The sequence below is a fragment of the Rhizobium sp. R86522 genome, from assembly GCF_042466255.1.
GTDB lineage: Bacteria > Pseudomonadota > Alphaproteobacteria > Rhizobiales > Rhizobiaceae > Allorhizobium.
Window position 1 is genome coordinate 3,164,534 of sequence record NZ_JAXHBX010000001.1, and the last position, 56,163, is coordinate 3,220,696.

Annotated in this window: 54 protein-coding genes (2 of these 54 only partly in view); 24 read left to right on the top strand and 30 right to left on the bottom strand. The window is 61.1% G+C overall.

All coding sequences use genetic code 11. The features are described 5' to 3' along the window. From cheR to SJY08_RS15385, 6 genes are all read right to left on the bottom strand, one after another. Positions 1-602, bottom strand: partial view of a protein-glutamate O-methyltransferase CheR gene (cheR, locus tag SJY08_RS15360; protein ID WP_054150870.1) — the 5' portion only. 301 nt of this gene lie to the left of the window's left edge; 602 of the gene's 903 nt are visible here — the first part of the coding sequence; it begins with the start codon at positions 600-602; its stop codon lies beyond the left edge, outside the window. Beyond that, positions 599-1,069, bottom strand: a complete 471-nt coding sequence (locus SJY08_RS15365; protein ID WP_054150871.1) for a chemotaxis protein CheW — start codon at positions 1,067-1,069, stop codon at positions 599-601. The genes cheR and SJY08_RS15365 overlap by 4 nt, the downstream gene beginning before the upstream one ends. A 4-nt stretch (positions 1,070-1,073) precedes the next feature. After that, positions 1,074-3,341, bottom strand: a complete 2,268-nt coding sequence (locus SJY08_RS15370; RefSeq protein ID WP_300890562.1) for a chemotaxis protein CheA — start codon at positions 3,339-3,341, stop codon at positions 1,074-1,076. A gap of 16 nt (positions 3,342-3,357) precedes the next feature. Beyond that, positions 3,358-3,723, bottom strand: coding sequence for a chemotaxis response regulator CheY1 (cheY1, locus tag SJY08_RS15375; RefSeq protein ID WP_006726298.1), 366 nt, complete (start codon positions 3,721-3,723; stop codon positions 3,358-3,360). Beyond that, positions 3,720-4,019 (bottom strand): STAS domain-containing protein, encoded by a 300-nt coding sequence (locus SJY08_RS15380; protein WP_054150873.1) that lies wholly within the window; start codon positions 4,017-4,019, stop codon positions 3,720-3,722. Before SJY08_RS15380 ends, cheY1 begins: the two co-directional genes overlap by 4 nt. A 135-nt stretch (positions 4,020-4,154) precedes the next feature. Further along, positions 4,155-5,792 (bottom strand): globin-coupled sensor protein, encoded by a 1,638-nt coding sequence (locus SJY08_RS15385; protein WP_377276701.1) that lies wholly within the window; start codon positions 5,790-5,792, stop codon positions 4,155-4,157. A 415-nt stretch (positions 5,793-6,207) separates the two neighbouring features. Here SJY08_RS15385 and SJY08_RS15390 point away from each other — a divergent pair, with 415 nt between their 5' ends. Further along, positions 6,208-7,047 (top strand): Ku protein, encoded by an 840-nt coding sequence (locus SJY08_RS15390; protein ID WP_377276703.1) that lies wholly within the window; start codon positions 6,208-6,210, stop codon positions 7,045-7,047. A gap of 2 nt (positions 7,048-7,049) precedes the next feature. Then, positions 7,050-9,638 (top strand): DNA ligase D, encoded by a 2,589-nt coding sequence (gene ligD / locus SJY08_RS15395; protein WP_377276705.1) that lies wholly within the window; start codon positions 7,050-7,052, stop codon positions 9,636-9,638. A gap of 7 nt (positions 9,639-9,645) precedes the next feature. Here the strand turns inward: ligD and SJY08_RS15400 are convergent, their stop codons facing one another. Further along, on the bottom strand, positions 9,646-10,452 hold the full coding sequence (locus SJY08_RS15400) for a Ku protein (RefSeq protein ID WP_377276707.1): 807 nt from the start codon (positions 10,450-10,452) through the stop codon (positions 9,646-9,648). A gap of 287 nt (positions 10,453-10,739) precedes the next feature. On the opposite strand from SJY08_RS15400, the gene SJY08_RS15405 reads away from it, so the two are divergent. After that, complete coding sequence (locus tag SJY08_RS15405; protein ID WP_054150877.1) at positions 10,740-11,003, top strand: DUF2934 domain-containing protein; 264 nt, start codon at positions 10,740-10,742, stop codon at positions 11,001-11,003. 128 nt (positions 11,004-11,131) lie between these two features. After that, positions 11,132-12,583, top strand: a complete 1,452-nt coding sequence (gene glgA, locus SJY08_RS15410; protein ID WP_069043933.1) for a glycogen synthase GlgA — start codon at positions 11,132-11,134, stop codon at positions 12,581-12,583. Between the two features lie 281 nt (positions 12,584-12,864). Here the strand turns inward: glgA and SJY08_RS15415 are convergent, their stop codons facing one another. Further along, a complete protein-coding gene (locus tag SJY08_RS15415; protein ID WP_377276710.1) occupies positions 12,865-13,143 on the bottom strand; it encodes a hypothetical protein in 279 nt (92 codons plus the stop codon). Between the two features lie 100 nt (positions 13,144-13,243). Here SJY08_RS15415 and SJY08_RS15420 point away from each other — a divergent pair, with 100 nt between their 5' ends. Together SJY08_RS15420 and SJY08_RS15425 are read left to right on the top strand one after the other, a co-directional pair. Next, the gene (locus SJY08_RS15420; protein WP_377276712.1) at positions 13,244-13,564 is read left to right on the top strand and encodes a hypothetical protein; all 321 of its coding nucleotides are present in this window, start codon (positions 13,244-13,246) and stop codon (positions 13,562-13,564) included. A 2-nt stretch (positions 13,565-13,566) separates the two neighbouring features. Further along, positions 13,567-13,758, top strand: a complete 192-nt coding sequence (locus SJY08_RS15425; protein WP_054150881.1) for a hypothetical protein — start codon at positions 13,567-13,569, stop codon at positions 13,756-13,758. A gap of 5 nt (positions 13,759-13,763) precedes the next feature. Here SJY08_RS15425 and SJY08_RS15430 read toward each other — a convergent pair whose 3' ends face one another. Further along, positions 13,764-13,994: a hypothetical protein gene (locus tag SJY08_RS15430; protein WP_054150882.1), complete on the bottom strand. Its 231-nt coding sequence runs from the start codon at positions 13,992-13,994 to the stop codon at positions 13,764-13,766. 62 nt (positions 13,995-14,056) lie between these two features. After that, entirely contained in the window at positions 14,057-15,748 is a 1,692-nt protein-coding gene (locus SJY08_RS15435) for a sensor histidine kinase (protein WP_054150883.1), read from the bottom strand. Between the two features lie 101 nt (positions 15,749-15,849). Here SJY08_RS15435 and SJY08_RS15440 point away from each other — a divergent pair, with 101 nt between their 5' ends. Then, entirely contained in the window at positions 15,850-16,125 is a 276-nt protein-coding gene (locus SJY08_RS15440) for a BON domain-containing protein (protein WP_300890569.1), read from the top strand. Between the two features lie 149 nt (positions 16,126-16,274). Here SJY08_RS15440 and SJY08_RS15445 read toward each other — a convergent pair whose 3' ends face one another. Beyond that, on the bottom strand, positions 16,275-16,529 hold the full coding sequence (locus SJY08_RS15445) for a hypothetical protein (protein WP_069042287.1): 255 nt from the start codon (positions 16,527-16,529) through the stop codon (positions 16,275-16,277). Positions 16,530-16,894: 365 nt separating this feature from the next. On the opposite strand from SJY08_RS15445, the gene SJY08_RS15450 reads away from it, so the two are divergent. Beyond that, entirely contained in the window at positions 16,895-17,071 is a 177-nt protein-coding gene (locus SJY08_RS15450; RefSeq protein WP_171901566.1) for a hypothetical protein, read from the top strand. A 22-nt stretch (positions 17,072-17,093) separates the two neighbouring features. On the opposite strand, the gene SJY08_RS15455 is transcribed toward SJY08_RS15450, so the two are convergent. Next, positions 17,094-18,188, bottom strand: coding sequence for a GH25 family lysozyme (locus SJY08_RS15455; protein ID WP_377276717.1), 1,095 nt, complete (start codon positions 18,186-18,188; stop codon positions 17,094-17,096). Between the two features lie 265 nt (positions 18,189-18,453). Here SJY08_RS15455 and SJY08_RS15460 point away from each other — a divergent pair, with 265 nt between their 5' ends. From SJY08_RS15460 to SJY08_RS15470, 3 genes are all read left to right on the top strand, one after another. After that, positions 18,454-18,993 (top strand): histidine phosphatase family protein, encoded by a 540-nt coding sequence (locus tag SJY08_RS15460; protein ID WP_377276719.1) that lies wholly within the window; start codon positions 18,454-18,456, stop codon positions 18,991-18,993. 397 nt (positions 18,994-19,390) lie between these two features. Next, positions 19,391-19,900, top strand: a complete 510-nt coding sequence (locus SJY08_RS15465; protein WP_054150889.1) for an acyl-CoA thioesterase — start codon at positions 19,391-19,393, stop codon at positions 19,898-19,900. Positions 19,901-19,980: 80 nt separating this feature from the next. Then, positions 19,981-20,736 carry an SDR family oxidoreductase gene (locus tag SJY08_RS15470; protein WP_054150890.1) on the top strand — a complete coding sequence of 252 codons (756 nt, stop codon included), beginning with the start codon at positions 19,981-19,983 and terminating at the stop codon, positions 20,734-20,736. A gap of 23 nt (positions 20,737-20,759) precedes the next feature. On the opposite strand, the gene SJY08_RS15475 is transcribed toward SJY08_RS15470, so the two are convergent. Then, positions 20,760-21,410, bottom strand: a complete 651-nt coding sequence (locus SJY08_RS15475) for a GntR family transcriptional regulator (protein WP_054150891.1) — start codon at positions 21,408-21,410, stop codon at positions 20,760-20,762. A gap of 364 nt (positions 21,411-21,774) precedes the next feature. Here SJY08_RS15475 and SJY08_RS15480 point away from each other — a divergent pair, with 364 nt between their 5' ends. The 5 genes from SJY08_RS15480 to SJY08_RS15500 are packed head-to-tail and all read left to right on the top strand — an operon-like array spanning position 21,775 to position 27,997. Beyond that, on the top strand, positions 21,775-22,989 hold the full coding sequence (locus SJY08_RS15480; protein WP_150127541.1) for an NRAMP family divalent metal transporter: 1,215 nt from the start codon (positions 21,775-21,777) through the stop codon (positions 22,987-22,989). Positions 22,990-23,011: 22 nt separating this feature from the next. Continuing rightward, positions 23,012-23,776, top strand: coding sequence for a LamB/YcsF family protein (locus SJY08_RS15485; RefSeq protein ID WP_377276723.1), 765 nt, complete (start codon positions 23,012-23,014; stop codon positions 23,774-23,776). A gap of 21 nt (positions 23,777-23,797) precedes the next feature. After that, a complete protein-coding gene (locus SJY08_RS15490; protein WP_377276725.1) occupies positions 23,798-24,604 on the top strand; it encodes a putative hydro-lyase in 807 nt (268 codons plus the stop codon). A 7-nt stretch (positions 24,605-24,611) separates the two neighbouring features. Beyond that, the gene (locus tag SJY08_RS15495) at positions 24,612-26,213 is read left to right on the top strand and encodes a carboxyltransferase domain-containing protein (protein WP_377276727.1); all 1,602 of its coding nucleotides are present in this window, start codon (positions 24,612-24,614) and stop codon (positions 26,211-26,213) included. 47 nt (positions 26,214-26,260) lie between these two features. Beyond that, positions 26,261-27,997, top strand: coding sequence for an acetyl/propionyl/methylcrotonyl-CoA carboxylase subunit alpha (locus SJY08_RS15500; RefSeq protein WP_377276729.1), 1,737 nt, complete (start codon positions 26,261-26,263; stop codon positions 27,995-27,997). Positions 27,998-28,112: 115 nt separating this feature from the next. On the opposite strand, the gene SJY08_RS15505 is transcribed toward SJY08_RS15500, so the two are convergent. The 3 genes from SJY08_RS15505 to SJY08_RS15515 form a co-directional block, all read right to left on the bottom strand. Further along, positions 28,113-28,304 carry a CsbD family protein gene (locus SJY08_RS15505; RefSeq protein ID WP_054150897.1) on the bottom strand — a complete coding sequence of 64 codons (192 nt, stop codon included), beginning with the start codon at positions 28,302-28,304 and terminating at the stop codon, positions 28,113-28,115. 276 nt (positions 28,305-28,580) lie between these two features. Then, on the bottom strand, positions 28,581-29,408 hold the full coding sequence (locus SJY08_RS15510) for a p-hydroxycinnamoyl CoA hydratase/lyase (protein ID WP_377276731.1): 828 nt from the start codon (positions 29,406-29,408) through the stop codon (positions 28,581-28,583). 49 nt (positions 29,409-29,457) lie between these two features. Next, positions 29,458-31,014 carry an AMP-binding protein gene (locus SJY08_RS15515; protein WP_377276733.1) on the bottom strand — a complete coding sequence of 519 codons (1,557 nt, stop codon included), beginning with the start codon at positions 31,012-31,014 and terminating at the stop codon, positions 29,458-29,460. Positions 31,015-31,179: 165 nt separating this feature from the next. Here SJY08_RS15515 and SJY08_RS15520 point away from each other — a divergent pair, with 165 nt between their 5' ends. Next, on the top strand, positions 31,180-31,692 hold the full coding sequence (locus tag SJY08_RS15520; RefSeq protein WP_054150900.1) for a MarR family winged helix-turn-helix transcriptional regulator: 513 nt from the start codon (positions 31,180-31,182) through the stop codon (positions 31,690-31,692). Between the two features lie 64 nt (positions 31,693-31,756). Here SJY08_RS15520 and SJY08_RS15525 read toward each other — a convergent pair whose 3' ends face one another. Both SJY08_RS15525 and pobA read right to left on the bottom strand, forming a co-directional pair. Continuing rightward, the gene (locus SJY08_RS15525) at positions 31,757-33,202 is read right to left on the bottom strand and encodes an aldehyde dehydrogenase (protein WP_054150932.1); all 1,446 of its coding nucleotides are present in this window, start codon (positions 33,200-33,202) and stop codon (positions 31,757-31,759) included. Between the two features lie 207 nt (positions 33,203-33,409). Next, the gene (gene pobA / locus SJY08_RS15530) at positions 33,410-34,582 is read right to left on the bottom strand and encodes a 4-hydroxybenzoate 3-monooxygenase (RefSeq protein WP_377276736.1); all 1,173 of its coding nucleotides are present in this window, start codon (positions 34,580-34,582) and stop codon (positions 33,410-33,412) included. 100 nt (positions 34,583-34,682) lie between these two features. Here pobA and SJY08_RS15535 point away from each other — a divergent pair, with 100 nt between their 5' ends. Beyond that, positions 34,683-35,624 carry a helix-turn-helix domain-containing protein gene (locus SJY08_RS15535; RefSeq protein ID WP_054150933.1) on the top strand — a complete coding sequence of 314 codons (942 nt, stop codon included), beginning with the start codon at positions 34,683-34,685 and terminating at the stop codon, positions 35,622-35,624. Here the strand turns inward: SJY08_RS15535 and SJY08_RS15540 are convergent. Beyond that, the gene (locus SJY08_RS15540; RefSeq protein WP_377276738.1) at positions 35,611-37,212 is read right to left on the bottom strand and encodes a sulfatase; all 1,602 of its coding nucleotides are present in this window, start codon (positions 37,210-37,212) and stop codon (positions 35,611-35,613) included. The two genes, SJY08_RS15535 and SJY08_RS15540, sit on opposite strands and share 14 nt — an antisense overlap. A gap of 134 nt (positions 37,213-37,346) precedes the next feature. Between SJY08_RS15540 and SJY08_RS15545 the strand changes: the two genes are divergently transcribed. Next, positions 37,347-38,267, top strand: a complete 921-nt coding sequence (locus SJY08_RS15545; protein WP_377276740.1) for a YbhN family protein — start codon at positions 37,347-37,349, stop codon at positions 38,265-38,267. 8 nt (positions 38,268-38,275) lie between these two features. Here the strand turns inward: SJY08_RS15545 and SJY08_RS15550 are convergent, their stop codons facing one another. From SJY08_RS15550 to ribA, 3 genes are read right to left on the bottom strand one after another with little or no spacing between them, the layout of a single operon-like run. Further along, entirely contained in the window at positions 38,276-39,034 is a 759-nt protein-coding gene (locus SJY08_RS15550; RefSeq protein WP_377276742.1) for an FkbM family methyltransferase, read from the bottom strand. Then, a complete protein-coding gene (locus SJY08_RS15555) occupies positions 39,031-39,843 on the bottom strand; it encodes a CDP-alcohol phosphatidyltransferase family protein (RefSeq protein ID WP_377276744.1) in 813 nt (270 codons plus the stop codon). Before SJY08_RS15555 ends, SJY08_RS15550 begins: the two co-directional genes overlap by 4 nt. A gap of 28 nt (positions 39,844-39,871) precedes the next feature. Continuing rightward, complete coding sequence (gene ribA / locus SJY08_RS15560; RefSeq protein ID WP_377276746.1) at positions 39,872-40,978, bottom strand: GTP cyclohydrolase II RibA; 1,107 nt, start codon at positions 40,976-40,978, stop codon at positions 39,872-39,874. Here ribA and SJY08_RS15565 point away from each other — a divergent pair. From SJY08_RS15565 to SJY08_RS15580, 4 genes are read left to right on the top strand one after another with little or no spacing between them, the layout of a single operon-like run. Then, entirely contained in the window at positions 40,949-42,139 is a 1,191-nt protein-coding gene (locus SJY08_RS15565) for a zinc-binding alcohol dehydrogenase (protein WP_377276748.1), read from the top strand. The two genes, ribA and SJY08_RS15565, sit on opposite strands and share 30 nt — an antisense overlap. Before the next feature lie 13 nt (positions 42,140-42,152). Continuing rightward, entirely contained in the window at positions 42,153-42,551 is a 399-nt protein-coding gene (locus tag SJY08_RS15570; protein WP_377276750.1) for a 6-pyruvoyl tetrahydropterin synthase family protein, read from the top strand. After that, complete coding sequence (locus SJY08_RS15575; protein WP_377276752.1) at positions 42,548-43,591, top strand: glycosyltransferase family 4 protein; 1,044 nt, start codon at positions 42,548-42,550, stop codon at positions 43,589-43,591. The genes SJY08_RS15570 and SJY08_RS15575 overlap by 4 nt, the downstream gene beginning before the upstream one ends. After that, entirely contained in the window at positions 43,588-44,385 is a 798-nt protein-coding gene (locus SJY08_RS15580) for a class I SAM-dependent methyltransferase (RefSeq protein ID WP_377276754.1), read from the top strand. Before SJY08_RS15575 ends, SJY08_RS15580 begins: the two co-directional genes overlap by 4 nt. On the opposite strand, the gene SJY08_RS15585 is transcribed toward SJY08_RS15580, so the two are convergent. The 3 genes from SJY08_RS15585 to SJY08_RS15595 all read right to left on the bottom strand — a co-directional run bounded on the left by SJY08_RS15585 (position 44,338) and on the right by SJY08_RS15595 (position 47,027). Then, positions 44,338-45,147, bottom strand: a complete 810-nt coding sequence (locus SJY08_RS15585) for a RibD family protein (RefSeq protein WP_377276756.1) — start codon at positions 45,145-45,147, stop codon at positions 44,338-44,340. The genes SJY08_RS15580 and SJY08_RS15585 overlap by 48 nt on opposite strands. A gap of 22 nt (positions 45,148-45,169) precedes the next feature. Further along, positions 45,170-45,706, bottom strand: coding sequence for a cytochrome b (locus tag SJY08_RS15590; protein WP_377276758.1), 537 nt, complete (start codon positions 45,704-45,706; stop codon positions 45,170-45,172). Between the two features lie 142 nt (positions 45,707-45,848). Continuing rightward, positions 45,849-47,027 carry a hypothetical protein gene (locus SJY08_RS15595; protein ID WP_377276760.1) on the bottom strand — a complete coding sequence of 393 codons (1,179 nt, stop codon included), beginning with the start codon at positions 47,025-47,027 and terminating at the stop codon, positions 45,849-45,851. Between the two features lie 328 nt (positions 47,028-47,355). Between SJY08_RS15595 and SJY08_RS15600 the strand changes: the two genes are divergently transcribed. After that, positions 47,356-48,318 carry a transglutaminase-like cysteine peptidase gene (locus SJY08_RS15600; protein WP_377276762.1) on the top strand — a complete coding sequence of 321 codons (963 nt, stop codon included), beginning with the start codon at positions 47,356-47,358 and terminating at the stop codon, positions 48,316-48,318. 33 nt (positions 48,319-48,351) lie between these two features. Here the strand turns inward: SJY08_RS15600 and SJY08_RS15605 are convergent, their stop codons facing one another. The 5 genes from SJY08_RS15605 to SJY08_RS15625 form a co-directional block, all read right to left on the bottom strand. After that, positions 48,352-49,008 (bottom strand): ribbon-helix-helix domain-containing protein, encoded by a 657-nt coding sequence (locus SJY08_RS15605; protein ID WP_246727472.1) that lies wholly within the window; start codon positions 49,006-49,008, stop codon positions 48,352-48,354. A gap of 3 nt (positions 49,009-49,011) precedes the next feature. Continuing rightward, positions 49,012-50,304 (bottom strand): HlyD family type I secretion periplasmic adaptor subunit, encoded by a 1,293-nt coding sequence (locus SJY08_RS15610; RefSeq protein WP_054150915.1) that lies wholly within the window; start codon positions 50,302-50,304, stop codon positions 49,012-49,014. Further along, positions 50,301-52,454, bottom strand: a complete 2,154-nt coding sequence (locus tag SJY08_RS15615; protein ID WP_377276765.1) for a type I secretion system permease/ATPase — start codon at positions 52,452-52,454, stop codon at positions 50,301-50,303. The genes SJY08_RS15610 and SJY08_RS15615 overlap by 4 nt, the downstream gene beginning before the upstream one ends. Before the next feature lie 21 nt (positions 52,455-52,475). Next, on the bottom strand, positions 52,476-53,828 hold the full coding sequence (locus SJY08_RS15620) for a TolC family outer membrane protein (protein WP_377276767.1): 1,353 nt from the start codon (positions 53,826-53,828) through the stop codon (positions 52,476-52,478). A gap of 539 nt (positions 53,829-54,367) precedes the next feature. Next, positions 54,368-56,163, bottom strand: the 3' portion of a protein-coding gene (locus SJY08_RS15625) for a DUF5801 repeats-in-toxin domain-containing protein (protein WP_377276769.1). 8,176 nt of this gene lie beyond the right edge of the window; only the last 1,796 of its 9,972 coding nucleotides appear in the window; its start codon lies off the right edge, out of view; it ends in the stop codon at positions 54,368-54,370.

A 56,163-nucleotide genomic window follows, 5' to 3' on the forward strand; every position in this document is an offset into this window, starting at 1 on the left:
CCGCCGATCTCGACTTCCTTGAACCACTGCTTGCGGATGGCAGGCGACACGGTTTCGAGCGCCTGCTCGTCATAGGCACCCTGTCGGGCGATGGCGAGGATCTTCGGATCGATATCGGTGGCAAGGATCTTGAAGTCGTAGTCCAGAACGTTCGGAAAAGCCTGGAATACGGTCAAGGCAATCGAATAGGGCTCCTGGCCGTCCGAGCTTGCGGCGGACCAGATGCGCACGCGTCCGCCGGACTTCGCACGCTGAATGAGCCCCGGCAGTACCTCGTCACGAAGATGCTCGAAGTGATGGTTCTCGCGGAAGAAGCGCGTGAAGTTGGTCGTCAGGTGCGAGAGCATTTCGCGGCGCTCGGCCGATCCCTCCGGCGAGGCGACGAGCTGGCAATAGGCGCGGAAACCGGACAGGCCAAGATTGCGGATATGCTTGGACAGTCGCGAGTAGACGAGCGAAGCCTTGCTGTCGTTCAGCGCGATGCCCGCATCCGAGTAGATCATGGCAGCAATCTCGTTCAGGTCCCGTCGGGTCAGCGGGTATTCACCGCTGGCCAGAACTTCGTCGTCCGATTGACGGGATGTACTCATTGCAAAGGTCATGCAGCCTCGCTTTCGGCGGCTTCGTTGAAAAGTGCACCAAGCTCGACCATGCAGATCATCCGCTTGTCGATGGCGAGAATGCCACGGGCATATTGTTTTTCGAGGTCGGAGGAGACCTCCGGCGTCGGCTGAATGTCGGTATCGCTCACCGTGAGGATGTCGGAGACGGCATCCACCAGGAGACCCACGACCCGAGACTTGACCTGGGCCACGATGATAACGTGGCGGGCGGTTGGCTCGGCGGGCTTCATGCCCAGACGCAGGGACAGGTCCATGATCGGCAGGACGGCACCACGCAAGTTGATGACGCCCATAACGTAGTGCGGGGAATGCGGCAGCGGGGTTGCCGGGGTCCATCCCCGGATCTCGCGTACCGACATGATGTTTACGCAGAACTCCTGATCGCCAATACGGAAGGCGATGAGCTCCCGATCTCCCTGGACCAAGTTTTTGACCGCATACGACATACTATTACCCTGCGACGGCTAACGACATTTCCTGCTTGAGGGACTGACCACGCGAAGCGGCGACAACGGCGTCCACATCAAGGATCAGTGCGACGCGTCCATCACCGAGGATGGTTGCGGCAGCAATGCCCGGAACGTGGGTGTAGTTGGCTTCCAGCGACTTGATAACGACCTGACGCTGCCCCTGGATGGCATCGACCATCAGAGCGCGCTGGCCACCGCCTTCGGATTCCACCAGAAGGGCGACGCCTTCGATCGGGTTTGCCTGAGACGATCGGAAGTTGAGGATTCGACCCACATCGACCAGCGGGCAGAAGGAGTTGCGGATCGAGATCAGGCGCTGGTTTGCGCCGAACGAATGGACGTGCTGGGCCTCCGGCTGCAGCGTCTCGACGATGGCCGTGAGCGGCACGACGAGGGTCTGGCCGGCAACCGTGACGACCATGCCGTCGAGGACGGCGAGGGTCAGCGGTAGGCTCATGGTGAAGGTCGAGCCCTGCCCCGGACGCGAGGTGATCGAGATACGACCGCCAAGTGCCTGGATGGAGCGCTTGACCACGTCCATGCCGACGCCGCGACCTGAAATGTCCGAGATCTTGTCCGCCGTGGAAAAGCCCGGCATGAAGATCAGGTTGTCGATTTCCTCGTCCGTCAGATTGGCATCGGCCGCGATCAGATCGTTGTCGATGGCCTTCTGGCGCACGCGTTCGCGATTGATGCCGGCGCCGTCGTCGACGAGTTCGATGACGATGCGGCCCGAACGATGCTTCGCGGTGAGCCTGACAGTGCCTTCCGGGTTCTTGCCGGCGGCGGCACGCTTCTCGGGGCTTTCGATACCGTGGTCGACGGCGTTACGGATCATGTGCGTCAGCGGCTCGGCCAGCTTGTCGATGACCGTCTTGTCGACTTCGGTGTTTTCACCTTCCGTGACGAGGCGGATCGACTTTCCGACCATGTCGGCCACTTCGCGAACAATACGCGACATGCGCTGGAAGACCGGCTTCACAGGCTGCGCGCGGATTGCCATGACCGAGTCCTGGATCTCGCGGGTAAGCTGCTGCAGCTCCTCGAGGCCCATGTTGACAGCCGATGTACCGGTCGCATCGTTTTCGATGACGCTCTGGGAGAGCATCGCCTGGTTGATCACGAGTTCGCCGACGAGGTTGATGAGGCGGTCAACGCGATCGAGGTCAACGCGGATGGTCTGGCCGGCGGCGTTATTGGCCTGAGCGGCGGCTGCGGCTGCGGCCGCTGCGGCGGCTGCCGGAGATTCCTTCTTCTCAGGCTTGGCAGCGCCGGCGGCCATTTTCATGACGCTGGACGCGGTCTCTGCGGCTTCGACAGCAGCGACTACGGTTTCATCAGCGGCATCTTCCGGCCCCTCATCCAGGGCAGAGAGATCGAAGGGAACCGGGACCATCGGCAATTCTTCGGTCGTCGCTGTGGTCTCGGTCTCGCGCAACTTGATCTCGAGATCGCAATCCCATTCTGCGAATTCGAAGACCTGACGGATGCCTTCTTCACCCTTCTCGGCCTTGATCTGGATTGTCCAGTGGAAGTAAGCGGCTTCGGGGTCGAGTTCGTCGAGAGTCGGGAGGTCGTCCATGTTGCAGTTGATGCTCATCTCGCCAAGGCGAGAGAGATCACGCAGCAACAGGGCGGCTTCATTGCCCTTGGAGTAAAGCTCGCGGCGCGGCTTGAAGCTGACGTCGAAGGTCGAGGGGACGATGGTCTCCTCCTCTTCGCCCTCGAAACCGTCGAAGGTAAAGGGGATCGGCTGGAAGCCGCTGTCGTCTGTCGGAGGGGCTGCGGCCGGAGCAGGAGCAGGAGCGGCTGCCTTGGGAGCGGGCTTGGCTGCGGCCACAGGGGCTGCGGACGGTGCCGGAACGTCGCCGTTCGCCAGCGCTTCCAGCTCCTTGACGAGACCGCTCGAGCGGCTTTCATCAACGCTGCCGCCGTCACGCGAGGCGCTGACCAAGTCGGCCAGAACGTCGGCCGACTTCAGCATCACCTTCATGACTTCCGGGCCAGGCTCCAGCTTGTTGGAACGAACGCAATCAAGAGTCGTCTCGAAGACGTGCGCGAAGGCAACCAGGTCATCAAGACCGAAGGCACCTGCGCCGCCCTTGATGGAGTGAACCGCGCGGAATACGGCATTGACCGTTTCCGGATCGCGATCTCCATCATTCATTTTCAGAAGACCGGATTCCAGTTCCGCGAGCTGCTCCTCGCATTCCTGGAAAAAGATCTCTTTGATTTCGTTCATATCCATAGGAGAAAATCCCGGCTTAGGCGGTTACACGCTCGATGGCATCGATCAGCTTGGTCGGATCGAAAGGCTTGACGATCCAGCCTGTCGCACCGGCCTGGCGGGCGCGGTTCTTCTTTTCAGCATCGCTTTCCGTGGTCAGGACCAAGATCGGAACCGCACGATACTTTTCGTTGCGGCGGACACCCTCGATGAAACCGAACCCGTCGAGACGCGGCATGTTGATGTCGGTCACGATGACGTCGGGATTGCATTCTTCGAGCACTTCCAGGCCCTCGACGCCGTCTTCGGCCTGAATGGTCTCGAAGCCTGCGTTGTTGAGGGTGACCAGAAGCATGTTTCGAATGGTTCTGGAGTCATCCACGGTGAGCACTTTTTTCTTCATTGCCGGATCTCCTTAGCGAGCAGATGATCGATGTTCACGCCAATCAGTTGAAGGGTTTTCAGGAAAGCCTCGGAGGCCTTTCCATACGAGAAGGGATGCTTGTCAGCTTCCCAGGCCTTGGCGGCTGCCATCAGGACCTGCACGCACTGAGCACCGACACGCTCGACGCCAGAGGCATCGATCGTCAAAGGGGCACCACGCATCGAGAGTATGTTGGCCTTGAGATTGGATGCCTCATTCAGGTCCAATACCGCGGCCAGTTTCAGACTCTTCTGATCGCCTTTCTTACTTGCCATCATTTCTTTCCTTATGTCCCAAGGCTGCGGCATCCAGGCCCGAATGTGGTTCCCAGGAGAACCATTCCCCCGGATGGATTGCCGAACTTCCCGCCCTTAACTTCCTTGTGTAGCGCATGGTGGTAAACAATCCCCTCACCCTCCGAGCCCGGCGATATGGACCGGGAAGCCAAAATCGGCGGGTTCGTCTTCCATCGTTTCCGGAGCGGCATAAGCGGTGGCGACCGCAACCGGTGCCCCCTGTTCGCGCTGACCGGAAAGCTGGATGCGACCGGCTGCACTGGGCGTCCGACGGGTCTGCCGCTCGATGTGAAATTCACGGATCGTCGCACCCAGTTCCAGGATGACCTTGTGCAAATCGTCCGTGCCCTGGCTCGACTGGCGCGCGACGGTTGCGGTGTTACCGATGTCGACGCCTAGCGCTGCGACCGTTCCGGCAATGCCGGCGAGCTCGCTGGCCTGGCGGTCGGTCGTGGCGGCCATGTCCGACACGGTTCCGCTGATATCGCCGACCTGGAGCACGATGTCGGCGATTGCGCCTTGTGTCTTCGCCACCATTTCCACACCGGCTTCGACCTGGTTTTTCGTCGTCGCGACCAGCGTCTTGATTTCACGGGCAGCGTCGGCGGAGCGCTGGGCGAGTGCGCGGACTTCCTGAGCGACGACGGCAAAGCCACGGCCACTGTCGCCGGCACGCGCAGCCTCGATCCCGGCGTTCAGCGCCAGAAGGTTCGTCTGGAAGGCGATCTCGTCGATCGCTCCGATGATGTGGCCGATCTGCTCGGCAGATGCTTCGATGTCGGCCATGGCGGAAATCGCCTGCCCGACGACCTCGCCACTCGACTGAACGGAGTTTCTGGTCGCGGCAACCGTGGCTTCCGCGCGCTTCGTCTGGCCGGCACTTTCGCGCACGCTGCTGGTGAGGTCCTGCAGGGCACGGCTCGTCTCGTCCAGCGCACCGGATTGATCCTCGGCGCGGTTCGCATAGGTACGGGCAGTTTCGGCCATTCGACCGGTTGCGTCTCGGGCGACTGCGAGCTTCTCCTCGGAGGAGAGGAAGGCGGTCTGGAGCTGCTCGAGCGCCTCATTCATGCGACCTGCGAGGTCAGCATAGGCTTCCGGCACATCTGCTGCAGTGCGGGCGGTCAAATCGCCTGATGCCAGCGCATCGACGACCGGGCCGAACACGCCTTCGAATTCGGCGCGATCATGTTCCCGCTGGGCTGCGAGATCGCGATGGTGTTTCAGGCGCAATTCGTTGAAGCGAAGCGATACCGCTATCTCGACATCGACCATCACCAGCCGGACAAGGGCGGCGACCAGATCGGAAACTTCCTTTTGGCGACGGCGGCTCGACGGCAGCAGGCCGGAGCCTGTCGCTTCTCCGATCGCGCTCGTCACCAGATGTTCCAGCACCACCGCGTGTCCCGCCACGTGCCAGCGCGGATCGAGACCCATGCGGCTTTCGCTGTCGGAGAGAACCTTTACCCGTTCGGCATAGAGCGCATCGAAGCGGGCATCAGTGAGGACATCCCAGTGGGATGAAAGAAGATCGTGAAGCCGGTCATACTGGCGTTCACTGCTCAACACGCGCGCTGCATCCGGAGAGGACTGGAGGCGTTGGAAAAGATCGCGAAGGGCCGTCTTCAAGGGCTGAGAGAGAACATGGCGGTTCTGACGGAGAAGCTCACACTGGGCCTCGTCGAGGCCGGCAAAGCGCAAGCGATCGCGCAGGCTGCCTGCCTGTGATCCTGTCGCCCGCTCCGTGGACATCCCCTGACCCGTCATTCGTCCCGCACTATGGCCGCCTGTACGGCGGACCTTCCGTCGCTCGACAGTGCTGCAGGCCAGATGGCGGAGGAAAGAATGCTCGGGAACCCGCTCCCGTTGCCGTCCGCATCATGGTCTGACAGCTCATCGAACTGTTTCCATGTTAAATACAGACCGGACCAGAACCGGTACGACGGGATGGCGTCATGCCCGAAGGAAACTCTCAAGCGAGTCCCACTCCGACGTGTCACCCAATCTTTATGGTTAATTCCTTGCTTGAAGGTTAATGAAATCTCCACTTCAAGCCGCAATCCCTAATATGAGGAAATAACGTTCCATCCCCATATGCCGGAGGTTGCAGACGGCGGAACAAAGCCGCACTCCGCGTCGTTGCGCCGAAAAGCAACAGGAGTGGAACGTGAGCGCACGGGCTATCTGGAAAGGGCATCTTGCCATCGGCGATCTCGGATGCGCCGTTGCGCTCTACTCTGCGGTCAATGCGCAGGAGCGCACCTCCTTCCACATCATCAACCGAGATACCGGGAACCGCGTCCGACGCGAATATGTCGATGAGGACAGCGGTCGGCCTGTCGGCAAGGACGATCTCGTCAAGGGGTACGATACGACAGAGGGCCAGACCGTCATTCTCGAGCCTGACGAGATCCGCGATGCCGTTCCCGAAAGCGACAAGCGTCTGGAACTGTCGGCTTTTCTGGATTGCGACAAGATCGATACCCTCTACTTGGAGCGTCCGTATTTCCTGGCGCCGGCCGATCGGCAATCGGTTGAGGCTTATGCCCTGATCCGCAGTACCATGGAAACGCAAGGTGTCGCTGCGATTGCCAGGACCGTTCTGTTTCGCAGGGTCCGGAGCGTGCTTGTCAGACCTCAGGGACGCGGGCTGATCGCGACGACCCTCAATTATGACTACGAGGTCCGGGATCCGGCCGAGAGCTTTTCCGACATTTCCAAGGTCCGGATCGACAAGGAAATGATGGATCTTGCGCGTCACATCATCAGCACAAAGATGGGGGAATTCGACCCGGGCCAGTATGAGGACCGGTATGAGGCGGCCCTGACGGAGCTCGTGAAGGCCAAGATCGCCGGGCGCAAACCGAAGAAGCTGCCGAAGCGGAAACCGGAGAACGTCACCAGCCTGCTAGACGCACTGCGCAAGAGTGCCGGCGGCAAGGAGGAGAAATCCGCACCGAAGCGGGAGACGGCTGCGGCTACGACAAAGCAGAAGAAGGCGAGCTGACCATGTCGCTCTCCGAGTATCGCCGCAAACGCGACTTCAAGGCCACGCCGGAACCGAAGGCCGCAAAGGTCACGAGCAAGGGCAATAGTTTCGTCATCCAGAAACATGCGGCCAGACGCCTGCATTACGACCTGCGTCTGGAAATGGACGGTGTGCTGAAAAGCTGGGCCGTCACGCGCGGTCCGAGCCTGGTGCCGGGCGAGAAGCGGCTGGCGGTGCATGTGGAGGATCACCCCCTCGCTTACGGCGACTTCGAAGGTGTCATCCCGCCCGGACAATACGGATCCGGCGAAGTGATCGTCTGGGACCGTGGTACGTGGGAACCGCTCCACGACACCGGCAAAGGTTACAAGAAGGGCCACCTCGAGTTCACGCTGAAGGGCGAGAAACTCGGCGGACACTGGCATCTGGTGCGCATGGCGCGCAAGGAAGACGAAACACGCGAGAACTGGCTGTTGATCAAGGGAGAAGACGAGGCGGCACGGCAACCGGATGATCCCGACATCGTCGAGGAAAAACCGCTTTCGGTGAAGAGCGGCCGATCGATCGAAAGTCTGAAGGGCGATGGCAAGGCTGCCGTCTGGAACTCACGCAAGACGTCAAAATCATCCAAGACAGGGAAGGCGCCAGCAACTCGCCATGCCTCTTCCAGCCAGAGTGGCTCTAAGATCAAGGGGGCAAAGCCAGGCAGCCTCCCGGAGTTTCTGCCGCCTGCCCTTGCGCGCCTGGTCAAGTCGGCCCCCAAGGGTGATCGATGGCTGCACGAAATCAAGCTGGACGGTTACCGGATCCAGGCACGGATCGATCATGGTCGGGTGCAGCTATTGACGCGGACGGGTCTGGACTGGACGGAGCGCTTCGGTGAGCGGATCGCATCGGCCCTCAAGGGGCTGCCTGTTCAGACCGCGCTGCTCGATGGTGAAATCGTAGTCGAGAGCGGCAATGGCAGCAGCGACTTTTCCCTGCTGCAGCAGGATCTGAGCGACGGTCGTGATGATCGCTTCACACACTACCTCTTCGACATCATGTATCTTGACGGAGAGGATCTGACGGGTGCCTCGCTCAGGGACCGCAAGGCAGTGCTGGAGTCATTGATCAGCGAGGTCAGCCTACCGCTCAAATATTCCAGCCATTTCGACGAGAGCGGTGATCTCGTCCTCAAACATGCCTGCCGCCTCAGTCTCGAAGGGGTGATCTCCAAGGTCGCCGATGCGCCCTATCGGTCCGGCCGCGGACGGGATTGGGTCAAGTCGAAATGCACGGCCCGCCAGGAACTGATCATCGGCGGCTATGTGCCCTCCTCCGTTTCAGACAAGGCCATCGGTTCTCTGATCATGGGCGTCAACGAAGTGGACGGACTGCGCCATGTCGGGCGTGTTGGCACCGGATACAGCCGAACGCTGGCCCGGCAGATGTTCACCAAGCTTCAGCCACTGTTGCGCGACAAGAGCCCGTTTAAAGACAAGCTGACGGGCACCGAACGAAAGGACGCGGTTTTCGTCGAGCCGGAGATTGTCGCCGAGATCGAGTTTCGCGGATGGACGGGAGACGCTCACCTGCGCCATGCCTCCTTCCGGGGGCTGCGCGAGGACAAGGCCGCACGGGACGTGGTCCAGGAGGCGCCGACGGAAACTGCATCGACCAAGAAGGCCGGGGCTGGCAAGACTGGCTCGGCGACGGACAGGAAGAAAAAGGCCGAAGCGCAGGCTGCACGCCGTGCCATTACCCTGACACATCCCGACCGGCTCTATTGGCCTGAGGCCGGCGTCACGAAGGAAGGGCTTGCGGACTACTACGCCATGGTCTGGCCCCGTATCGCCCCGTTCATCGTCGACCGACCACTCGCCTTGTTGCGATGCCCCGAGGGGCACGAGAAGACGTGCTTTTTCCAGAAGCATGGGTGGCGTGGCATGCGCAAGGAGATCATCACAATACGCGACCCGAAAGACGACGAGGGTCACGTTGGAATCCACGATATCGAAGGGCTGTTGTCCCTGGTGCAGGGGGCTGCGCTTGAGATCCACCCCTGGGGCTCGCGGGCGGGCGATCTCGAGCGGCCGGACATGGTGAACATCGACCTCGATCCCGGTCCTGATGTCACCTGGGAACGGGTGATTGAAGCGGCCTTCGAGGTGCGTCGGCGCTTTGAAGACATGGGCCTTACCGGTTTCGTCAAGACATCCGGTGGGAAAGGCCTGCATGTGGTGGCGCCACTCAAACCGAAGGCGAAATGGCCTGAAGTCAAAGCGGCCATGAAGGCACTGGCGGACGGCATGAGCGCTGACAGTCCGACCGATTACGTCTCGACGGTCAGCAAGGCAAAACGCAAGGGCAAGATCCTGATCGACTATCTGCGCAATGGCAGGGGTGCGACGGCAGTGGCGCCCTATTCCACACGAGCACGGGACGGTGCACCGGTGTCGATGCCGCTCTCGTTCAAGGAGTTGAGTCCCGACATCCTTCCCAACCATTTCACCGTCGAAAACGTGCCGGCACGGCTGGCGAGCCTCGATGCCGATCCGTGGGCCGATTTCCGCAGAGCCGAAACGCCGTTGGCATCAACAGACGGGAAAAAGAGGAAGACCTGCTAGGGAAACGCTATTTCCGCGTCGTCGTCTTCTCGGAGGCAAGGCTTCGCTTGAGGGCCTCCATGATGTCGATGACATTGTCCTTGCGCTCCGGCTCTGCCGCTTTCTTCGGCTTCGTCCGCCTGGACTTCTTCGTGCGGCTTTCGATGATTTCGTGCAAGCGCTCCTCGACCGGATCCCGGACCAGCTTCGGATCCCAGTCTCTGAGGCGCGCCTCCATCAGCTTATTCATCATGGTCTTGGCACTGGCCGAGACTTCGGAACGGCCTGCCTGCTTGAAGAAGGGATCGGGTTCGCGAACCTCGTCGCCATAGCGCATCGTCCAGACGACCATGCCTTCATCGCGGGGGACGAGAAGAACGGCGTGTTCGCGGCGATAGAGAACGAGCCGGGCGATGCCGCCGGTGTCGGTCTTACGCATGGCTTCGCGGATGACCGCGAAGGCTTCCTCGCTCACCTTGTCGGCGGGCGCGAGATAGTGCGGACTGTCGTACCAGATCCAGCCGATCGAGCTGCGCGGGACGAAGCTTTCAATGTCGATCGTTCGTGTGCTTTCCAGCGCCACATCATCGAGTTCGTCGTCCTCGAACAGAACGTAATCGTCCTCGCTGCGCTCGTAGCCCTTCACCTGATCTTCATCGTCGACGGGCTTGCCGGTTTCGGCATCGACATAGCGGCTTACAACCCGGTTGCCGGTCTTGCGATTGATGTTGTGAAAACGAAGCTTGCTGCTTTCGGTGACGGCGGGTGTCATCGCCACCCGACAGGTCACGAGGGAGAGTTTCAGATAGCCTTTCCAGAACGCGCGCTGCACCATTTGCCCAACCTCCCGAACGGCATCAGCCGCGGCACTGCCACTGAAAACGCCCCCGGCAAGGAACAGTTCCGATGAGCGCTCAAATCGCCAGTTGCAACGGGAACCGTTTGCCCCTGATGGCGTTCCTCTCTTGCCTGTTCCTCTCCAATGATGAGCCGGAGGATTTGAAGTCGGTATGGGGGTATCGAAGACAGATCTGACCGGGGAGCCGGCGGGTGCGACGAGACCGCGCTCGGCCGAAGACGATTGCGTGCGGAACGGGCAATGGGCGACGACGGAGAATTGCCATGCCTGAACGAGACTATGACTGGATTGCCCGGCGGGCCTATTCGCTGTGGGAAGAGGAAGGCCGTCCCGATGGTCGGGACGAAGCTCATTGGCAGACAGCACTCACCGACTGGGAAACCCTGCAGGCAGCAGCACGCCAGACCACGGCCAAGTCCGGCCGCCGGATCGCAGAGGCCCAGACTTCGGCAGAGCAAGAAGGTCTTGTCATCACCGAGGAACCGGTTCGTCCGGCCAAAAAGGCGGTAAGGAGCCGGAAAGGGTGACCAAGGTGCCAGGAGGCGATCTTTCATTGGCGCTCAGCCGGGCGCAATTTATCCAGCGGGTGCGGGACGCCTATCACCGGGACGAGGAAGAGCATCGCCCGGGCCGTCGCTACCCGACGAGGGTTCCCTTGCATGTGCTGGCGGTCACCTCGGAAATCTATCCGCTGATCAAGACCGGCGGCCTGGCGGACGTAACCGGAGCGCTGCCAAAGGCGCTTTCCTCCTATGGCATAGAAACCCATACGCTCGTGCCCGGATATCCGTCGATCCTCGCGCTCGCGCGTCTTCATCCGCCGCTCATGGAGTTCGACGATCTGCTCGGCGAAAAGGCGACCTTGCGCCACCTGGAAATCGACGGCCTCAGCCTCTTCGTTCTTGATGCACCGACGCTCTATGATCGTCCCGGCGGTCCCTATGTCGACGAGCACGGCGTCGATCATGCCGACAACTGGAAGCGGTTTGCGGTGCTCTCGCTTGCCGGCGCCGAGATTGCGGCTGGGGTCTTGCCCGGCTGGAAGCCGGATCTGGTCCATACCCATGACTGGCAGTCTGCGCTGACCTCGGTCTATCTGCGGCAGATGGGCTCTGCCGTGCCTGTTGTGCTCACCATCCACAACCTCGCTTTCCAGGGGCAGTATTCGGCATCGCTGCTGCCGCAGATCGGTCTGCCGCCGGAGGTCTATTCCGTCGAGCAGATGGAGTATTTCGGCGACATCAGCTACCTCAAGGGTGGCCTGGTGACGGCCGATCACATCACCGTCGTCAGCCCCACCTATGCGCGCGAAATTCTCTCGCCGACCTTCGGCATGGGATTGGACGGTGTGCTGAATGCGCGCATGGACAGATTGCAGGGGATCGTCAACGGGATCGACAAGGAGGTCTGGAATCCGGCGACGGACCCCTACCTGCCCTTCCGCTACGATGTGAAGACGGTGCGCAACAAGAGGAACAACAAGGCTCTGCTGCTTGAGCGCTTCAACCTCGAGCCGGGCGACGGTCCTCTCTTCTCCGCCGTAACCCGGATCACGTGGCAGAAGGGCATGGACATGCTGGCCGAGGTCGCGGACGAGATCTTCTATCGGGGTGGCCGCCTCATTGTGCATGGCCAGGGTGACCACGACATCGAGGATGCCCTGAAGGCGACTGCGGCGCGCTTCCCGGGACGTATGGCAGTGTCGGTCGGCTACAGCGAGCCCACGGCGCATCTCATTCATGGCGGTTCCGACGCAATTATTCAGCCGTCGCGTTTCGAGCCCTGCGGCCTCACTCAACTCTATGCGCTGCGTTACGGGTGCGTGCCCGTAGTATCACGCACCGGAGGCCTGTCCGAAACGATCATCGACGCCAATGATGCGGCGATTTCAGCCCGCGTGGCCACCGGCTTCCAGTTCCATCCGGTTCGACAGGAAGGGCTGCGCCATGCCTTGCGTCGCGCAATCGATGCCTATGGCGACAAGCGCCAATGGGCAAGGCTGCAGTTGCAGGCGATGCGTGCGGACTATTCCTGGGACCGCAGTGCCGAAAGCTATGCGGAAGTCTATGGAAGGCTGACGGAACCCAGTGCAGAGTTGCATCACTGACCCATGCTGTCATTCCGCATGAACAGAGGGCCCGGAAGATACCGGGCCCTCTGTTCATCTCAGGATCTGCGATCAGGGATTTGTCCGTCCGCTCGGTCTGCTCTGGCCCGCACCCCCCGTCCCCGTCTGCGGGGTGGGGTCCTGGTCGGTTTCCATTGCCGGCAAAGTGCCGGGGGCCACGTCCTGCTGCGAGTTCGTGGAGTTCCCCGCGCTGTTGCTGCCATCGCCGCATGCGGTGAGCAATGCAAGGCCGGCAAAAGCAGCCGTTGTCTTTGTCCAGGTCATCTCCAATCCTCTCTGTGATAGTCGCCATCGCCGTTTAAGCGCTCACGAAAAGCGATGGTGCGTTCGAGTGCTGCAATGTCATCGCTGCTCGCCGGAACCGGGTCTTCGGCGATGGCCTCGAGTACAGCGGGGTCGATGGCGCCAGAGCGGATTGCCTGGCGCAGTGTTTCGCGTGTCTGCCGTTCCGCCTCCAGTTGGGCGAACAGCGCGACAATCAGCCGGTCACGCGGATCGGGGAAGCGACGCCAGCGTGGCGGACGCACCGTCTCGGACATGATCCACTCCTTTTCGACAGAAGAAATTACGCCTTCAGGAAACTTTTGGGGCGGCCCAATGTTCCCCTTTCTAAGGCTGATCACAGAAGGAGAAAGCACAGTGGACAGCGATCTGAAGACGCTGGAGGCCCGGCTCAACGCACACCGGGAAATCCTGGTCTCGCTCCTGAGCGAAATCCTGATCTCACCGGAGGGTGCTCCAGAACTGCTGCGCAATCTCGAACAGGAAGTGCTCCTGCGCGACGGTGCGGAAGATCCGGGCGCAGAGCCGTCCGCCGGCATTGGGCGCGGTCATGAGAAGGGTGAGGTGATCCGGGAGATCCTCGACACGGCCAAGGCGCGCGCAGCCGCCCTCCGGCGCACAGTGACTGACCTCAATGAACCGAACGGCTTTACCGAGGCGATCAAGGAGAGGAAATGAATATGATCACAAAAATAATGACGAGACTGCTCGCACAGGTGCGCAAGCCGAAGCATAGCGGCACAGCGGCCAAGGAACACCCGCAGGTGGCATTGCCGCTGCGCGCCGATCTGCCGCTTCGTGAGCGCTCCCGCGCGCTCGTGGCAGTGCCCGCGCAGATCAATGGCGCGCGCATGGGGTCAGGCAAATTCTGACCTGATCAGCGACGGTTGGTCTGTTCGCGGATGTCGAAATTGGCGTCCCAGTCTTTCGGCGCGTCTTTCTCGCCCGGAGGCCACTTGTTGACGGTGGCGTCTTCGGATCCTGTCACCACGGTCGGCTTGGCGCTGGCAACACCGTTGTTGTCGCCGCCGGCCTGTGTGCCCGCGAACTGGCCCTTCGCATCGTCATGAATTCGGGTCTTGTCGGCTTCACGGTGATCGTCAGTCATGGTCGGTCCTCCAAAGTGGTCATCATCAACCCCGTGGCGTACCGAAAGGTTCCTATGACCGCCTAGTCGGTGGATCCTGCAAGGAAAGAGGACAGCGGCGCGACCAGCGTCCAACGCAAGCCTGCGGGGTCGAAATCAATGGTGACGTCGCCGGCAAATGCGCTGGCCGCATGACGATCGATGACGGTCGATCCAAAGCCACGCCGAGTGGGCTTTGTGACCGGCGGGCCGTACTGTTCGATCCATTGCAGCCGAAGTCGGGGCTCTTCATCTGGCGTCTCCGGCTCCAGCACCTCCCATTCGATCCGAAGCCGGCCTTCGAGAACCGATAGCGCGCCGTATTTGACGGAATTGGTCGCCAGTTCGTGAAAAGCGAGGCCGAGGTTTTGGACTGCATTCGCATTCACCAGCAGATCCGGACCACGGCGATGGATGCGGTCAGCCGATCCGGTGACGGTGGTCAGCTGCAAATCGACGAGAGAGGTCAGCGGAATGCCTCCCCATTGCTGCTTGGCAAGCGCCTCGATCGATTGGGCGAGTCCTGCCAGGCGACCGCTGACGGCCCGCTGAAACTCCTCGACATCATCGGTGCCGCGCGCCAGCTGCCGCATCATCGCCTGGACGAGCGAGAGGATGTTCTTGGTGCGGTGAACGAGTTCCTGCAAAATGAAGTGGATGCGTTCCTCCGCCTCTGCCCGATCGAAGGAGGCATTCGACAGAGCCACTGCCACCTGGTTGGCCTCGACGATCTTGGTGCGCTCCGGCGAGACGATCTCGCCATGGCCGATGCGTTCCGCCATCAAGGCAATCCTGCGGATCGCTGAGCGCAAGTGGTGTGCCGCAACGAGAACGATGCCAAGCAGCAGAGTGAGCAGCACGAGGCTGCCGATCAAGAGGCTCTGCCACAGGGTGATGAACGAGCCCTTGAGGCTGTCGACCGGGCCCCAGACCAGAGCCCGCCATGGCCAGTCCGCGACTTTCGCGTACCCCATCAGATATTGCCGACCATTCTGATAGAATACGGCACTGTTGTTGGAGCCGTACATCAAATCCAGCCAGCTTTGCTCGATCTCAGCACCGGAAGGCTGGTTTTCGGCGCCATTCGACACGACGATGCGACCATCGCCATCCACCAGCGCGGACGACCATCCGGGCGGTAAGGCGTCGCGGGCGGCAAGGCTTGCAAGGCTCGCCGCATCCTGTGTGAGCACGATGGCGTCGATACCGTCCGATGTCCGTGCGGTGACGGGCATGGTGAGGTTGACCACCCAGCGCTCACTCGTCGCGCCGAAGAAGACGTTTGAGAGCTCGGCCTTGCCGGAGCGCAGAGCCGCCATGACCGAGCCCGGATTGGCCATGGGTTTCAGCGTAGCGCCCCAAGGCATCCGCGTGTTCAGGATTTGCACCCCGTCCCGCCGCGCCAACATGACATAGAGAGAGCTTTCCTTGAGGCTTTCTCCGACGCGCGCGTGGAATGCCTGGAGGTCGCCCTGCTGCAACTCGACGGAGTTTGCCACAAGGGCAAGCGTCGTTTCCATATCGGCGATCTTGCGCTCGACGGCACGGCTTATGGCCTGAGCGTCATCTGCCACGTCTGTTCGCATGGTCTGAAACTGTGATCGCTCAAGCTGTAACAGCAAAAAGGCGACAAAGGCGAGCAGCGGCACTGTCGCCAGAACGGCCATTGCGGCGAGGTATGAGCCGATCGACGCTGTCGGAAAGAGACCAGCAAACAACCTGCCAACGCGGTTCAAGGCGCCGCCCTCCCGCAGCTGAGCTCAGAAATCATGGGCACCTTGGCGAACCAAATCCGAGGGCGGGCGTTAGGAAGATAACCGCGACACAGGAGGTTTCCATGATTTTCAAGCCGCAGCGTTTCCATGGAGAGGCGCCCGAAGTGGCCGAAGAGTTCCCGGCCGAGGCGCGACTCGAGCAGCAGGTTGCCGACGCGCTGGCCGCCTCCGACGGCGTCGGGGCCGAAGGCCTTCGCGTCGTCGCAACTGGCAAGGAGATCTTCCTGTTTGGCGTGGTGGCGACGCGTGACGAGATGGACAGGGCCGTGGAAGTTGCACTTGCAGTTCCCGGGGTCGAAAAGGTCACGGTTCGGATGGAAAGCGGCGAAGCGCCCTGACAGCGGAGACTTGGTCTCGCAAATGTCGCGCTGCCGCATGACAGACGGCCGCCGGGGAAAGGCTTCACACCAACCCCACGGACCCGTCGAAGCCACCTTTGCGATGATCGATCTCACCGATATTCCGATTTTTCTCGCCAGACGAAATGTCAGGCGCGCCCACCCATGCCGGTCGTGCCGTCCGGCCCCCATGCCTGCGCAATGCCGGCGATCTCCTGCATGCGCCCCCGCAAATCCTGCTGGCGCAAAACCGTCACCTTCTGGATGGAAACCTGGCTAGCGGAACGGTCCCGTGCGGCTTCTACCGCGAGCCGATAGCTCGGATAGACGGCAGACTGTCCTTCCTCCGAGAGGAAACACCAACCGTTCGCCTGGGGGACTATATCGCAATACACCTGTGTCATGCCGCACTCCTCCTGATACCGCCCGAACGCGCGATCGGCTGAAGGGTTCCTGCCAGGATGCAATTTTTCTTCGTCAGCGCCTGCTAACTGCAGGTAACGATCAGGCTTCCTGCCGCGAACCGTGAGAGATGCCGCATGTATGGTTGAGCATGTTGCGGCATGACCGCTCGCCCTTTCGCTCGGTGCATCCTGCGGATCGAAGCATGGGGAGAAGCGGGAGGTTACGGCACTGATGCGAGGAACCTAGAATGGCGGCCGTAAGGGCGGGAGGGTTTTCAGGAACAAAGTCGAGGGCGGCGGAATTGCTTCTTCATGATGCCGAACCCGGCCGCATCCCGCGGCGGGCGGCTCTCAGGGAGAAGATCATGACGACCCCAACCCCTTCGACACCCTATGACGACCAGCCCCCGATGCCCGCTCCGACCTGGACCCCGGAAGTCCCGATCGATGAGCCGCAACCGGATGTCTTGCCGGACGAGGTGCCGACACCCAATCCCGACGAGACGCGTGATCCGCCGGTGACGGAGCCATCACCAATCTGAGGCGAAGGCGTGAACGCGGGCCTCAACGCAGGCCCGCAACACGCTCCCAGCTCTTCTTTCCGGCGACCCAATTCTGCCAGTCGGTGACCGAGCCATAGAAGACGTTCAGGTCGATCTTGCCGTTGACGCCCTGCGACAGGCCGGAGCCGGAATACTGCCAGAAGACCCATTTGCGGTCCGGATAGACCTTGGACGGATGGGCCGCAACAGAGCGCAGCCAGAAGGGATAATCGCGGAAGTGGCCGCGCAGATTGTCCTTGTAGAAGTCAGGGGCCGTGTAGATGACCGGCCTCTTGCCATAGTGCCGCTCGAGACGATCCATGAAGACCTGCATCTTTTCCCGCACCTTTTCCGGCGACAGGCGGAAGCGGCAGCTGGATTCGCCATTGTATTCGACGTCGATAACAGGCGGCAGGGCATCCGGATCACGCGGCACGTTGCGGATGAACCAGTCCGCCTGCTCCGAGGCCACGCGGCACCAATAGAAGAAGTGATAGGCGCCGCGCTTTACGCCGGCCTCCTTGGCTCGATCCCAATTGGTGCGAAACATCGGATCGAGATGGTCGCCACCATCCGTGGCCTTGATATAGGCGAAGTTGGCGCCCTGGCTGCGCAAGGTCTGCCAGTCGATGTTGCCCTGCCAGCGCGAAACGTCGACGCCGTGTACGGCATGATGTTTCGGTGCCACCTTGCCGAAATTGATCGGTTTGGCGTCGCTGAAGCGCTGATTATAAACACGATGACGTCCGCTGGACCGCGCTGCCGGGTCCCGAGGTGCCAGGACCGCGCGTATCGGGGACGACAGCATGGCCATTGGCCGCTGGTCCGGTACGGGCATGCCGGCGGTCATCGACGGCGTATCGAAATGCGCCTGGTTCGGCGTGTCACCAGCCCAGGACAAAGCCTGCGGGTCACGGCCGGAGGTAGAGGCGCTGGACGAAATGGAACCGGTTTGCTCGCTGACGGCAACGGCGGGTGTCGGGGCTGCTGCAGTCTGAACCTGTTCAGGCGCTGGGTTTGAACGCAATTGCAGGGCTTCTATCGGATTGGTCCGAGCGCTGCAGCCGGCAAGTACCAGACAGCCGATGAGGAGCGAAGGGACAACCTTGGAACGCATGGCACAGAACTCAAAACTAATGCCGGGCGCATTCGAAGTCGGACACCCGGGGCCTCTGGGAATTGCTAACAAAGCTTTACCGGGAAAAGGTGAATGCAATCTTTACGGGCCGCATCAGGCTTCGATGCTGTGACGCCAAATACTGTCCGTTCACACAGATGTGCAGCCTCGGCGCGATCCTCAGGGTTTCGGACTCCGTAAAATGTGTATTCGGATATCTTGAGCCTAGGGAACGACCGCCATGCCTTCGCGACGCTCTTTTCTGATGACTTCGTTGTTCGTACTGGCGAGCCAGCCGGCGCGCAGTGCAGATCCCTGGGAAGCACTGCGCACCAGGCGCGCCTTCGTGCTTCTCCGGCATGCGATCGCGCCGGGGACAGGCGATCCTCCGGGCATGCGCCTCGGCGATTGCAGCACACAGCGCAATCTCTCCGATGAGGGCCGGACCCAGGCGCAGCGCATCGGCTCCTTGCTGCGCGAAAACGGGATCGACAGGGCGGCGGTCTATTCGAGCGAATGGTGCCGGTGTCTCGACACCGCGCTTCTACTGGATCTCGGGCCGGTGTCGCCGCAGCCGCTTCTCAATTCCTTTTTCGGCCGGGCGGAGAACGGCGCCACACAGACGGAAGCGCTCAGGGCTTGGCTATCGAGCAGTCCGGGCGACCTGCCTCTGGTACTCGTCACGCATCAGGTCAACATAACGGGGCTGACATCGATCGTTCCGCGCAGCGGTGAACTCGTCTTCACGACCATGAATTCAGCCGGCGCGATCAGCGTTATCGGCCGGCAGTCCGCCGGGGCATGACAGGAAAAATCATGCGGCACAAATGGGGACCGCGCGTGATGAAATGACTTGAAACAGGCTTAGGTGCGGCGGCAATCCAGACATGCCCCAGCGGACGCGCCGGCAGGGTCGGCGGCCGCATATTTCTCCAAATGCGGGCATGACGGGAGTCTAAAATCTGCATCGATCGGTTCGTGCGCTTGGTCTGCCGTGTCAATGGGATCAATCCCGAGGTGTCGTCGCAGTCACGGCAAAATCGTGCACGCTGTGCTGACCTCGCAGAGTTGGCAGGAAGCGCGAAGCGTTCGACTGCGTGAGTGGTGCTTCAACAACTCTTCTGCCTGCGCAGTGTGACACTTGCGCCTATCGCGCCGCACAATAGGATGGGGAGCAGAATAGAAAGCGCAGAGGGCATCTCATGGACGAACCGCACGACACCAGTCAACTCGAGATGGTGGTCCTGATGACACCCGACATGGCCAACTTCTCCGGCAAGGTGCATGGCGGCGCGCTGCTCAATCTGCTCGATCGGGTGGCCTATTCCTGCGCTTCGCGCTACTCGCAGCAATATGCGGTGACCTTGTCGGTGGATCAGGTCGTGTTTCGCCAGCCGATCCATGTCGGCGAGCTCGTAACATTCCGCGCCTCGATCAACCATGCCGGTAGGACCTCCATGGAAGTCGGCATTCGGGTCGAGGCCGAGAACATCCGGACCGGCGAGCGGCGGCACACGAATTCCTGTTACTTCACCATGGTCGCTGTCGATGCCGAAGGCAGACCGACGGCTGTCCCTCTCTATGCGGCGCAAACCGACATTCGCAAACGCCGCCAGCGCGCTGCCGAAACACGACGGGCGCTGCGCCTGGAGTTCGAAGCGCGCTTCAGGGAAGCGAGCCAGACCGCGGACGAAACTCTTCCAGCAAACTGAGTAGCCGTCCAATTGCCTTGACTTTGATTGTGCCTTGGCCAAGTCCGGGGTGACGATCATTGTGAGTGAAGGCGGATACCATGCACAAGCTTTTCGATCTTTCGGGCCGACGGGCGCTGATCACCGGTTCATCTCAAGGCATCGGGCTTGCGCTCGCATCCGGCTTGCAGCAGGCCGGCGCGGAGATCGTGCTCAACGGACGCAGTCTGGACAAACTCGAGGTGGCTGCAGCCGAGCTTGGACCCGAGGTGCGGATTTTGCCGTTTGACGTGACCGATCATATGGCTGTGCGCGAGGCGGTCGATCGCTTCGAGGCAGAAGTCGGTCCGATCGACATCCTTGTCAACAATGCCGGCATGCAGCACCGGGCGCCGTTGGAAGACTTCCCGGCCGATGCGTTCGAAAAGCTACTGGCCGCGAATGTCTCGAGCGTTTTCAATGTCGGTCAGGCCGTCGCGCGTCACATGATCGGACGCAAGCGTGGCAAGATCATCAATATCGCCAGCGTCCAGACGGCGCTCGCGCGTCCGACGATCGCGCCCTATACGGCGACCAAGGGAGCCGTCGGGAACCTCACCAAGGGCATGGCGACGGATTGGGCGCGCCATGGGCTGCAATGCAACGCGATTGCGCCTGGCTATTTCGAGACACCGCTCAACGAAGCCCTCGTGGCAGATCCGGAGTTCACGGCCTGGCTGTCGAAGCGTACGCCGGCGGGACGCTGGGGCAAGGTCGAGGAATTGGCTGGGGCCTGCGTCTTTCTCGCGTCCGATGCGTCGTCCTTCGTTAACGGCCATATCCTCTATGTGGACGGAGGCATTACCGCGTCCCTCTGAGCGCCACCTGTAGGTATCTGTCTTCAGATCCGGGAGAAGGCCGCCAGCACCGTCCGTTCGGACTGCAGGAGATAGGCTTCCAAGGCAGCAGCCGCTCCCTTCGGATCGCCCGCCACGAGCTTTTCTAGAATGGCTGCATTCATCTCGACATAGGGCGCGTGGAGCAGTTCCGGCTCCTTCAGGAGGCCGAAGCTCAAGCGCAGTTCGGCAGCGATCTGCGCATAAAACCCTGCCAGTCTTTCACTGTCGGCCAGATCGACGATTGCTGCGTGGAATTTCATGTTCTCGCTACCGACCGCAGTCCAGTCGTTGACCTTGCTCGCCGCACGGGCGGTCTCGACTGCCGCCCGCATGCGAGCAACGGCGGGATGGTTGGGATAGGCATTGGACAGTGCCTGACACTCGACCAGGCGGCGAACGCGATAGATATCAATGATCGAGGCCATGCTGGGCGTTGCGACGAAGACACCCCTGTTCGGTTCGTGCTGAAGCAGACCGTCTTTGGTCAAGAGCCGGAAGGCCTCGCGCAGCGAGTTGCGCGAAACAGCAAAGTCGGCGCTCAAGGCAGCTTCCGACAAGCGCTGTCCGGGCTTCAGCTCTCCGCTGATCAGTCTGTCGCGAATTGCTTCCGCCAGGCGTGGCGCCAAGGCCGCGGTCGTTTCCGTCTCTGCCATGCTCATTCCCCAGGTGCCGGTCAGCCCGGTGCAGCTTCACAAGCCATCCCGAAGCGACGATCGGTGGACAGCTTCGCTGCCTTATCGTCCATGTGCGAAATCGCAGCAAGGCGGGAGCCAATCACGGCCAAAAATTGTTCTTGGAGATTCGAAATCTGCTTATCCGAGCATCAAATTGCTCAACATTACGGCAATTAAGTAGAACGATAAAATAAAATCGTTGAACAATATTGACAGAATTGTGAAACCACGAGAGGCTAACCTCGCAGGTGAACAACAAGCCCCGCGCAAAGCAGGGCAGGTCAACCGAGAGGGTAACATGGAACAGACATCGACAGCTCCCGATGGAGCCGTATCCGGCGGCATGTCCGCCAAGACGCGCCGCGGCGCCTTGATCGCCGCGATCTTCCTCATGGCAACGTCCGCCATCGGGCCTGGTTTCATAACCCAGACAGCCACATTCACAACCAAGCTCGGATCGGCCTTTGCCTTCGCGATCCTCGCCTCGATCCTCATCGACTTCGTCGTGCAGCTGAACATCTGGCGGATCGTCACGCTGACGAAAATGCGTGCCTCCGACATTGCGAACGCCGCCATTCCCGGCACCGGTTATGTGCTGGCGATCCTCGTCATCGTCGGCGGGTTATTCTTCAACATCGGCAATATCGGCGGTGCGGGCCTTGGCCTGAATGCGCTTCTCGGCCTCGACCCCAAGCTGGGCGGATCGATCAGCGCACTGATTGCGATCGGCATCTTCCTGTCGCACCGCGCAGGTGTGGCGATCGACCGCGTCATCGTGGTCGCCGGCCTGTTGATGATCGTCCTGACCGTCTACGTCGCGCTTGTCTCGCAGCCGCCGGTGGGTGACGCCTTCTTCCAGACCTTCCTGCCGAGCACGATTGATTTTGCCACGATCACGACGATCGTCGGCGGCACGGTCGGCGGCTACATCACCTATTCCGGCGCACATCGCCTGCTCGACAAGGGCACTGTCGGCATCGAAAACCTCGGCGCCGTGAACCGCGCGGCCCTCACCGGCATCGCCGTCACCGGCGTCATGCGCTACGTACTCTTCCTCGCCATCCTCGGCGTCGTCGCAAGCGGTGTCGTCATCGACGTCACTGGCAAGGGTGCCAACCCGGCGGCCCAGGCTTTCCAGGCGGCGGCCGGCGATGTCGGCATGCGGATCTTCGGGGCCATCTTCTGGGCAGCCGCGATCACCTCCGTGATCGGCGCGGCCTATACCTCGGTGTCCTTCGTCACAGTCTTCAAGAAGGACATGACCGAACGCGCCCGCAACATCGCGACCGTCATCTTCATCGCCGTCTCGCTGTTCTTCTACATCATCATCACGACGCCGCCGGCACAGATGCTGGTCTTCGTCGGTGGTCTGAATGGCCTCATCCTGCCGATCGGTCTGACAATCTTCATCTATGCCGGCTGGGCCCGGTCCGACCTGATGGGCGGCTATCGCTATCCGCGTTGGCTGCTGATCCTGGGCGCTCTGACTTGCGCGCTCACCTGGTACATGGGCTACAAGTCGATTGGGCCGATCTTCGCGCTGCTGACCGCCGCGTAACTCGCACCAAAGGGAGGACGACATGACTGCCATCGATCTGAACAGCGACCTCGGCGAAAGCTATGGCGCCTGGGCCATCGGCGACGACGAGGCGATGCTCTCCATCGTCTCCAGCGCCAATGTCGCCTGCGGTTTCCATGCCGGTGATCCACTCGGCATTTTGAAGACCGTGAAGGCTGCCGCCGAGCGCGGCGTTTCGATCGGGGCGCATGTCTCCTATCCCGATCGCGTCGGCTTTGGCCGGCGCGACATGGATGTCACCTCGGCAGAACTGACCGCCGACGTGATCTACCAGATCGGAGCGCTCAAGGGCGTTGCGGCGGCAGCGGGGGTCAGCGTCGGCTATGTGAAGCCGCATGGGGCGCTCTACAACCGCATAGCCCACGACGCCAAGCAGGGTCAGGCCGTCATCGATGGCATCAAGGCGATCGATCCGACACTGGTGATGATGGGCCTTGCGGGATCACCGATCCTGGAACTCGCTCGCGCCTCAGGCCTCGCCGTAGTTGCCGAGGCCTTTGCCGATCGGGCCTATACGCCCGCAGGTGCGCTCGTGTCCCGTCGCGAAGCCGGTGCGGTCCTGCATGATTCCGCAGTCATCGCACAGCGCATGCTGCAGCTCGTGCATGACGGCACGATCGAGGCGATCGACGGGTCCACGATCAAGATCGATGCGCAGTCCATCTGCGTCCATGGCGACAGCCCCGGCGCCGTCGCCATCGCGCAGGAAATCCGACAGGCCTTCGAAAAGGACGGCATCGCGGTGCGCTCCTTCCTCAATCGCTGAGATCCGCAAGGAGAGACTTCGATGATCGATCTTGAGACCTTGCGCCATGTCGATGCGGCCGAAGCACGGACGGCCCGCGAACGCTATCGCGCGGGTGCCGTCGAGCCGACATCCGGCGTGGCACCGGGCTTTACACAGGCGAACATGATCGTCTTGCCGCGCGACTGGGCCTTCGACTTCCTGCTCTATGCACAGCGCAATCCGAAAGCCTGCCCGGTGCTCGACGTGTCCGATCCGGGTTCGCATGCGACCGTGCTTGCCGAGGGCGCTGATCTGCGCCGCGATGTGCCGCTCTATCGGATCTGGCGGGACGGCCAGCTTGCCGAGGAGGTGACGGACGCGAGTGCAGCCTGGGCGGAGCATCCCGATCTCGTCAGCTTCCTGATCGGCTGCAGCTTCACCTTCGAAACGCCGATGATGGAGGCGGGCATCGAGATCCGCCACATCACCGACAAGTCGAATGTGCCGATGTACCTGACCAATCGCGCCTGCCGGCCTGCGGGTCGACTGCAAGGCAATCTGGTCGTCTCGATGCGGCCCATCCCGGCGGGGCGCGTTGCGGATGCTGCCACGATTTCGGGCCGCTTCCCGGCGGTTCACGGCGCACCCGTGCATATCGGTGCGCCGGCAGAGCTTGGGATTGCCGATCTCGGCAAACCGGAATTCGGTGATGCCGTGCGGATCGAGCCGGGCGAAGTGCCGGTCTTCTGGGCCTGCGGAGTGACGCCGCAAGCTGCGGTCATGGCCTCGAAAGTTCCGTTTGCCATCACCCACGCTCCCGGCCACATGTTCATCACCGACATTCCCGATTCCGCCTATCACGCCTGAGGCCAAGATGCGTTTTCTTCCCGTCAGCCTGACCGTTCTGATCGTCGAATTGAAGGATCTCGACGAGACGCTCGCGCTGTTCGCCTCGCTGGAGGCGCAGCCGGTCGATGGCGTCGTCGACATCGTGCCGGCCGCGCGCACATTGATGATCCGCTTTCGTCCGGAGACGCTGACGGCTGAAAGGCTCGCGGCGGCGATCAGCACGCGCGACCTCTCGGCGAAGATCCCGCCATCCGACATGCTGGTCGAGATCCCCGTCAGCTACGACGGCGAGGACCTGCAGGATGTCGCAGACCTGACGGGCTTGTCGATTGCGGAGGTGATCGAACGACATACCGCGAGCGAGTTCACAGTCGCCTTCTGCGGCTTTGCTCCCGGCTTCGGTTATCTCGTCGGCGGCGATCCGATGCTGCAAGTGCCGAGGCGCCAGAGCCCGCGCACGAAGATCCCCGCCGGCTCCGTTGCACTCGCGGGTGCATTCTCCGGTGTCTATCCCCAGGCGAGCCCCGGCGGCTGGCAGATCATCGGCACGACGCCCGTGAAAATGTGGGATCTGACGCGCGAGCCGCCGGCCCTCTTCCAGCCGGGATACCGCGTCCGCTTTTTCGATCTGGCCAAGCGGACACAGACTGTCACTACCTCCGTCACATCGGATGTAGCCCCGCCCCCTGTTATCGAGCATGCGGCATCCACATCCATCAGGGTTACGGCCGCTCCGATGCCGGCACTGGTGCAGGATCTCGGTCGCTTCGGTCAGACGGGGCAAGGCGTCTCGTCCGCCGGTGCGCTGGACCAGGGCGCGTTCCTGGCTGCGAACCGCACCGTCGGCAATCCGGTCGGGGCCGCCTGTCTCGAAATTGCACTAGGCGGTTTCTCGTTCGAGATCTCCGGCCCCGGTGTGATGGCGCTGACCGGTGCTCCCTGCCCTGTCGCCATCCTGGACGCGAAGGGCCGCTTGACGGAAGCGTCCAGCTATCAGCCGATCTCGCTCGAAGCCGGCGATCGCGTGACGCTCGGCTTTGCCGCACGAGGCGCTCGCAGCTATCTTTCATTTCGCGGTGGTATCGACGTGGCGCCGGTTCTCGGCAGCGCATCGACAGATACCTTGGCCGTCGTGGGACCAGAGGCGGTTGGCCTGGGCGCGGTGCTTGCGATTGGCACGTCCGAGCGCGGTCTTTCGCCTGTATCGCTCACCGAGAGCCCAGCCTTCGACTGCCCGGCACAGGGCGAGATCGTTACGCTGGACGTGGTCATGGGGCCGCGCAGCGACTGGTTCACCGAGCACGGCATCGTCACGCTTTCATCCCAGGTCTTTGAGGTGACGCCGCAGTCGAACCGGGTCGGCATACGACTTTCCGGCGCCGAACCGCTCGAACGCAAGGACAAGGCAGAGCTTCCGAGCGAGGGTACTGCGACCGGCGCCATCCAGGTGCCGCATAGCGGTCAGCCGGTGCTCTTCCTCGCCGATCATCCGCTGACCGGCGGCTATCCGGTCATCGGCACGGTTGCCGAATATCATCTCGATCTCGCCGGGCAGATCCCGGTGAATGCAAAAATCCAGTTCCGGCCCATCACGCGCTTCGCCGAGATCGTGCCCGAAAGGGCATGACGCTTACCGCTGCGATGAGAGGCCAGGGAGACACTGAGGAGACCCCGATGAAGAAAGTGCTGATTGCCAATCGCGGCGAAATCGCCGTGCGTATCATCCGCGCCTGCCGCGACTACGGGCTCCAGTCCGTCGCCGTCTATGCCGACCCCGACATGGACGCGCTGTTCGTCAAGCTTGCAGACGAGGCCTATGGTCTCGGTGGCAGCCGCCCGGCGGAGACCTATCTCGACATTGAAAAGCTCATCGCCATTGCGAGGCGTTCAGGAGCCGATGCCGTCCATCCCGGCTACGGCTTTCTCTCCGAGCGCGCCGAGTTCGCCCGCGCGGTTCAGGAGGCCGGGCTTGCGTGGATTGGCCCGGACCCTGAAGTCATCGAAGCGCTCGGCGACAAGGTAGAGGCACGGCGGATCGCGCAGTCGGTCGGTGCGCCGCTGGTCGCAGGCAGCGATGGTCCGGTCGAAACCGCCGAAGAGGTCATTGATTTTGCCAGGAAGTATGGGCTTCCCGTCGCGATCAAGGCCGCCCATGGCGGCGGTGGGCGCGGCCTGAAGGTCGCCTGGAAGATGGAGGAAGTGGCCGAGCTCTATCATTCGGCCGTGCGCGAGGCCGAGGCCGCGTTTGGTCGTGGTGAGTGTTTCCTGGAGCGTTTCCTCGACCGGCCGCGCCATATCGAGGCGCAGGTTCTCGCCGACAAACATAGCAATGTGCTCGTCCTCGGGACGCGTGACTGCTCGCTGCAGCGGCGCAACCAGAAACTTGTTGAGGAGGCACCAGCGCCCTTCCTGACCGACGCGCAGCGTCAGTCGATCCATGACGCGGCCAAGAAGATTTGCGCAGCCGCCGGTTATTCGGGTGCAGGTACGGTCGAGTTCCTGCTCGGGGTCGATGGCACCATCTCCTTCCTGGAAGTGAACACCCGTCTGCAGGTCGAGCATCCCGTAACCGAGGAAACCACAGGCATCGATCTCGTGGTGGAGCAGTTCCGCATTGCCGAAGGCAAGGCACTCGAAGTGCTTGAGACCCCTGCCCCGCGCGGCCACTCGATCGAATTTCGCATCAATGCCGAAGACCCCGGCCGCGGCTTCCTGCCGACGCCGGGTACGATCACCCGTTTCGATCCGCCCTCGGGTCCCGGCGTTCGCCTGGACACCGGTGTCACTAGTAGCTCCACAATCCCCGGGACCTTCGATTCTCTCATGGCGAAGCTGATTGTGACCGGCTCGACGCGCGAGCAGGCGCTGGCGCGGGCTCGAAGGGCACTCGCAGAGTTCAAGATTGAAGGCGTGGCGACCGTCCTGCCCTTCCATCGCGCTGCCATGGAAAGCCGCGACTTCACCGGAGAAGAGGGCTTCCGCGTGCACACCCGCTGGATCGAGACGGATTTCGCCGAGCCGCTTGCGGCCGCCTCCCGTCCAGAGCCGGTATGTGACACGTCCCTGATCCGGACCCATGTCGAGATCGATGGCAAAAGACATGAACTGGCGATCCCAGCCATACTGCTTTCCGGCATCGGCAATATCTCCGGCGGACAGGCTGGCGGTGCAGAAGCCTCATCCGGCAAGACGGAAGACAGCATGAGCATTGCCGCGCCCATTTCGGGCACGTTGCAGGCGTTCAAGGTCGAGGAGGGTGCAGAGGTCCAAAGCGGCGATCTGATTGCGGTGATGGAAGCGATGAAGATGGAAACCCAGGTCATCGCTGCGCGCAGTGGTCGTGTCAGCTTCAAGAGCGAGGCAGGCGCCTATCTGGCTGCCGGGCAAGAGATCGCGCGCTATCTGGACTGAGGGCCTGTGCACTGACAGGGTCGGCGAAACCTCGTCGACCAATTTCATCTACTCGGCCGCGCCTGAATAGCAAAAGGCCCGCCAATGGCGGGCCAAACGCTGAAGCCGAAGACCCTCAGGCCTTGTCGACGACATTCTTCACGGCTTCCTTTGCCTCACCCTTGGCCTGCTGGCCATGGCCCTTGGCTTCCTGAGCGGCGCCCTTGGCTTCCATGCTGTGGTTGTCGGTCGCGTCGCCGACAGCCTGCTTGGCCTTGCCTGCGAGTTCATTCGACTTGCCGGAAATCTTGTCGGATGTGGAACCCATTTTCGTTCTCCTTGTTGGCGGTGACGCACAGCTTCCAATTCGCTACCCGGTCATCTGCCGGGAAAGTCCATCTCGCGCTGCTTTACGATCCGCTTGATCCTAAAACGCTTTAAGGCGAGAATCGTTCCGATGTTTGAGGCCAAATGTACTGCATGAGGCTGGTTCATGTGTGCTGTGACGGCGTGACTTGTCCCTTCACAACGGCTCTCCCGGACACACAAAAACCGGTGACACTGCGAAGCATCACCGGTTTGATTGATCCGTCTGACTGGACGCTCAGCGCTTGTAGGCGCCGAGACCGGGGCGATAGGTCTTGTCGTCGAGGAACTGCTTAAGGCCCTCGGCGCGGCCATTGCTCTTGTCGAGGAAGAGCATCTGCTCCAGCTTGGCGTAGATGTAGTCGTCGGCCTGTTCCCAAGGCATGTTGCGCACGCGCTTGAACGTGTCCTTGGCAGCCTTGAGCACCACGGGGTTCTTTTCGAGCAGGCTTGCACAGAGAGCGCGGACGCGGGTCTCGAGATCAGCCAGCGGCACGGACTCGTTGACGAGGCCCATCTCGCGCGCCTTCTGACCGCCGAAGGTCTCGCCCGTCATGATGTAATAGAGCGAGTCGCGGTGGTTCATCACCTCGGCAACGGCACGGGTCACGTTGCCGCCCGGCAGAATGCCCCAGTTGATTTCCGAAAGGCCGAAGGTTGCCTCATCAGCGGCAATTGCGAGATCGCAGGAAACGAGTGGCGTGAAGGCGCCGCCGAAGCACCAGCCGTTGATCATGGCGATGGTCGGCTTTTCGAAATACATCAGGCGGTTCCACCAGCCACCGGACTGACGGCGGCTCTTCAGAACGGCCGCACGGCCCTTGCCGTCGTTCTCGCGGAAATACTCCTTCAAGTCCATGCCAGCCGACCAGGACTGGCCAGCGCCACGCAGAACGAGGACGCCGCAGCGATCATCGGCTTCCAATTCGTCCAGCACTTCCAGCATGCGGATGTTGAGCTTCGGACTCATTGCATTGCGCTTTTCCGGACGGTTCAGCGTGACGAAGGCGATGCCGTTGTCGAATTCGACCAGAACCGGATCTGGCGTGGTGTTTGTCTCAGTCATGGTGGCTCCTTGAGGCTTTTCGTGGGGGCTCACGCCCGGTCGAAGGTGTTCAGCTGTTGGCATGGGCCTGGCGCAGAATGTGCTTCTGCGCCTTTCCGGATGCCGTTCGCGGGATCTGGTCGAGGAATACGATGCGTGCGGGACGCTTGTAGGATGCCAGACGATCGGCACAATGGGCGAGGATTTCGTCGGCAGAGGGCAAGTCTGCCTGGGCAACGATAAAGGCGACGCCGCATTCACCCCATTTCGGATCGGGCAGCCCGAGCACGGCAACATCCCTTACCTTGGGATGCGCGCCGATGACGGCCTCTATCTCCGCCGGGAAGACGTTCTCCCCGCCGGAAATATACATGTCCTTGAGCCTGTCCGGGACGGAGATGACGCCGCCTTCGGCACGTCGACCAAGATCCCCGGTGCGATACCACTCGCCGACGAAGGCCCGGGCGGTCTCACCCGGATTGTTCCAGTAGCCCGGCGTCACTGAGGGACCCTTCACCCAGATTTCTCCGACGTCGCCATCCGGCACGTCCTGACCGTCATCGCCGACCAGCCGGACGGCGAGAAGTGGTGCGGGATAGCCGACGCTGCCAGGATGCCGCGCGACCGCATCACGATCCAGCGGCATGTGAATGGTCGTGCCGGCTTCGCTCATGCCATAGCCGTTGACGAGCGGAATGCCGTCCTGGAGGAAGGTTTCGATCAGCGCCGGCGACAGTGGCGCCCCGCCGATGAAGATCGCCTGCAGTGCTTTCAGAGCCGTCGGGTCCCAGGCGGAAGAGTTTCTAAGGGCCGAGGCCATCTGCGGGACGGCGAAATAGTGGGTGATGCCCAGCGCCGGATCTCCGAGGACGGAAAGGGTGCGGTCGGGCATGAAGCGATCGGAGATGACCAGGCGTCCGCCCATCATCAGTGTCGTGCGGCCGATCGCAACTAGACCGATGGTGTGGAAAAACGGCAGGTCACAGAGCGTGACGGAGTGGCTGGTGACTTCACCGACCAGCGAAAAATTGACGGCAGAGGCAAAGGCATTGCGGCGGGTGATGACCACACCCTTGGGGCTCCCTGTCGTCCCCGAGGTGTAGAGCATGATGCAGGGTGCATCCGCATCGACCGCGGCTGGCTCTGCCCGCGGTGAAGACGCGACCATCTCGGCCCAGCCACCGTCGCCTTCAATGGGGATGGTTCGCGGCATTGCCTCGGAGATCTCCGCGAGGACCGACGCGAACTCTGCATCATGCAGCAGCAGCGAGGGTTCACAATCGGCGATGATCTGTCCGAGTTCGGCCGCTCCGAGACGCCAGTTCAAGGGTACGAAGACCAGACCAGCGCGCTGACACGCGAGGCAGACGGTGATTTGCTCGATGGAGTTGCGTCCCCAAAAGGCGATGCGCTGCATGACCGGATTATCACCAACGATCTCCAGAAGCCGGTAGGCCGCGCGGGCCACGGCCAGATCCAATGCCCCATAATTCAGGGTTCGGCCGGTCGCCACTTCGTAGACCGCCGGCCGTTCTGGCGTCACCTGGGCTCGGTAGATGACGGGATCGTCCGTCTCAAGACCGACGGCTCCCCTGACTGCCAAAACAGACTTGATTTCAGGCTGCATGTTTGTCCTCCTCATCGCCACCCCTCAGGGGCCTCCTTGGCGAATTGTATGCTAAACATACTATTTGACCTCCAAATGTTTGACAAGCGGCAATTTGACTGTTGCAGTCGAAAGTGATCATGAATGATTCCGTAAGTTCGATGCCGCATGATTGGAAGAGGAGCCATGACTCGACACAATGACCTGAAGCCCGCGAACGACGACGATGTCTTCGAAGTGGGCTCGCCATTACGCACAGGCCGCCTCGACGACATTCTCGGCTTTCACCTCAGGATGGCGAATGTCGCCATCTATCAGGACTACACGGCCGCCATGGGCGACATCGGGCTGACGCAGAAGCAGTTTGCCGTCCTCGAACTGATCGCCGCAAATCCGAGGGTGAGCCAGATCGACATCGCCAACCAGCTCAGCATGGACAGGGCAACGATGATGGCGCTGGTGAACCGTCTGGAAAGCCGCAATCTTCTGGAACGGCAACCATCCCCCATCGATCGGCGACGCCAGGAGCTGCTGTTGACCGAGGCGGGGGCCGAGATCCTGAAGCAGGCCCGCAACATCCAGAAACAGCATGAACTGCGCTTCACCGCGCGATTTACGCCCGAGGAACTGCAAGCATTCATCGAAGGGCTGAAGCGTGTCTATGCGGATATCATGCCACGCAACAGCCAGACCGACTGACCGTTGTCGACATGCTTGCGAAAGAAAAACGGCCGCCCGGAAGGCGGCCGTTTCATTTCCATGATCAGAAGGGATAGTGCTGGTTCGGATCTTCGATCGTGATCCAGCGCAGCTCCGTAAACTCGGAGATCGCGGCCTTGCCGCCGAAGCGACCATAGCCACTGCCCTTAACGCCGCCGAAAGGCATCTGCGGCTCATCGAAGACCGTCGGGCCATTGATGTGGCAAATGCCGGACTCGATGCGGGCGGCGACAGCGAGCGCGCGGCGGATGTCGCGGCTGAAGACGGCGCCGGAGAGACCATACTCAGTGTCGTTGGCAACGCGGATCGCTTCTTCCTCATCCTTCACGCGGATGATCGGCTTGACCGGGCCGAAGCTCTCTTCCTGATACATCCGCATGTCCGAGGTGACATTGTCGAGCAGAGTTGCTTCGACGACGCTGCCTTCGCGCTTGCCACCGGCAACGAGCTTTGCACCCTTGGAAACGGCGTCGGCGATCAGCTCATCCATCTTCTTTGCGGATTCGAGACTGATGAGCGAGCCGAGCACGACGTGGCCCTTCGGATCGCCGGCCGGCAGCTTCGATGCCTTGGCGGCGAGCTTTGCGACGAACTCGTCGGCGATTTTTTCATCGACGATGATACGCTCGGTCGACATGCAGATCTGGCCCATATTGGCGAAGGCGCCAAAGGCGGCGGCGTTCACGGCCGCGTCGATGTCGGCATCATCGAGGATGACGAGCGGCGCCTTGCCGCCGAGCTCCAGAAGGGCCGGCTTCAGATGACGGCCGCACAGTTCGCCGATGATCTTGCCGACCTTGGTGGAGCCGGTGAAATTGACGCGCTTGACTGCCGGGTTGGTGATCAGGGCTTCGACGATCTGGGCTGCATCCTCGGGCGCATTGGTGATGACGCTGATGGCACCAGTCGGAAGGCCGGCTTCAACGAGGCACTGAGCGATCAGACGATGGGTACCAGGGCACTGCTCCGATGCCTTCAGGATCACGGTGTTGCCGCAGGCGAGCGGCATGGCGACCGCACGGGTGCCGAGGATGATCGGCGCATTCCACGGCGCGATGCCAAGGCAAACGCCGACGGCCTGGCGCATGCCCATGGAGAGCGAACCCGGCTTGTTGGACGGGATGACTTCGCCCGAGATCTGGGTGGTCATGGAAGCGGCTTCGCGCAACATGCTTGCAGCAACCATGACGTTGAAGGCGCCCCAATGGCCGGTGGCTCCGGTTTCGGCGACCACGAGTTCGGAGAACTCGGCGGTCTTCGATTCCATGATGTCAGCAGCCTTGAGCAGGATCTTGCGGCGCTCACCGGGGCCGGTCTTCGACCAGGCCGGGAAGGCCGCAGCAGCTGCGTCTACGGCTGCGTTGGCATCCTCGAGGCTTGCGGCCGAGGCCGTGGTCGCCACTTCCTGCGTAAAAGGATTGATGCGGGTAAAAGTGCGTCCGCCCGCGGCCGCCTTTTCGGCACCATTGATCAACAGCGAAACATGCATATTCATGGATCTTCCTCCTCCATTATCTTCAGGTTCAGAAATTGGTCCGTCGTTTTCTTCCGGCCCCGCCTGCTCTCTTGCGATCAGGTCTCGATCCTCCAGAGAGCAGGTTATTCCTAAACGGACCGGCAACCTCCCCGATCCGCTCTATTTTGTAAGTCTAGCAAACAATTGTTTTTTGACAAGTGGTGCCGCCTGGACGAGACGTCAATAGGGCAGCCCGACATAGTTCTCCGCCATGGCCGTGGACGCCGCTCTCGAATGGGTGAGGTAGTCGAGCTCGGCTTCCTGGATCTTCTGGCCGAAATCTCCGGTATCCGGAAAACGGTGCAGCAATGTGGTCATCGACCAGGAGAAGCGAACAGCCTTCCAGACACGCTTAAGGGCACGGGCCGAATAGGCATCGAGTGCGGCGCTTGACTTTTCCTGATAGTGCTCGAGAAGCCCCTCGATCAGGTAGTGCACGTCGGATGCGGCAAGGTTCAGGCCCTTGGCGCCCGTCGGCGGCACGATATGCGCGGCATCGCCGACGAGGAACATCCGCCCGAAGCGCATCGGCTCGGCGACGAAGGAACGCAGCGGCGCGATCGACTTTTCGAAGCTGGGGCCCGTCACCATGGCCTCAGCGTGGTGGGCCGGCAGGCGACGGCGCAGCTCGTCCCAGAAGCGATCGTCGGACCACATCTCGACCTTGTCGTCGAGCGAGCACTGAACATAGTAGCGGCTGCGGGTTTCGGAGCGCATCGAGCACAGCGCAAAACCGCGCGGGTGGTTGGCATAAATGAGTTCATGGTTGACCGGCGGCACGTCGGCGAGGATCCCCAGCCAGCCGAAGGGATAGATCTTCTCGAAGGTCTTGATCGCGCCTTCGGGCACTGCCTTGCGGCTGGCCCCATGGAAGCCGTCACATCCGGCGATGAAGTCGCAATCGATGCGCTGCGTGACACCATCCTTCTCGAAGGTGACATGCGGCTGGTCGCCGTCGAAACTGGAGGGAACGACATTCGTGGCATCATAGATCACCACACCGCCGTCGCGCTCGCGGCGCTCGATGAGATCGCGCGTCAGCTCCGTCTGGCCGTAGACCATGACCCGCTTGCCACCGGTCAGATCGAAGAGATCGATACGATGGTCGCGGCCATCGAACGTGAGGGAGAAACCGTCATGCGGAAGACCTTCCCGATGCAGGCGCTCGCCGACGCCGGCGCGATCCACGAGGCCGACAGTTCCTTCTTCGAGCACCCCGGCCCGCACGCGAGACAGAATGTGGTCCTTGCCGACGCGGTCGACGATCACATTGTCGATGCCTGCATTGGTGAGAAGCTGCCCGAGCAAGAGGCCGGACGGACCTGACCCGATGATGACGACTTTGGTTCGCATGTTTCCTCCCACGATGCAGCCATTTGTCTTTCGACAAGTTTGACGGCGAGCGCGGCCGTCAACAATGGACGCATCGCGTCTTTTGTTGCACAAATCGAACATGACGAAACGCAAGCAGCCAATACGGACCTCGATCCCGACCTACGAGCTTTATGGCGAGGACGATCCCGCGGGTTCGCGTTTCTGGGTGCATTGCGAGACAATTCCGGCCCGAAGTGCACTGCATCACTGGGAAATCGGGCTGCACAGACACGAACGCTATTTCCAAATCCTGCTCGTGACAGGCGGCTCCGGCGATGCGGTCTTCGAAGGAGAGATTGCCCGTTTCGAACCGGTCTCGATCGTCACCGTTCCGCCCGCTATCGGGCACGGGTTCCGCTTTTCACCAGAGATCGACGGCTACGTCTTTACCTTTCTTGCGAGTCGCTTGCCGGTCCGACCGGGCGAGCCGAGCGCGCTCGGGCAGTTCCTGTCGACACCAAGCGTGACCCGCCTTGCCCCGCAGGATCCGGAGGGGCAGTTGATCCTCTCCCACCTGCTCAGGGTCGCGAGCGAATGGCAGGGGCGGCTTACGGGGCGCACCGTGCTGATGGAGACGGGGCTTGCAGCAGCTCTGGCGCTTGCAGCCCGTCTCGCTGCCCAGGGTGAAACCGAGAAAGAGGCGACCGATGAGAACGATCGCAGGCTTGAGGCCTTCTCGTCATTGCTGCACCGGGAGGTTCGCAACCATCGTCCGGCATCGTTCTACGCCCATGCGCTGGGGATCACACCAACCCATCTCAACCGCGTGCTGAAAGCCAAGACAGGTCTCGGTACGCAGGAGCTCGTGGCGAGGCGGCTGATCGAGGAAGCGCAACGAGAACTTCTCTTCACGCCCGGCAGCATCAAGGAAGTCTCGTTCCGCCTCGGCTTTTCCGATCCGGCCTATTTCTCCCGCTTCTTCAGTCGCCAGACCGCGATGACCCCGGCGAGCTGGCGCGCTCAGGAACAGATCCGCCTGGGATCTCGGGCGGAAGATGCAGAAACAGTCAAGGCTGGCTGAACAGATCGATCAGAACCGGCCGCATCTCGTTCATCGGCCACTCGCGGGTCTGCGTCTCCGGGCGCATGCCGGGGAGGAACCCTTCCCGCTCAAAGCGGGCGACGAGGTCCCTATCCGCCGATACGACATGGATCGGGACGGCGCGCGATGCGTTGGGACCGGTGATGATGGCCGCAGGTTGATGGTCTCCGAGGATAACGAAGACGGTATCCTCGCCAAACCGCGCCATGTAGCTGCCGAGAGTTTCAAGGGAATAGTCGATCGTCTGGATATATTGGGCGCGCACACGCTCAGGATCGGCCCAGACGACCCGAGGCGGGTCGCCGCTTTCCGCCTGTGCGTTGAAGATCGAGCCGTCGCCGACGGCATCCCAGTCGATGAGGCGGGCAACAGGTGTCCACGGCGCATGGCTGGAGATCAGCGCCACTTCCGCCATCACGCGTTCGCCCGCAGCCCGGGCAGGGGCGCGACCCAGGCGCTCGAAGGCTGACAGGGTATACTGATCCGGCATCGTGACCCAGTTGAAGGGCTTGCCCTGGTAATCGAGGTCGGCTGCCGCCAGGATCTGGCGATATCCGTAATATGCGGCTTCAGGCCACTCCATCGTAATGGCAGGCATGGCCGCGATGCTCTTCCATCCGGCTTCGGCAAACAGCCTGTTGAGGCTCGGTTGCTGGCTGATCATCAAGCGGTCGTAGCGCGCCTGGCTGTCGACCCAGAGGCCGGAGAGGAGCGTTCCGTGCGCCAGCCAGCTGAGACCGCCAACGGTCGGAGCGGTGACCCAGGCACTGGCGGAAACGAGACCGGCTCGCTCAATCTCGGCTTGGACGCTTGCGAGGCGTGGTCGGGTGATCGACGCATATCGAGGATCCTCCAGCGCCGAGCGGCCATAGGATTCAACGAAGATAAGCACAAAGTCCTTGTCCTTGACGCGTCCGAAGAGCCCGGCGCCGTTGCGGGGGCCCTCTCCCCGCGACAGAGCGGTTTCAAAGACATGCATGTCCTGAACAGAGCGGATGACAAGCGTCAGTCGCTTGTTGAGGTAAGAGGGCATGCGCGCTTCGACCCGGGGCGCGTCCAAAACAATCGCAATCCCGCCGAGAAGGGTGATCGCCACGAGTGACAGAACCAGCCATGAGCGCGCGGGGCGCCCGATCTCCGTTAATCGGCGTGCCGCCCACAGAAACAGCATCAGTATGGCGGACAAGCCCAGAAGCGCGGCCGCGACAGCCGCAAAGGCTGCCAATGTGCCGACGGTCCCTGAAATCAGATTCCAGCCATCGGCAAGCATCTTGATATCGAGATAGGGATTGAACGGGCGCTGAAAGGCAGCCTGGGTGCCAATGTCGGCTGTCTTCAGGAACAGGATAAGAAGCAGAACCAGTCCGCACAGAAGCCCGATCGGCCGACGTAGACTGCGCGGGACCGCGAGCAAGAGCAGCATCATCAATGCCCATTCGAGCGGCAGGCGGGCGAAAGCATTGAGGGCGACCGCATCGGGATGGTCCGGCAAGGTGAAAGCGAACCAGGCGATCACTGTCACCACGAGGGCGCCGATATAGGGCTTAAGCGTGTCGGCTGACTTCATGATCCAGTCACTCCGCTACCGAGAAGGGCAGATCGATTGCACGCGGGAGGATTTGCCGTCATGAAGGTCCGCTGCCTCTCTTTCCGCGTATAGGACAGCAAACGACCACTCACCCCCGACGAAAGCCCCGCCGTTTGCCCATTCTGCGTCTCCTTGCTCCCGTCGCGTTGATCGCGCTCCTGGCATTTCTCCTGTCCAGAACGGATCTGACCGCGCTGGGCGCAGCCTTCTGGCAGATCTCCGTTACGCATGTCATCGCCGGTCTTGCCCTGGTGCAGGTGCAGATTATCGTGTCGGCGCTGCGCTGGCGCTTTACCGCGAGCCGTCTCGGCGAACCGTTCCCGGCGAGCGTCGCGATCAGCGAGTACTACGTGGCGAGCCTTCTCAACCAAAGCCTTCCCGGCGGCGTCGCCGGTGATGCCGTGCGCGCCTACCGCATGCGCAATGCCGGCGCCGGCGGCTGGAAAGGACCAGCCAAGGCCGTGATCTTCGAGCGGCTTTCCGGCCAGGCTGCGTTTTTCGTTCTGGCACTTTCCGGCCTGTTCGCCTGGCCGCTGGTCCTCGGAGGCGAGGATGCCGGACGTCAGGCCTTGCTGCTGGTGCTCTGCTTCCTGCTTTTTGTCGCCGCAGTCTGCGCGGGCCTGATCATCGCGAAGCGCCGGTACAAGAGGCTCAGCCATATCGGCGATGACCTGTTGCGCGTCTTCATCCACCGCGGCGCGCTGCCTGTTCAGGCGGGGCTCAGCCTTGTGATCGTCGGCAGTTACGTCGCGACCTTCTTTCTTGCGAGCCATGCCGTTGGCGCGCCCCTCCCCGGCATTGCGGCATTCACGATCATTCCGCTCTGCCTGATCGCGATGCTGATCCCCGCTGGTTTCGGAGGCTGGGGTACGCGGGAAGCCGCCGCGATGGCGCTCTGGCCACTGCTTGGCGCCACCGAGAGCCAGGGATTGGCTGCGAGCGTCGTTTATGGAGGTCTCTCTCTTGCCGGCGCCCTGCCGGGTCTCGCGATCCTCTCGCTCGAGGCCATCCGCGGAAAGCCGCGTCGCGCCTGAACGCATCGTCATCGGCTCTCTATCCGGGCGTAAACGTCGCCGGATTGCGCTTCGGGAGGCATTTGCGACAGCTCGACCAGCAGCTCGTCTGCCGATTTCCAGCGGTCCGACACGAACCGATGCTGCTCTCCGACGACCCGGTTGAAGCGATAACTGCCGATGCCCATCAGACGATCGATCGCGTTGGACGCAACGGAGGGCATGGCCGGAATGTATTCGAAGGCGATCAGGGGTATCGGCTTTGAAAGGCCGTAGAGAATTTCCGCCTCCGCGCCCTCGACGTCTATCTTGCAAAAGGCAGGCATACCGTATTTCGCGACGAGATGATCGAGCGTCACCATCGGCACCGTGACCTTGCGGTCCCAGACGACCTGCGAAAACCCCTTGCTTTGCTTCACCGTCTCGACGAAGCGGCTGGAGATGCTTGTGACCGTCGGATGGCGGCTCGAGATCAGCAAATCGATCTGCCCGGCGGTCCGACCGACGGCCACCCGTTCGAAGCCGGTCAACGCGCCTGCAAAACGGTTTTCGATGAAGTCTGCGAAAGCCGGCTGGGGTTCGACCGCCACGACTTTCGCTCCGAGCTTCAACAGGGTGCTGCTGCGGCTGCCGACATGGGCGCCGATGTCGAAGACGAGATCACCCGACTTGACGATCGACGCATAGAATTGCCGCAGCGCCGATCTGCGCCAGGGCTGGCCGTAGTAGACGACGAGCGAGCGGGCGAGCCCGAATGATGTCGAGAGACGCTCGGTGAGACTGGTCATGACGTGACGGGCCGACGCAGCAGGTAGATCACGTCCACCGTAAACGAATAGGCGAGCGCCAGAAGCGCGACCGCTGCGATGGCGGTCGAATAGGGAACGGTCACGAAGGGTATCAGGATCAGGCAGAGTGCCGAAATCTGGATCACGCAGACAAGCTTGCGTCGGAACGAGGGAAAGAGCTCGCCGTTCAGCTTCGGCAACACCCAGCCTGCGGCCACGAAACCGTAGCGCATCAGGCCGATCAGCAATACCCAGAGACCCGCCTTTCCCAAGAAGGCTGCGGCGACGGACAGGACCAGGATCAGCAGTGCATCGACTTCCATATCGAAGCGGGCACCGAAGGACGATTCATGTCCGTAGCTGCGCGCGAGATAACCATCGACGCCGTCGAGCGCCAAGGCGATGAGAACCACACCGGCAAGTGTCCAGAGTGCCGTATCGGTCGCAGCGAGACTGTCGAAGCACAGCACGGTCGCGCCAGTCAGGCTAACGAGACAAGCGCGAAAGGCGGTGACGAGATTGGCCGGGCCGAACTTGCGATGGGGGTGATCGGGCAGAGAATAGACCACCAGCGCAAACATCAGCGCGAGCGACAGAATGACCGAGGCCACGAAATCCCAGCCGAGCGGGAGATGAAAAGAGACGATCACCGCGACGACCGATGTGCCGACAAGCAGGCCTGAGAGGCCCGCCAGCGTGTTCATCAGCAGTCCACGACGCTGTCGCAGCATCGCGACCCAGTCGAGCTGGGCATCTGCCCATGGCCGACCGAAACCATCGCCGCCAAGCCGTTCAGGCTCGCTTGCCATCTTGCAATCCTCCCTGCCCGCCTGGAGCTTATTCTGCCGCGACCAGAGTTTCCAGATCGAGCATGTGGCCGGCGCGCAAGGTCTTGGTGCGCAGATAGTTTTCGTTTTCCGCCGTGACCCGACCGGTGACCGACGCCCGTGCCTCGACTTCGATGCCGCCCAGCTTGAGGCCGGCGATCTTGGTCGGGTTGTTGGTGTAGACCGCCACCTTCGCGATCTCGAGATGCCGGAGCATGGCAACGGCTGCTTCATAACGGCGATGATCTTCGGCGAGCCCGAGCTCGGCATCCGCATCGATCGTGTCGAGGCCGAGATGCTGATAGCCATAAGCACGCATCTTGGCGCCGATGCCCGTGCCGCGCCCTTCCTGGTCGAGATAGAGCAGCACGCCGCCGCCCGCCTGCTTGAGCAGGGCAAGACCATTGCGCAGCTGGTCACCGCAATCGCATTTCAGGGAGCCGCAGAGGTCTCCGGTAAGGCAGGACGAGTGAATGCGGATCGGCACGGTCTTCGTGACATCCGGCTTACCGACGATGATGGCGACCTGATCCTTCTGAGCCAGGCCACCGCGGAAGACGACGAAGTCGGCATCACCAAGATCCTTCAACGGAACGCGGGTGCGAACGACTTGGTCGAAGCGCTGGCGGGCGGCATCAGCGCCTTTCAAACGGCTGGAGGCGATCTCGCAGCAACCGCCGAACCGATCTGTCATGGTCGTGACATCCGCCAGCACCATGGCCGGCAGCAACAGCGCCAGGCGGGCCAGTTCTGTCGTCTGTGTCGCCAGTGCATCCGCCGGCTGCCACAATGCAGGCTTTTCCGCACCAAGTGTGTAAGCAAGCCGTGAGGCATCATCGAAAGACAGACCGGCCAGCGGCGTGATCACGTCCTGTTCGGCTCGGATCCCCAAACGACCGGCCCGCGGCGCGGTCAACAGGAGGCTGTGCCGGTTCTCGGTGACGGCTGCGAATTGATCGAAAAGCGAGGGCGCTACACAGTCGAGCGCCAGGACAGCAAGCTTTCGTTCTCCCTCCGTTACGATCACGGGTCGACCATAGCGCAGCTCGGCTACGGCGCGTTCTACTTCGATCTCGGCGGTCGAGAATTGGAAAGCGGACTGGCTGGACTTGGACATGAGGCGTACTCTCCCTATCAGTGGCAACCATTACGCCGAAGTTTCAGCGATGGTTTGCGCATCCGCCATAAATTTATTTTGATGGCGGCTAAGGAACAAAATGTCTTCTTCGGCAATACGTTCCATTGGTGTGCATATTTAGGGTGGGGGACGTGCAGTTTGAAGCTCGAGGTGAATGAACAATCCGTATCTGCCGGAAAGACGGCGGCTGCGCTGTGGTTCGAGGCAAAAGAAATCTGCCGGCTCCGGCACGAGCCGCTTGGCATGCCTGCTGAAAACGAAGTGCTCGTGCGCACACTCTACAGCGGGATCAGCCGCGGGACAGAGTCCCTGATCTTTCAGGGTGCGGTTCCTCAAAGCGAATTTGAACGCATGCGCGGACCGCATATGGAAGGCGAGTTCCCCTTTCCGGTCAAATATGGCTACGCGGCCGTCGGTGAAATCGTCGATGGTCCCCGTGACCTCATCGGACGCAATGTCTTTGCCCTTCATCCTCATCAGGATCAATTCATCCTCCCGTCAGACCAAGTAACCCTGTTACCGGAGACGCTGCCGCCGCGACGGGCGGTGCTTGCCGCCAATATGGAAACAGCGCTCAACATTATCTGGGATGCAGGCGTGCAGCCGGGCGACCGCGTCGCCGTCTTCGGCGCCGGCGTTGTCGGGACGCTCGTCGCCTATCTCGCTTCCCGGATCGCCGGCACGGAAACTGTCCTGATCGACAAGGATCCGTCGCGCCGTAAACTGGCTTCCGATCTGGACCTCACGTTTGCCGAGCCCGACATGATCGACGGGGAATTCGACATCTTGATCAACGCCAGCGCAGCCGCGGCCGCGCTCGAAAACGCCATCGCCCATGCGGGCTTTGAAGCGAGAATTGTCGAAGCCAGCTGGTATGGCGACCGCATGGTCAGCATTCCCCTGGGCGGTGCGTTTCATTCTCGACGCCTGTCCCTCGTCAGTTCGCAAGTCGGCGGAATTCCTTCGTCACGCCGGGCTCGCTGGACCTATCGCCGGCGAATGAGCAAGGCGCTGGAACTGCTCCTGGATCCGCGTCTCGAGCGCCTTATCTCCGGTGAGACCGCTTTTTCTGAACTGCCAGACGCCTACGCTCGTATCCTCTCCACACAGGACACCCTGTGCCATCGCATCCGCTACTGACGAAAGAGATCTCATGTTCGCTGTTGAAGTCCGAGACCATATCATGATCGCCCACAGCCTGCCGCGTCCGGTCTTCGGGCCTGCACAGGGGATGCATGGCGCAACCTTTGTCGTCGATGCGGCCTTTTTCACCAAGGACGTGGACGAGGATGGCCTCGCCGTCGATATCGGTGCTGCGACAACCGTTCTGTCCGAGGTCTTGAAGCCGCTGAACTACCAGAACCTGGACGAACTTGCTGTCTTCAAAGGTAAGATCAGCACGACGGAAGTCATTGCAAAACACATCTTCGACCAGCTGGCACAGGCCGTGTCCGACAAGCGTCTCGGCCCCGGCAGCAATCGGATCTGCCGCCTGAAGGTCATGCTGCACGAATCCCATGCGGCCCGTGGCTGGTACGAGGCCGATCTTTGAACCCTTCCCTCGTGTTCGCCTATCCGGGCGACCTGTCTCTGAAGACCGGCGGCTATGGCTATGACCGCCGAGTTATCGATGGACTTCGCGAATGCGGCTGGCAGATCAGGCTTCTGCCGCTTGGCGACGGGTTTCCGGTTCCCACCGCAGACACGCTGGACCGGGCGGAAGCAGCCCTGTCGACACTGCCGGACGGGACGCTCGTTATGATCGACGGGCTCGCCTTCGGCGTCCTCGACGCCTGGGCAAGAGACCATGTCGAACGGCTTCGGATCATTGCTCTTGTTCATCATCCGCTCGCCCTCGAAACGGGGCTGTCGGATGAAGAGCAGCAGCGCTTCCGACAGAGCGAACAGAGGGCGCTTGCGACAGCCCGACATGTGATCGTGACCTCGCCGATGACGGCACGTGAACTTGCATCCAATTATGGCGTTTCGTCCGCCCGCATTACGGTCGCCCTGCCCGGGATCGACAAGAGCGAAGCAAGGCGCGTCGTCAATGCGGTCCCGCAGATCATCTCGGTCGGCACACTCACCCGCCGCAAGGGTCATGACGTGCTGCTGAGGGCTCTCAAATCGGTCGAGGATCTCGACTGGCAGGCCGTCATCATTGGCAGCAAGAGCCTCGATCCTTCGACGAGCGAAGCGGTGGCGCGACAGGTCGAAGCGCTGGGCCTGGAAGCGCGCGTTCAGTTGCTCGGCGAGGTCGACGACCCGCAGGTGAACTTCGCCTCGGCGGACATCTTTGCGCTTGCCAGCCGATACGAAGGCTATGGGATGGTGTTTGCCGAAGCTCTGTCTCACGGGCTTCCGATCGTGGCGTGCCATGCCGGAGCCGTTCCAGACGTCGTTCCTTCCGATGCGGGGATACTGGTGCCGGTCGATGACGCACCGGCTTTCGGAGAGGCGCTCCGTCGTCTGCTGCAAAGCCCGCAGGAGCGCGAGACGCGGTCTGCCGCGGCCCTTCAAGCCGGCAGCCTCCTGCCGACATGGGCTGACACGGCAGCAATCATCTCCAACACACTGGATGGTATTTCATGAGCGGCTTCAACAAGGACTGGCTGGCACTGCGCGAACCTGTCGACATGAGAGCGCGGGGGAAGTCGCTGGTCGAGCAATTGTCGCAGCATCTTGGCGGTATCGAACGCCCCTACATACTCGACATCGGCTGCGGCACCGGCTCGACCTGGCGGAGCCTGGCTCATTGCTTCCCGGCCCATGCGAAATGGCAGTTGCTCGACTACGACCCGCTGCTGCTGGCGGAGGCCGAGCGCCGCATCGGGGATCAACAGGACGTTTCGTTTCGCCAGTTCGATCTGAACGAGATCGACACGCTGCCGCTTACCGAAGTGAGCGTGGTCACGGCATCGGCTCTCTTCGATCTCTGCTCGGCAGATTTCTGCGATCACTTTGCCAAAACCCTCGCTGTGAGCAAAACGGGGCTCTATGCCGCGCTGAACTATGACGGCGTCATGGAATGGTCCGTTGCTCATCCGCTTGATGAACAGGTCGCCAAAGACTTCAATCAGCACCAGCATTTCGACAAGGGCTTTGGGCCGGCACTCGGCCCAGACGCGACCGCGCATCTGAAGCAAGCTTTCGAGCGTTTGGGCTATGCGGTCTCGGTTGCCACCAGCCCTTGGGTGATGGGCCCTGATGACGGTGACTTGCACGCCGCTTTTCTCGAGGGGCTCGAACAGCCGCTTTCGGAGATCGGTACTCTGACTGACGTCCAAATCAGGAACTGGCTGGATTTCAGGCTCGCGAAGATCGCAGAGACCGGCAGCTCATGCGTGGTCGGCCACTCGGATATCCTCGCGCTCGCCCGACATTGAAACGGCTGGGTTTTTCAGATCACAATCGAACAGGATGTCGCTGCCCAAGGTATAGACCTTGGCGGCTGGCCGGTGAGCGCTTGAAAGCTTGTCGATCGGCGGCAGCGCAATGCCGGCAGGTCCCGAGCCAATGATCAGCGGGGCAATCGCGACGTGCAGGCGATCGACGAGATCGGCTTCGATGAAGCGGGCAATCGTGCGTGCGCCTCCCTCGACGAGAATGCGACGCAAGCCGCGGTCCGCGAGTGCATCCAGGATGTCCTGAGGATCAAGGCCACCCTCGCCCCTGCGAACTCTGATGACGTCGGCTCCATGGGATTTGACCGGTGCATCATGCCCCTGCACGAGAATGACTGGTGCGCCGCCGTCGCGAAACAGGCGTTCCTCGCCGGTCAGTTCCGCGCGACAATCAATCACGACGCGGACGGGATTGGGGCCCTTCACTGCCCTGACGGAAAGTCTCGGGTCGTCGCATTTGACGGTGCCGACACCGACGACCACTGCTTCCACGAGCGCGCGACAGCGATGAAGATGGGCGATGCCGTCGCTTCCGGAAATGTCGCGTGCGTCACCTGATGGCGTGGCCACGCGGCCATCGAGCGACTGGCCGACCTGCGCCAGAACAAAGCCGCGCTCTGCGGCGGCAATCGGTGCGTACAGGGCCATGACGGGATCGCCTTCGTCTGCACCGGTCTGGCTTGCGCTGCCGCGCATGGCAAGAAGGCGCGCCCAAAGCTGGTCCGTCATTTCGATCTTACGCATCGAGGTCCTGTCCCGGAGAGTTTTACAAAATGCGATAAAGCGTACCGTCGCGGCGGATCACGTGATGGAAGACCACCGCCGAAATATGCAACGCAAAGAGAGCCAAAATGATCCACGCGCTCCAGGCATGGATTGCCGAAAGGGTGGACGCTATTTCCGGTGACTTGCCGATCGGGCTCCAGACGGTGAACAGACCAAACCATTTGAGCGGAAAGCCATGGGCATTGGTTGCCAGAAACCCGGAAACCGGCATGACGATCAGGAAGACATAGAGAAGCCCGTGCACCGCATGGGCGGCAGCCTTCTCCAATCGCGGCGCCTCGACCAGAGGTGCTCCGCTTGTCAGCCTTGTGCCGATCCGCACCAGCATCAGCCACAAAACCAGGAAGCCCAGGCTTTCATGGATCAGATAGAAGTCGAGTTTCACGTCGTCCTTCACGAACCCAATCATCTGGCCAAGTGGCCAAGTCATGAGGACAAGGACTGCAATCAGCCAATGGAGGATGCGCAGCGTGCCTGCATAGCGTTCGCCCGCCACCATCGATTGTGCGCCGTTCATTACACTTTGCTCCGATCCCAGACCATTCGTGCGCCAGACCTCCTCGCCTGCCGCCCATCAGTCATCCGCCATCAGGATGTGACGGTTTGACAACAATGTAAACGGAAGATCGGGGCTCGCAGATCATGTCACGCTGTGGTGATCAGAGCGTCGGAGGCGCCTTCTGGAAGAAAACATAGGAGCCTTTGGCGACCTTGAAGATATCGCAGTTGCGCCGAACCTTGCGATCGCCCTCCAGACGGAAGACACCGAGCGAGCCTGAAAAGCCATCCGGCGACATGAGCCGCTCGGGCCCGAAGGCCAGCTCCCGGAAACGGCCAGCGAGGCCGATGGCCATCGCCATGGCGTCGAAGCCATAGCCGGCCTGGGCAGAGGCCGGCATTCCATAACTCGCCATGTATCGGCTACCGATCCTTGCCTGGACGTTCTGGTCGTAGCGACAGACGATGCTGCCGGTCAGCTTGGGCTCATTGAGATCCTGCGCCGTCAGAACGGCACTCGCAACGATCCTGCGGCCCGGCCGCGGCGGCTTGGCGGCATCCGCCTTCTTCAACACCTCGCCCGGCGACTTGATGCCTGGCATCAGAACCACCATGTCGGCCTTGCTCCACGAATTAAGAGCCTTAGCAGGCAGCGTGCCGCCGCTCAGTTCGATAATCGGCTCAACCTTGCCGCCAAAGGCCTTGATCTGGCTGGCGATCCGATCGGCCTGAGCTTTTTCCGCCGGAGAGGAGGCGAGGATCACCGCATGGGTCGCCCCTTCGGCCATTGCGAAGGACGCGCTTTCTATCAGGCTGTCGGCAGGGCTGGATACGAAGGGATAGACATTTTCAGGCAGGACCGCCTCGTTTGTCTGGAATGCAAGCATGGGGACCTGAAGTCCGCCCAGGCCACGCTGGATCGCTTCAAACTCCGCACCACGTGCGGTAGTGACGATGAAGGATACCTGCTGGCGCGCCAGGGTCCTTGCCGCGGCCTCGATCGCCTCCGGCTTTTCCGTCGTCTCAAGCATGGTGAGCTTCACGACGTCGGAACCGAGCATGTTGACGGCCAGAGCGGCGCCATCCCGGTATTCGCTATCGGCCTGGCGGCCCGGTTGATCCGCACGACGGACACCGAGATAGGCGACCTTCACCGAACCGGATCCCAGGGTCTGGTTGTAGAGACCCGTATCGTTGGCGGGGTTGACGGCCGCAGAGGCTCCGCCTTCACCAGCGTTCGGCTTGAAGTCATCGGTCTGACAAGAGGAGAGAGCGGCAAGCAGCAGAGCCGAAGCTCCGGCGCGCAGGAAGCTCCGCGTAAAGTGTTTTATTCCGACCATGATGGCGCCAAGTCTCGTTCCTGATCCGTTGGCGAACGTTAAGCATTGGCACTCGGCGAAGCAAGAGCGAAGGTGTTCCATATCTGGGCAGACTGCAGCAAAGGCAACAGCTGGGCTCGACTGGCAATACAGGAGAACGACTTAGATTCCAGACGCCTTCAACGCCTGGATTTCCTGCCTTCTGGCCACCTTGGTTAACAAGACCTGACAATTATCCACCGGATTTTACTTTAATATAGCGATGCATATTCAAAGTATAGAAGCCATCTATACGAACCGATAATTCAAGCATTGCCGCTATTCTTCAAGCAACAATTGGAGAATAGCGATGCTCAAGAACAACAAGAAAATTGTCGCAGTCTCGGCCCTCGTAGCGGCTACCCTAGTTTCATCGGGTTCGATGGCGGCTCCCATGCTGCCACATACGATGACTTCTTACTCAAACGTCGCCCAGACGCTCGTGCTTGGAATGAGCCCCCTTGCAGGCTCGCTCGGCACAAATCTCTTCGGCAAGATCGAGCAGCGCTGGTCCCAGACCACGGAACTCTTTGCCCAGTCGATCGCCACACAGGTCGTCGCGTTCGCTCCGCTGCGTACGGACCTCTCGACCGGCACCGTCGCGACAGCGCCAAAAGAAATAGCACCCAACCGGCGCAAGACACCAACCGATGATGTCTTCAACTCTGTGGCCATTCCCTTCAAGAAACTCGGCGCACTGAAGAAGGCGGCACCGACCTTTGCTGAGATCGCCAAGGGTACCGCGCTTAAGTGCGGCGGCGCCAATTGTTTCGACATGGATGCTGTGGTCCACCGGACATCGGCCGGCGGCGGCATGTCTTCGCTCCGCGACAAGCTCAACCTCGTCAATCACGAGGTGAACCGCCGCATCAAGTACCGCAAGGATATCGACAGTCACGGTCGGGTGGATCAGTGGTCCTCCCCGTCCCAGACCCTCGCTTCCGGCTACGGCGACTGCGAAGACTATGCCCTCTTGAAAATGGCGGTCCTCGAAGCACAAGGCTTTTCACTGCAGGACATGACCGTCGTCATCCTCTACGACAAAAAGCGGCACTTCTATCATGCCGTTCTGTCGGTCGAGATCCAGGGAACGCACTACATCCTGGACAACATGCGGGATCAGGTTCTGGCGGACAGCCGCCTGCCCGATTACCAGCCGCTATTTTCCATTTCCAATGGCCGCGGCTTTCTGCACGGTACCCGCACAAAGGGTAAGACCATGGCCATGAAGAGCTTCGACAGCATCGCACCGGGCGAAGGCGGGGAACTCTGAGCGGATCTTCCGCTCCAGCCGTGGAGTTCGACCTCAGCCTCGGACGACGTAGCCGATGACCATCTGCTTCTGATGGTTTGGGGCCATGGCAAGGTTCATCTGGCCGGTCAGCTGCTTTCCGGCGCAGGTGGCGGTGAAACCCGTCGTGATCATCTTGCCCTTGGATGAAAGGCTCTGCAGCGCTTCATCGACCTGCGTGTCGAGAACAAAGCGGAAGCCCGCCGACAGCTGGGCGATATTGCCCAGCACAAGCTTCTGCTTCAGCATGGTCATGAAGGGTTCGTTGAAAAACTGGATCTTCTTGTCACGTGTAAGCACGATGGCGGGCGTCGGGCAGGCCTGGATCAGCGCATTCAGATTTTCAACCGAATAAACGTTTTCCATCAGCGACAGCCGACGCCACATCCAGCGAAATGCAACCACGCGCAGCATGGATGCCAGATTGCCATTCTCGCCCATCTGGCCGGCAGCCTGCTCCACCACATCGCCCAGAGATTGCCGCGAACCGTTCAGCAACCACGCAAGACCGTCCCAGTACACGCTTTCCAGCCTGATACCCCGGCGTGCTCCACCCTTGCCGATGATCGCGCGGAATTTCGGTTCCGCGTCATTTTCCTCGACATGCCGCATCGCGGCCGGGTTCAATTCGGCCGGTTCTGAGTAGGCGGCTTGCCGATCGGGAAGGGCCATGGCTCACCGCTCGGTCAGGGCGACGGATTGCGCCTTGTTGATCGGCTTCATGAGATAGCTCAGGATGGTCTTGCGACCGGTCATGATTTCCGCCGAGGCAACCATGCCCGGAATGATGGGATAGCTCTTGCCACCGCGCATCAACTCGGACTGGTCCGTTTTTACCTGGACCAGATAGAAGGTCTCGCCCTTGTCCTTATCGACAATACTGTCGGCGGAGATATTGGTCACCACGCCTTCCAGGCCGCCGAAGATCGAGAAGTCGTAAGCCGTGACTTTCACGATCGCCTTCTGGCCGCGCGTTACGAATGCGACGTCACGCGGCGAAATCTTGGCTTCGATCAGAAGCGTGTCTGCGGTGGGGACAATGCCGGCGACCACGGTGCCGGGGTCGACATAGGCGCCGATCGTATTGACTTCGAGCGTGTTGACGATGCCATCCACCGGGGAGCGGATATCGGTGCGGCTGACACGATCGGTAGCGCCGCGGATCGTTTCGTCGATGACCGAGAGTTCAGCGAGGGTCTGTGCCTTTTCCGTCAAGGCCTGCTGACGCAACTGAAGCGCCAGTTCCTCAACCTGAAGACGCGCTTCTTCTACTGCGCCGCGGAGCCGCTCGAGGCTCTCCTGATAGACTGTGATCTGGCCGCGCTGATCTGTCAGTTCGCGCTCAAGGGCGATCAGCTCGGTCTGTGCCACAAGACCTTTCTTCGCCAGCGGGCTCATCAGATCGTATTGCCGGGTCGCCTGGGTGATGTTCTGCTCGAGGCGCACGATATTGGCCTGCGCCTCGCTCAGTTCGTTCTCGCGCTGACGCACGCGCTCCCGAAGCACGCCCGCCTTGTTGATGTAGGATGCCTTGTTGGCAGCGAAGAGCCGCTCCTCATTTGCACAAACCTGGCTGGCGACCGATAGAACGTCGTCCGGGCAGACGAAAGCGACGTCGTAGGATCCTGCCTCCTCCAGCGCCAGACGCGCAATCTTGGCGCCAAGGGCCCGCGCCCTTGCAACGGACTCGCCGAGCGACGATTCCGTCGTCGTGTTGTTGAGCTGGACGATCAGTTCACCCTTGCGCACGACCTGGCCGACCTGAACGGCGATGGTTTCGACCACGCCTGCTTCGGAGGACTGCACGATCTGTGTCTTGGAGACGGGAATGACCTTCCCTTCCCCTCTCGCGATCTCGTCGATCTCGGCGATTGCAGCCCATGCCAGAAAAAGCACGATAAGGGACGCCACGAGGAACACTATCATGCGGGCCATGAACGGAGGCGTGTCGGCAACCGGACGGCTCATGGCTTCACGCCCTTCTTCTGCATGGCTTCGATAACCTGATGCTTCGGCCCGTCGGCCACCACACGGCCCTTGTCGAGGACGATCAGACGGTCGACGAGATCGAGCATGGTGAAGCGATGGGTGGCAATCAGAAGCGTGGTGTTCTTGTCGAAGGCGCTCGACAACCGGTTGATCAGATGTCGCTCGCTTGCCAGATCCATCGCCCCCGATGGCTCATCGAGGAAAACGATCTTCGGCTTGGTTAGCAGGAGACGTGCAATCGTCATGGCCTGTTTCTGGCCGCTCGACAGGTTGGAACCGCGCTCGCCGACCGGCATGTCGAAGCCACGGGGATGGCGCGAGACGAACTCTTCAACGCCCGTCATGCGGGCCACTTCGAGTAGTTCCTCGTCGGTGGCGTCCGCGCGACCGATCAGGAGGTTCTCCTTGACCGTTCCGGAGAAGAGATCCGAAGATTGACCCGCGACAGCAACGGCCGAACGCACTTCCGACATGTGATATTGGCGAATATCGACGCCATCGATCAGCACGCGCCCGTCCGTCGGGACGAAGAGGCCATCGAGCAGACGGCCAAGCGTCGTCTTGCCGGAACCGATCCGGCCAATGATGCCGACCTTTTCCCCCGGCGCGACTGTCAGGGACAGCTTGCTGATGACCGGATTGTCCGAGCCCGGATACTGAAAGTTCACGTCCTGGAAACTGAAACCGCCATGCTTGATCTCGCGGTTGACGAAACCGACCGTCGACGGCCGATCCTCGGGCTGCTCCATCACCTGATCGAGAATTCTGAGCGACAGCGTCGCCTGACGGAAACGCGCGAGCGTCATGGCGATCTGGCCGAGCGGCGCGCCGGCACGGCTGGCAAGCATCACGGTGGCGATGATCGCGCCCATGGCGAGACGCCCTTCCGAGAACTCGTAAGTGCCGGCAATCACGATCAGCACGCCGACAATCTGCTGGATCAGTGCCGTCAGGTTGATGGCATTGGTCGAGATATGCTTGATCTCTTCGCTCGTCCGGCTCGAATGCTTCATCAATTCCTGCCAGCGACGCAGCATGGTCGCTTCGGCGCGCAGGCTTTTCAGCGTTTCGATGGTGGAGATCGTTTCCACCAGAAGCGCCTGGCGTTTCGATGCCTCGTTCGAGGCCGCCGCCATCCGGTGGCCAATCTGGGCCTGGGCGCGAAGACCGATCGCGATGGAGAGGATCAGCGCAACGGCCGGAATGATCGCAAGCCAGCCGGAGATCAGATAGATGACGATCAGGAAGATGAAGACGAAGGCCGTATCGATCATCAGACCGATCGTGTTCGAGGTGAAGAACTCACGCACAAACTCGTATTGCATGACGCGATTGGCATATTCGCCCGTCGACAACGGACGCGAGGCAAGCGTCGTGTTGAGCACCTTGTCGAAGATCATCTGCGACAGACGAAGGTCGGCGTTGCGGCCGGCATGGTCGATCAGCGACGCGCGCGCTTCCTTGAGCAAATAGTCAAAGAGATAGGCGAGCATGATGCCAGCCGCGAGCACCCACAAGGTCGGGATTGCCTTGTTGGGCAACACACGGTCGTAGACGTTCATCGTGAAAAGCGGCGAGGCAAGTGCGATCAGGTTGATGAACAGCGCCGCAAGGATGACCCGCAGATAGGTGCGCCAGTAAGGCATCAGCGCCCGCACAAGCCAATGGCGCTTCTCGATCTCGTCCGCGCTACCGATATGCGCGTTTTCACTGTCGTTCCGATAGAAGAGCGTGAAGGCGAACAGGAATTCCGGGCCGAGCGCCATAAGCTCCTGGTGCGTCAACCGCACCGAAGCGTTGCCTTCGCGGATGTCGAGCGTGTAGACGCCGTCTTCGCTGACCTCGAGCAAGGGTAGCGTTCCGCCATCCTTGAGGACGACGATGGCTGGACAATCAAAATCGTTTTCGCGGATCGCACGTTCGCCAATCCGCATGACCTGCAAGCCAATGCGCTCGGCGACATGTTCCACATCGTCGAGTTCGAGAGATTCAACGATTTCGTCCGGCAGACCTGAGAAAAGTACGGTATCGGAGCTGGGCCGACCGTAAAATGTGGCGACAGCCTTGAATGACGCACGAAAGCTCATGCGGGCACGAGGGCCCGCCGGTTCGATCAACGAATTTAACATGTCATCCTATCGGATGGGCGTTTACTGGAGCGGCGCCAGGAGGTCCATCGGAATTCCCGCCTTTTGCCGCGGATCCCGCTCGACATAGGCCCCATTCGGGGTCGTCTTCACGGAGAATTCGTTGCGCGCGTAAGCGTCGGTCTGACCGACTGCCTTTACATTCATGGTCTTCAGCAGAGAGCCCGAAGCCGCCAGGATCTTGTACTCCGCGAACAGGGCTGCAACGCGGGCCGTTTCGGCGACGATGCTGGTGTTGAAGCGGGTGTTCTGCGCGTCGAGAACGTCCAGAAGCGAGCGCTGGCCGATCTTGAACTGCTCGCCATAGGACGAAACGAGCTGGGCATTCTGCGAGGACTGCGAGTTCAGGATCTGGGAGAGCTCGCCGCGGCTGCGGCGCTCATTCCAGGCCGAACGCACGGACTCTTCGATCTCACGATGAACCTGATCGGATGCGTAACGCTGTTCGCTGGCGCGACGGATCTGCTCCTGCTCGCGGGCCTGGTCGATACCACCGCGATAGAGGTTCCAACGGGCGACCAGGCGCACCTGAACGTCGTTGGTGTTGCCCTGGCTGGTGCCGACGTCATTGCCGACGCTGGCACGACCTTCGAGATCGACGGTCGGGGCGTAGTTGGAGCGGGCAGCACGCACTGCCGCGTCAGCGGCATCGATGTCGGCGCGGGCCGAATAGATGCGCGGATTGTTGGATTTTGCGGTTGCGATGGCATCGTCGAGCGTGCGCGGAAGCAGCTTGGCAACCGAGGCCGGCACCTTTGCATTGGTGATCGGCTCGCCGACCGTCTTCAGGAAGCGGATCTTGGTGAGCTCCAGCTCCTCCTGAGCTTCGCGCAGGCGAGCCTTGGCGGCGGCGAGACGCTCGCGCCCCTGAACGGCGTCGACTTCGGTCAGCGCACCACCGGAGATACCCTGGTTGATATCAGAGAGAATGCCGTTGTGGAACGAGACGTTCTGCTGCGCCACACCAACGATCTTGGCCTGCAAGATGTATTCGAGATAGTCCTGAACGACCTGCAGGGCGATCGTCTCCGAACGCTCCAGAACACGGAAGGACGCACCGTCGACACGCGAGGCCTGCTGATCGACCTGAGCCCGGCGGCCGCCGCCATCCAGGAGCCGCTGGGTGACCGTCAGACCGACCTCGGAGGAGTTAAAATCCTCGTAGTCCCGGCTCAGGTTTCCCGTGCTCGCGTTCGAGAGCCGGCGCTTTCCCACGCTCGCCTCCAGATCGATCGACGGGAGGTAGAGACCTCGCGCCTGGCGCAGTTCGAACTCGACCGCCTCGCGATTCTGGACCGCTTGCGAAATCTGCGGATTGGTCGTCAGCGCCTTTTGGATGGCCTCCTGCAGCGACATGGCGCTCGCTGGGGCAACAGACGCGATTGCAAAGGCTGCCGAGGTGTACAAGGCTGCGAATAAAGTCTTTTTGGTAAACAAAGGTCTGCCCCTACCCAATTCTTGCTTGGAGGCCGTTATATACCGGGGCACTGGTCGCTGGGAAGTCCAATCGGCATGTCCAAAAGATGCACCCAATTTTGATCTGTTAGAACGAAAATCGAGTTTTTCAGATCTCGAGAAAAGAATTACTCGAAGTTTCGAATTTTCATGGCCAAGGTCAAATATTCCGTGCAGTCATTCGAATCATTTTGCTGGGCTTCGACGTTAACCGTGCAATAAAGTCCGCGTATTTCCAGGTGGAATCCGGCAAATGCGATGGAACTGTCTCCAATAGGCAACACCCATTCAAGCACCTGCGACCGTCGGCGGGCAGCAACGCATGCGCAAAGCCAAAGTCCTTTTCGAATCGACGGCAAGTAAAGTCCACTGAAGCGCGGCCATGAAAAGAAAAAGGGCGCCAGTCTGGCGCCCTTTTCATTTCGGAAACACTATGTGTTTTAGTCGTGCGGGACAGTCGTTGCGTGATTGTCGTCGAAGAGGATCTTGACGTTCGCATGATTGCCTTCAAGCATCACGATATCCTTCGGCCCACCTGCCGTATCGACACTTACGAAGGTATCTCCACCCTGCAACCTGATGCTGATGGCCTCCTCTCTGGCAACGTCACTGGCCGCCTCACCGAGCAGGCTGTCCAGCAATGCCGACACATCCAGCATGTCGCCCTGAGCCAGGTTGTAGTCGGTGATCACGTCGGTCACTCCGATGTCCTGGAGCGCTTCCTCGTCAAACACGAAGGTGTCCGCGCCAGAGCCGCCTGTCATGGTATCGAGACCAAGACCGCCGAAGAGGATGTCGTTGCCTGAGCCTCCGTTCATGACATCATCTTCATCGCTGCCGATGAGAATGTCATCGCCGTTCAGACCGTTCATCGTGACGCCGCCGTCGTTGGCGTCTTGGATGGTGTCGACAGCGGGATGCAGTTGGTTCGAGGGCGCAGATCCGGACTGTACCGTGTCAACTTCGGCATCGATCCAGCTTCGATTGGGTCTTACACGATACTCACCTTCGACCGAGGTTGATGTGCTGGTCTTGACCAGGAAGTTATTGGTGCTTGGATTATAGGTGACATCGAAGCCTAGAACTCTCAAATCATCAGCCAAAGCTTCAGCCGTTTTGTCAAAACGCTGGCCGTCACTTGAGACCCCAGAATTGTTCGCATTTTCGGAATACCAGGTTGAGCCGATCTTGATTCTGATCGAGCCTGATGTTTCGAACCACGAGATTGAGCTGGAAAAATCAACCTCGTAGTGCCACTTCGCTCCAACATCATTACTGTTGTCCACGCTTGCACCGACGCTAAACGCGTTTTCCACACCAGGATCGCCCATCCACGTGACGGTCGACCCGTCTCTTACCTGATCAATACCCTCCGAGGCCAACAACTGCTGAAGTGTCTGCACGCTACCTACAGGCGTCGCTGCCAGCAGTGCGTTGTAAACTGCATTTACAGAAGTACCACCTGTCACGACGGTGTGGGAGAAAGTCTTCCCATTGAGCGTTACGCTGACCACGTCGCCAACGTCATAGCTGTCGGCAAACTTGATAGTCGTGATCTGGCCGACAGGCTTTGCAACACCGACGAGTATGTCGTTGCCGCTCGTCCCGTCGAGTGGACCGGATGTACGTTGCATCACCGTGACGCGGGCATTGCCCGACCGGTCCTCGCCGTCATAGGCCCGATAGTCGAAAGAACCGCCTGAGTTGCCAGTGTCGATAACCACGACACCGTCAGCGCTGGTATTGGCGTTGAGACCGCTACGGTTCGAAATCGACGTGACACTGAGATCATCACTGTCCACATCAGTGTCGTTGAACAGCAAAGCCCAGTCCGGCACTTCGAACTGTGTGCCAACCCCAGCATTTGTGATGACCCGGTCGTCAGCTGCAACTGGCGCATCATTGACCGGGTTAACCTTCACTGTGATCGTAGAGGTATCGGATAGCGAGCCACCTGCGCCCGAATTTCCGCCATCGTTGAACGTAACGGTGACAAGACGATCAGCATCGGTCGGGTTATCAGAGGTCGACTTGTAAGCAACCGACGCAAGGAAAAACTCGACACGGTCCTCAGTCGCCCCGGATGTCAGGTCGATCTTGAGTGATGTCTGACCGAAACCTCCGGACGCGAGCGTACCAATGGTAACCCAGCCAGAACGCCAGATCTGCACGTTGTTGCCGTTGAGGCGGACGTCGCTGTCGGCGAAGATTTGGTCGCCTGCAATCGCAGTATTGC

What these genes read in the sequence shown, in the direction of transcription:
- SJY08_RS15365 (WP_054150871.1), bottom strand. Translation starts at nt 1,069, where the DNA reads ATGTCGTATGCGGTCAAAAACTTGGTCCAGGGAGATCGGGAGCTCATC.
- SJY08_RS15370 (WP_300890562.1), bottom strand. Translation starts at nt 3,341, where the DNA reads ATGGATATGAACGAAATCAAAGAGATCTTTTTCCAGGAATGCGAGGAG.
- cheY1 (WP_006726298.1), bottom strand. Translation starts at nt 3,723, where the DNA reads ATGAAGAAAAAAGTGCTCACCGTGGATGACTCCAGAACCATTCGAAAC.
- SJY08_RS15380 (WP_054150873.1), bottom strand. Translation starts at nt 4,019, where the DNA reads ATGGCAAGTAAGAAAGGCGATCAGAAGAGTCTGAAACTGGCCGCGGTA.
- SJY08_RS15385 (WP_377276701.1), bottom strand. Translation starts at nt 5,792, where the DNA reads ATGTCCACGGAGCGGGCGACAGGATCACAGGCAGGCAGCCTGCGCGAT.
- ligD (WP_377276705.1), top strand. Translation starts at nt 7,050, where the DNA reads ATGTCGCTCTCCGAGTATCGCCGCAAACGCGACTTCAAGGCCACGCCG.
- SJY08_RS15400 (WP_377276707.1), bottom strand. Translation starts at nt 10,452, where the DNA reads ATGGTGCAGCGCGCGTTCTGGAAAGGCTATCTGAAACTCTCCCTCGTG.
- SJY08_RS15405 (WP_054150877.1), top strand. Translation starts at nt 10,740, where the DNA reads ATGCCTGAACGAGACTATGACTGGATTGCCCGGCGGGCCTATTCGCTG.
- SJY08_RS15415 (WP_377276710.1), bottom strand. Translation starts at nt 13,143, where the DNA reads ATGTCCGAGACGGTGCGTCCGCCACGCTGGCGTCGCTTCCCCGATCCG.
- SJY08_RS15425 (WP_054150881.1), top strand. Translation starts at nt 13,567, where the DNA reads ATGATCACAAAAATAATGACGAGACTGCTCGCACAGGTGCGCAAGCCG.
- SJY08_RS15430 (WP_054150882.1), bottom strand. Translation starts at nt 13,994, where the DNA reads ATGACTGACGATCACCGTGAAGCCGACAAGACCCGAATTCATGACGAT.
- SJY08_RS15440 (WP_300890569.1), top strand. Translation starts at nt 15,850, where the DNA reads ATGATTTTCAAGCCGCAGCGTTTCCATGGAGAGGCGCCCGAAGTGGCC.
- SJY08_RS15445 (WP_069042287.1), bottom strand. Translation starts at nt 16,529, where the DNA reads ATGACACAGGTGTATTGCGATATAGTCCCCCAGGCGAACGGTTGGTGT.
- SJY08_RS15450 (WP_171901566.1), top strand. Translation starts at nt 16,895, where the DNA reads ATGACGACCCCAACCCCTTCGACACCCTATGACGACCAGCCCCCGATG.
- SJY08_RS15455 (WP_377276717.1), bottom strand. Translation starts at nt 18,188, where the DNA reads ATGCGTTCCAAGGTTGTCCCTTCGCTCCTCATCGGCTGTCTGGTACTT.
- SJY08_RS15460 (WP_377276719.1), top strand. Translation starts at nt 18,454, where the DNA reads ATGACTTCGTTGTTCGTACTGGCGAGCCAGCCGGCGCGCAGTGCAGAT.
- SJY08_RS15465 (WP_054150889.1), top strand. Translation starts at nt 19,391, where the DNA reads ATGGACGAACCGCACGACACCAGTCAACTCGAGATGGTGGTCCTGATG.
- SJY08_RS15470 (WP_054150890.1), top strand. Translation starts at nt 19,981, where the DNA reads ATGCACAAGCTTTTCGATCTTTCGGGCCGACGGGCGCTGATCACCGGT.
- SJY08_RS15475 (WP_054150891.1), bottom strand. Translation starts at nt 21,410, where the DNA reads ATGGCAGAGACGGAAACGACCGCGGCCTTGGCGCCACGCCTGGCGGAA.
- SJY08_RS15480 (WP_150127541.1), top strand. Translation starts at nt 21,775, where the DNA reads ATGTCCGCCAAGACGCGCCGCGGCGCCTTGATCGCCGCGATCTTCCTC.
- SJY08_RS15485 (WP_377276723.1), top strand. Translation starts at nt 23,012, where the DNA reads ATGACTGCCATCGATCTGAACAGCGACCTCGGCGAAAGCTATGGCGCC.
- SJY08_RS15490 (WP_377276725.1), top strand. Translation starts at nt 23,798, where the DNA reads ATGATCGATCTTGAGACCTTGCGCCATGTCGATGCGGCCGAAGCACGG.
- SJY08_RS15495 (WP_377276727.1), top strand. Translation starts at nt 24,612, where the DNA reads ATGCGTTTTCTTCCCGTCAGCCTGACCGTTCTGATCGTCGAATTGAAG.
- SJY08_RS15500 (WP_377276729.1), top strand. Translation starts at nt 26,261, where the DNA reads ATGAAGAAAGTGCTGATTGCCAATCGCGGCGAAATCGCCGTGCGTATC.
- SJY08_RS15505 (WP_054150897.1), bottom strand. Translation starts at nt 28,304, where the DNA reads ATGGGTTCCACATCCGACAAGATTTCCGGCAAGTCGAATGAACTCGCA.
- SJY08_RS15510 (WP_377276731.1), bottom strand. Translation starts at nt 29,408, where the DNA reads ATGACTGAGACAAACACCACGCCAGATCCGGTTCTGGTCGAATTCGAC.
- SJY08_RS15515 (WP_377276733.1), bottom strand. Translation starts at nt 31,014, where the DNA reads ATGCAGCCTGAAATCAAGTCTGTTTTGGCAGTCAGGGGAGCCGTCGGT.
- SJY08_RS15520 (WP_054150900.1), top strand. Translation starts at nt 31,180, where the DNA reads ATGACTCGACACAATGACCTGAAGCCCGCGAACGACGACGATGTCTTC.
- SJY08_RS15525 (WP_054150932.1), bottom strand. Translation starts at nt 33,202, where the DNA reads ATGCATGTTTCGCTGTTGATCAATGGTGCCGAAAAGGCGGCCGCGGGC.
- pobA (WP_377276736.1), bottom strand. Translation starts at nt 34,582, where the DNA reads ATGCGAACCAAAGTCGTCATCATCGGGTCAGGTCCGTCCGGCCTCTTG.
- SJY08_RS15535 (WP_054150933.1), top strand. Translation starts at nt 34,683, where the DNA reads ATGACGAAACGCAAGCAGCCAATACGGACCTCGATCCCGACCTACGAG.
- SJY08_RS15540 (WP_377276738.1), bottom strand. Translation starts at nt 37,212, where the DNA reads ATGAAGTCAGCCGACACGCTTAAGCCCTATATCGGCGCCCTCGTGGTG.
- SJY08_RS15550 (WP_377276742.1), bottom strand. Translation starts at nt 39,034, where the DNA reads ATGACCAGTCTCACCGAGCGTCTCTCGACATCATTCGGGCTCGCCCGC.
- SJY08_RS15555 (WP_377276744.1), bottom strand. Translation starts at nt 39,843, where the DNA reads ATGGCAAGCGAGCCTGAACGGCTTGGCGGCGATGGTTTCGGTCGGCCA.
- ribA (WP_377276746.1), bottom strand. Translation starts at nt 40,978, where the DNA reads ATGTCCAAGTCCAGCCAGTCCGCTTTCCAATTCTCGACCGCCGAGATC.
- SJY08_RS15570 (WP_377276750.1), top strand. Translation starts at nt 42,153, where the DNA reads ATGTTCGCTGTTGAAGTCCGAGACCATATCATGATCGCCCACAGCCTG.
- SJY08_RS15580 (WP_377276754.1), top strand. Translation starts at nt 43,588, where the DNA reads ATGAGCGGCTTCAACAAGGACTGGCTGGCACTGCGCGAACCTGTCGAC.
- SJY08_RS15585 (WP_377276756.1), bottom strand. Translation starts at nt 45,147, where the DNA reads ATGCGTAAGATCGAAATGACGGACCAGCTTTGGGCGCGCCTTCTTGCC.
- SJY08_RS15590 (WP_377276758.1), bottom strand. Translation starts at nt 45,706, where the DNA reads ATGAACGGCGCACAATCGATGGTGGCGGGCGAACGCTATGCAGGCACG.
- SJY08_RS15595 (WP_377276760.1), bottom strand. Translation starts at nt 47,027, where the DNA reads ATGGTCGGAATAAAACACTTTACGCGGAGCTTCCTGCGCGCCGGAGCT.
- SJY08_RS15600 (WP_377276762.1), top strand. Translation starts at nt 47,356, where the DNA reads ATGCTCAAGAACAACAAGAAAATTGTCGCAGTCTCGGCCCTCGTAGCG.
- SJY08_RS15605 (WP_246727472.1), bottom strand. Translation starts at nt 49,008, where the DNA reads ATGGCCCTTCCCGATCGGCAAGCCGCCTACTCAGAACCGGCCGAATTG.
- SJY08_RS15610 (WP_054150915.1), bottom strand. Translation starts at nt 50,304, where the DNA reads ATGAGCCGTCCGGTTGCCGACACGCCTCCGTTCATGGCCCGCATGATA.
- SJY08_RS15615 (WP_377276765.1), bottom strand. Translation starts at nt 52,454, where the DNA reads ATGTTAAATTCGTTGATCGAACCGGCGGGCCCTCGTGCCCGCATGAGC.
- SJY08_RS15620 (WP_377276767.1), bottom strand. Translation starts at nt 53,828, where the DNA reads ATGTCGCTGCAGGAGGCCATCCAAAAGGCGCTGACGACCAATCCGCAG.